Here is a 55716-nt window from a genome sequence, read left to right as displayed (position 1 = left end):
CGAACTCCTTGTTCTCCCCCACGTACGACGCGATGACGCGGCTGATGCGGCGGTGTTCGAGCAGCAGGCCGAGACCGGCGCCGTCGACGCCGCAGTTGTTGGAGACGATCGTCAGGTCGTCGGCGCCCTGGGCCAGCAACGCCTCGATGAGGAACCACGGGATGCCCGCGAGCCCGAACCCGCCGACCGCGACGCTGGAACCGGACCGGATGCCCGCCACGGCCTCGGCCGGTCCGCCGGCCACCTTGTCCAGGATCATGAGCGGTTCTCCTCCGTGAGGTGGCCGACGAGCGCGGCCGTGACGGCGCCCGGCTGTTCCGCGTTGGCGAGGTGCGCGGCTCCCGGCACGACGAGGAGCTGTCCGTCCCGGACGGACGTGGCGATCTCCCGCAGGTGGTCCGGTGGCGTCGCCGGGTCGTCGGCCCCCGCGATCGCGAGGGTGGGCGCGGTGACCTCGCGCAGGCCCTCGCGCTGGTCCATGCCGGCGATCGCCTCGCAGCAACTCGCGTACCCCTCGGCGGGGGTGGCGGCCACCATCGCCTCCCACGGCGCACGGTCCCGGTACGCCGGGGTGAACCAGCGCTGGACGACGGACTTCGCCACCGCGCGCGTCCCCTCCGCGCGGACGAGCGCGGCGCGGTCGGTCCAGGTCGACGCGGGCCCGAGGCAGGCGCTCGTGCACAGGACCGCGAGCCGGTCGACGCGCTCGGGGTCGCGGGCGGCCACGCGCAGCGCCGTCATGCCCCCGAGCGACAGCCCGACCAGGTGCGCCTTCGGCACGCCGAGCCGGTCGAGCAGCCCGACGAGGTCGTCGGCCAGGTCGTCGAGGGTGCAGGCACCGGGGACGACGGGGGAGCGGCCGTGACCGCGGGTGTCGTAGCGGACGACGCGGAAGTGCTCCTCCAGCGCGGGAACGGTGGCTTCCCACATCTCCAGCGCCGACCCGAGCGACCCGGACAGCACGACGACAGGGCCGTCCCGCCTCCCGCTGACGACGTGGTGGACGTCGACGCCCATCAGCGCACCGCCTCGAAGACGGCGGCCAGGCCCTGGCCGCCGCCGATGCACATCGTCTCCAGGCCGTAGCGGCTGCCGCGGCGGCGCATCTCGTGCGCGAGCGTCGCGAGGATCCGCGCGCCGGTCGCGCCGACCGGGTGGCCGAGGGAGATGCCGGACCCGTTGGGGTTGAGCCGGTCGTCGGCCGGGTCGATCTCCCACTCGCGCAGCACGGCGAGCACCTGCGCGGCGAACGCCTCGTTGAGCTCGATGACGTCGACGTCGCCGAGGGTGAGCCCGGCGCGGCCGAGCGCGGCGGCCGAGGCGGACACCGGCCCGATGCCCATGACCTCCGGTCCGACGCCGGTGACGGCCCAGGACCTCAGCGCGAGCAACGGCCGCAGCCCGCGCTTCTCGGCCTCGTCGCGGGTGGTGACGACGCACAGCGCGGCGCCGTCGTTCTGGCCGCTCGCGTTGCCCGCGGTGACGGTGGACTCCGGGTCCAGCTTCAGCCGCACGGGCCTGAGCGCGGCCAGGTCTTCCAGTGTCGTGTCCGGTCGCGGGTGCTCGTCCCGGCCGACCGTGAGATCGGGCTTGCCGCGCCGCCCCGGGACGGTCACCGGCACGAGCTCGTCGGCGAACAGCCCGGCCTCGTCGGCCGCGCCCCACCGCTGCTGCGACCGCACCGCCAGCTCGTCCTGCTCCTCGCGCGAGATGCCGTACTCGCGGCGGAGGTTCTCGGCCGTCTCGAGCATGCCGCCGGGCACCGGGTGGAATCTGCCACCGGCGGTCTCCCTGGCCCGGTCGAGGCGGTCGACGAGCTGCACGCCGCCGCTGCGGACGCCCGTGCGCAGCCCGAGCACGTAGTGCTCGACCTGCGACATCGACTCGGCACCTCCCGCCACGACGACCCGCGCCGCACCGGTCGCGACCTGTCCCGCCGCGTAGAGCACTGCCTGCAACCCGGAGCCGCAGCGCCGGTCGATCTGGAGGCCGGGCACGCCCGTGCCGAGTCCCGCGTCCAGCGCCGCGATCCGGCCGATCGCCGGCGACTCGCCGCCCGCGTAGCTCTGCCCGATCACGACGTCGTCGACATCGCCCTCCTGCAGCCCCGTGCGCCGCACCAGTTCGGTGAGCACGGCCGTGGCGAGGTCGGCGGCGCTGAGCGAGGACAGGGCCCCGCCGAACCGCCCGACCGGGGTGCGGAGGGGTTCGCAGATCACGACGTCGGTCATGGTCTCGACGCTAGGCCCCCGCGGCGATATTCAGAAATACTCATTTCGTGCCCGGTGAGACTCTGAGAATATCAATCGCGTGGAACTGCGTCACCTGCGCTACTTCGTCGCGGTCGCCGAGGAACGGCACTTCGGGCGCGCCGCCGAACGCCTGAACATGGCCCAGCCACCGCTGTCGCAGCAGATCCAGCAGCTGGAGGCCGAGCTCGGGGTGACGCTCCTGCACCGCACGACCCGCAAGGTGGAGCTGACCGGCGCCGGCGCGGTGTACCTCGAACGGGCCCGTGCCGTGCTCACCGCCGTGGACGACGCGGCCGCCGAAGCGCGGCGCGTGGCCAAGGGACTGCAGGGCCGCCTCGTCGTCGGCTGCGTCGGCTCCGCCACCTACAGCCTGCTGCCCGCCTTCGCCCGGGCCCTGCGCGAGGAGCTGCCGGCCGTCGACTTCACGTTCCGCGGCGAGATGCTCGCCCCGGACCAGCTCGACTCCCTGCTCGGCCGCCGCATCGACCTCGCCCTGCTGCGCCCGCCCGTCGAGCACTCCGCGCTGAGGGTGACCACGGTCCGCCGCGACCAGCTGATCGTCGCGCTGCCCGAAGCTCACCCGCTGGCCCGCCGCAAGCGCCTGGGGGTCGAAGACCTGCGCGACCAGGACCTGATCGTGCACGCCTCCCGCGGCCGGTCCGTCATGCACGGCATCGTCACGGACCTGTGCCGCTCGGCGGGTTTCGAGGCGCGCATCCGGCACGAGGTCGCGGAGACCTCGACGCTGGTCACGTTCGTGGCGTCGGGGCTGGGCGTGGCGGTGGTCCCGCGGCCCGTGGCGGAGCTCGGGGTGCCGGGGACGACCTACCGGCCGCTGGCCGGGAACCAGGGCGTCGACCTGGTGGCCGCCGTGCGTGCTGACGACGACTCACCGGTGCTCGCCAGGGCGCTCGGGCTGCTGGAGCGGGTGACACGGCGCTGAACCGCGGCGCCGCACACGTCACTTCCGCCAGAACAGGTGGTGCGTCACCCCGCTCGAGCTCGGCACGACGTCCACGTGGAACCGGTCGAGCAGCTCGTCCGGCGACTTCCACAACGGCACGCCGTGCCCGAGCTCGACCGGCGACACCGCGACGTGCAGCGTGTCGATCAGGTCGGCGTCGAGGAACGAGCGGATGGTCGTGGCGCCGCCGCCGATCCGGACGTCCCTGCCCCGCGCGGCTTCCTTCGCCTGGCGCAGGACGTCGGCCGGGTCGCCGCCGACGAAGTGGAAGGTCGTGTCGGAGAGGGTGAACGATGGCCGCACGTGGTGGGTCAGGACGAAGACCGGCGTGTGGAACGGCGGTTCGTCGCCCCACCAGCCCTGCCAGTCGTGGTTCTCCCACGGGCCGCGGTGCGGGCTGAACTTGTGGGCGCCCATGATCTCCGCGCCGATGTTGTTCGCGAAGTCGCGGACCAGGTGGTCGTCGAGGCCGCGGGTGCCGCCGGGGTCGGTGCGGTTGGGCCAGCTCGCCGTGGCGCCCGCCCACGCGAACATGGTGCCCGGGTCGGCGTGGCCGAACGGCCGGTCGAGGGTCTGGTCCTCTCCCGCGCCGAACCCGTCCCGCGAGACGACGAAGTTCTGGACCTTCACCAGCTGGGTCATCGAGCTTCCTTTCCGTTCCTGGTCGGCAGGTTGACCGCGGTGGCCGCACGAACTCATCGGTCCCGGCCGCAAGAGCATGCTCCGACGGCCGCCCCCTGCGCGCGGTCAGGTGCGAGAGCGCGCTGACCAGCCGCTTCGGCGACTCGGGGGAGCAACCTGAACGGTTTCGGCGCGCGTTGGCAAAGACGGGGTGCAAGGGCTAAGCGAAACCCGAGGAGCTTCATGTCGTCAGACGCGGAACTGATCGGCAGATCACTGCGCGGAGACACCGATGCCTTCGTGGAAGTGATCAGCCGCCACGAGACCGCGATCGGGAACTACCTCGCGCGCAGAGTGGGGCGGCAGGCCGCCGAGGACGTGCTCGGCGACGTGTGGGTGGCGGCCTACGAGTCCCGTGCGACCTACGACCGGTCATTTCCCGAAGCCAGGCCCTGGCTCTACGGAGTCGCGCTCAACAGGGTGCGGCGGCATTGGCGGTCGGAGCCGGCCGAGGAGCCGTCAGCGGACCTCACCCGCGTGGTGAGCGACTGGGACCCGTGGCCGGCGGTAGATGCCCGCGTGGACGCGCAGGCGTTGCTGCGCACGGCACTGGACCGGCTCAAGCCGGAGGAACGGGAGGTGCTCGGCCTGGTCGCCTGGGAGGACCTGACGGTCGCGGAGGCGGGCCGGGTGCTCGCCATCCCGGCCGGCACGGCGCGCCGGCTGCTGCACCAGGCGCGCAAGGCGTTGCGAGAGGCCCCCGAGGTGGCCGCGCTGCTGCAAGTCCCGACAACGTGAGAAGACACCCCCATGGATGAGATGGACCTGATGAAGAAGCTGCGTGATGTCCCGTCCCCCGACGCCGAGGCCTACGACCGTGCTCGCACGGCACTGCGGGCGGCGATGGCGGAACCCGGGAGCACCGTCGTGCGACCCCGGCGGTGGAGGTCCTGGCCCGCGGTGAGCGCCGCCGCCGTGGGCGCGGCCGCCGTCGCGGTGGCCGTCGTGATGGCGACGACGAGCGGCACCACCCCGGCCGGGCCGGCCGACGCGGGCCGGTCCGAGGCCGCGCCGCAGGCGGTGGTCGAGTCGCCGCTGGTGAAGCTCGCCTCCGAGGTCAAGGCGGGGGGAACGCTGCCGGGCGACGCGTCGCTGATCATCGGCACGAAGCCCGCGCCCGACGGCACGCCGTACGTCTACTACACCGTCTACAGCGACCGCGGCCAGATCTTCAAGGGCGACTCGCCGCAGACGCTGGCGAGCTCGGTGGCCAAGAACGACGACCAGGCCATGCCGTTCGACGCCAAGGTGATGGCGGCGGCCCGCCTGGCCGCCGACGGCGACGTGGAGAAGGCCAGGACCGCGATGGTCACCCCCGCCGGCAACGCCCTGGGACTCGGCCTGAGCCCCGCCGAGGCGGACAAGGCGTGGGCGGACGCGCAGGCCGAGATGGCGGAGGAGTTCCGCAAGCTCGGCAAGCAGGTCCCGGCCCCGAGGCCGCGTCCGACGGGCAAGGAGCTCGAGAACCGCATCAACAACCACCTGTGGAGCAACAGCACGTACGCGCTGTTCGTCGGTGCCGCCAACACCGACGTCCGCGCCGGCGTGCTGAAGCTGCTCGCGACGATCAAGGAGGTGACCGTCGCCGAGGCCGAGGCCGGCGGCAAGCGCGTGCTGAACCTCAGCGCGAGCCCCGACATCCTGGGCGGTGACGCCTCGACGGTGCTCACCCTCGACTTCGACAACGGTCTGCCCATCAGCAACGAGATCTTCCCGGCGAAGGACTCGAAGACCCCGTCGAAGCACGCGATCGTCACCTACAAGTCGTCCCGCGTGACCCTCGCCGACGTGGCGGCGGGCAAGATCTGACCATCGCGCGGCACCGCGGGAGGGCCGGGGAACACACCGGTCCTCCCGCGGTCGTGGGTGGGTGTGGCGCACCCTCCCGGGAGGACGCCGGCGGCCCTAGCGTCGAGATCATGAACGACGAACGGGTGATCGCGGACCTGCACGAGCGCTGGGTGTTCGGCTGGGACCGCCGCGAAGGGGACGAGCCCTTCGACTTCCGGCGGGTCTTCGGCGAGTTCTACGACTTCGGCGCCCCGGACGTCCGCCTCTACGACGACTTCGACCCCGAGCACCGCGTGGCGACGTCGGCCGCCGCGTACGGCGAGATCTGGACCCCGGCCTTCCAGGGGATGACCTCCGCCCACCACGCGGTCGACGACGGCCCGCACGTCCTCGTCTCCGGTGACCTCGCGGCGTCCACCCTGCGGTTCGCGGCGCGGATCGCCACCCCCGACGCCGTGACGGACATCCGCACCACGACCTCGCTGGTCTGGCGCCGCACGCCGGACGGGTGGCGGATCGTGCGCGAGCACAACTCGACGCAGACGCTGCCCGCCGGGGAGCTCGACGGGCGGTTCGGCGAGGACTCCGGGCCGGTGCCGGCGGCCGGCCGGGCCGGGTAGGCGCGTCGCGCCCGGCGCGGTCGTGCAGACGTGTGGCCGGTGCGGCCGGCGCCTAGGGTGACCTGTGTGGATGTTGTCGTGGTCGGGGCGGGAATCGCCGGGCTCTCGTGCGCACGCGCGCTGGCGGACGGTGGCGCTCGGGTGCGGGTCGTCGAACGCGGCCGGGTCGTGGGCGGGCGGATGGCCTGCAAGCGGATCGGCGGCCGGTACGCGGACATCGGTGCGGCCTACTTCGTCGCCGACGACCCGGATTTCGCCGAGCAGGTCGAGTCCTGGCGGGCACGGGACCTCGCCCGGCCCTGGACCGACACGCTCAAGGTCTTCCCGGAGGGCCGGGACACGCGGGGACCGGTCCGGTGGGCCGCTCCGGGTGGGCTGCGCGGCCTGGCGGTCGACCTCGCCCGCGGGCTCGACGTCCGGCTGTCGACCCGGATCGACTCCGTGCCGGAGGACGCGGACGCGGTGGTGCTCGCCATGCCGGGCCCGCAGGCCCTGCGGTTGTCCCCGCCGCCCGCGGTCGCCTCGGCCGCGTCCCGCCAGACCTGGCGGCCGGTGATCGCCGCCGTCCTGACCTACCCGGACCGCTCGTGGGCGTCCCTGCCCGGGGCGTTCGTCAACGACCACCCCGTCCTGGCCACCGTCTGCGACGACGGTGACCGCCGCGGCGACGGCGCCCCGGTCCTGGTCACCCACTCCACCGCGGGACTGGCCGCCGCGCACCTGGACGACCCCGATGCCGCCGGTCCGGTGCTGGCGGACGCCGTCGGCGAGCTGCTCGGACTCAGCGCCCCACCGCGGATCGAGGTGCACCGCTGGACCTACGCCCAGCCCGAGGCGGGTGACGCGTCGCCGTACGCGACCGACGGCCGGGTGTGGCTCTGCGGTGACGCGTTCGGCCGTCCGCGCGTGCAGACCGCCTGGCTCTCCGGACGAGCCGTGGCCCGCGCGCTGCTCGGCTGAGCCGCGGACCCGGGAACGGCGCCGCGACGGCAACCCCGCACCGGCCGGAGCCCTGCGTCGAGCGGCCCCGTGGCCGAGGCGGCCATCGCCGCTCTGGCGCAGTGGCGGGCGTCCTCCCGGAGGACCGGCCGCGCCGGGGTGTGACACAAGCGGACAGGAATCGTCCCGCCACTCTCCGTGAGAGCGGTTCCATGGTCCACTGCCCTTCGGCCACGGGTCGGTCCCGGGGCCGGGAGAGGTGCACGGAATGAGTCCCCGGCGGTGGATCGGTCGTGTCCTTCTGAGCGTGGTGACGGTGTGCGGCGTGCTCTCCGGTGCCTCACCGGCGACCGCCGCCACGCCGCCGTCGCTGCGGTTCGCGAACCCGGACAGCCAGGCGCTGTACGGCACCGCGTACACGGCGGCGCTGGACAACCTCTTGCGGCGCAACACCTTGGCCTACGACCCGCGCTACAACAGGAGCGGCCTGCAGGATCCGGCCGTCGGCTTCGTCCGCGCGGGCGGCGGCTACCAGCAGCCGTGGACGCGCGACGCGTCGATCAACAGCTGGAACGCGGCCAGCCAGCTGTCCCCGGCCCTGGCGGAGAACACGCTCTGGGCCGTGGTCGACAGGGACTCCACCGGAGCCCTGCGGGTGCAGCAGGACGACCAGCAGTGGGACCAGGTCGTCTGGCTCACCGCCGCGTGGCACCACTACCTCGTCACCGGCGACCGCGAGTTCCTCGGCAACGCCTACGACACCGCCAGGAACACCCTGACGATCCGCGAGAACGCCGGCAACGCCGGCTTCAACGCCACCTACGGGCTCTTCACCGGCGCGTCGTTCTTCAACGACGGCATCGCGGGCTACCCCGCACCGCCGGCGGACGCGACCGAGTCGGTCAGCACCGGCAGCATGCCGTGGCCGGGCATCGCGAGCGGGATGTACCTGAGCACCAACGAGGTCTACTACGCCGCCTACGTCAACGCGGCGAACATGGCCGACCGGCTCGGGCGGGCGCGGGAGGCCGCCGGCCACCGCTCGAAGGCCGCCGCGCTCAAGGCCGCGATCAACCGGCACTTCTGGAACCCGGCGACGGGCCTGTACGACTACCAGCTGCTCGCCGACGGCACGCGCGGCGCCTACCAGGAGGGCACCGGCCTCGCCTTCGCGATCCTCTTCGGTGTCGCGAACCCGGACCGGGCGCGGTCGATCGTCGCGAACGCCCGCGGGATGAAGTGGGGCATGCCCGACACGTTCCCGCACTGGGACCGCTACTCCGAGGCCCAGCCCGGCAGGCACAACGCGATCGTCTGGCCGCTCGTGCAGGGCCTGTGGGCCAAGGCGCTGGCACGCCAGGGCGACCAGGCGAAGTTCGCGGCGGAAACCGCGCGTCTCGCGAAGCTCGCGAACAACAACAGCGGGTTCTGGGAGATCTACAACGGCACCACGGGTGTCGTGGACGGCGGTTACCAGCGACTGGGCGACACGGTGAAGTTCCACTGGGGCTCGGAACCCGACCAGACCTGGTCCGCCACGGCGTTCCTCGACATGGTCCACACCGGACTGTTCGGCCTGAGGTACGGCGACGCGGGCCTGACGTTCGCGCCCACCCTGCCCGCCGGCTGGGGTGACGTCACCCTGCGGAACCTGCGCTACCGCGACGCCGACCTGACGATCTCCCTGCGCGGGGCGGGCACGACGATCCGCTCGGTCACGGTCGACGGCCGCCCGTCACGTCCCGAGATCCCCGCGACCCTGACCGGCGCGCACACCGTCGAGATCACGCTGACGGGTGCGACCGGCGGCGACCGCGACGGCGACGGCGCGGCCGACGCGCGGGACCGCTGCCCCGACACGGCGGGCACGGTCTCGGGCTGCCCGGCACCGGCCCACCTGGAGGCCGAGGACGCGCTGAACACCGGCGGCGTCAAGACGAACGTCAACCACACCGGCTACTCCGGCCGCGCTTTCGTCGACGGGCTCTGGGCACAGGGCGCCTCGTCGGCGTTCACGGTGCACCGCGCGGCGGCCGGGCAGGGCACCGGCGCCGTCACGGTGAGGTACGCGAACGCCCACAACGATGCGCGCACGATGACGTTGTCGGTCAACGGGAGCGTCGTGCGCCAGGTGAGCTTCCCGAAGGTCTCCGACAGCTGGGACTCCTGGGGCACGGTGACGTTCGACGACGTTCCGGTGAACGGCCGCGACGCGGTGGTGACGTTCTCCTACGAGCAGGGTGACACCGGCGCCGTCAACTTCGACCGGCTCTCCTACAGCGGGTCGTGACCGCGGGACCGGCTCGGGTCCACAACCCGAGCCGGAACCCGGGGTTCTACTGCGCGGTCGGCATCGGGTGGCCTTCCGACGCCTGCACGACGACGATGCCCTGACCCTGCAGCGCCAGCTGGTAGGCCTCACCCGAGCCGCGGCCGATGACCGCGCCGAGCTTGGCCGTCTTGCGGATCGACGACTGCAGCGAGGTCGACCACAGCACGGCCGACTGCATGTCGACGTACGTCGGCACGTCCACGTTCAGCACGACCGGCGTGCCGTAGGCGGTCACGGCCAGCGCCCCGGTGCCCGTGAACGTGGTGTTGAACAGGCCGCCGCTGAGCATCGACGCGCCCTCGGTGCGGTTGATGTCCCACCGCAACGAGCTGTCGAAGGCGAGCACGTTCTTGCCGTTGACGGTGACGCTCTCGTCCTCCAGGTGGAGCACGAAGATCTCGTCGGCGTCCTGGGCGAGGAACACGTCACCGCTGCCCGACACCTTCATCAGCGACATGCCCTCGCCGGTGAACGCCTTCTTGAACAGCTTGCCGATGCCACCGGCGCCTTCGTAGGCGAAGTCGACGTCGCCCTGGTAGGCGATCATCGACCCCTGCTTGGCGAAGAAGAAGCCGCCGCTGCCGGTGAGGTCCACCTTGAGCATGCGTTCGTTCTGCAGTTGGAAGCTTCCGGGCTCGACGGCCCGCTCCTCGTGGTTGAACAGTGAGCTGCGCATGCGCAGATCATGCCTTAGCCGCCGCGTGGACGATCCCGCGCGCCATCGTTGCGAACACGAGGTCGTGCAAGGGTTTCTGCGTCCACCAGTACAGCTGGCCCAGCAGCCCGTCCGCGGTGAACGTGATCTTCTGCCGGTAGCGCGTCCGGCCGCCGTCGCGGTCGACGCGCATGTCGAGCAGCGTGTGACCGGGCATCTTCATGTCCGCCCGCAACACCAGCCGCCTCGCCGCGTCGTCGCGGTGCACGACGGTCCAGAAGTCGACGACGTCGCCTTCTCCGACCCGGGGTGCGCGGCCGCGGTAGAGCCCGATGCCGCCGGCGAGGTGGTCGATCGCGCCGCGGACCGTCCACACGAGAGGGATGGTGTGCCAGCCGTTCTTGCCGCCCAGCGTCGTCACCGTGCGCCACACGTCCTCCGTTGACGCGTCGGTGAGCACGGTCCGCTCCTCGGTGAACACCTCGCCACCGGACTTCTCCGGCTCGGGCGCCGTCGCGGCGCGGATGGCGTTGTCGACGCTCGTGACGCCGCCGGGCGGCGGGGGCAGCACGTCGGTGACGGGCGGGCCGTCGGCCGTGAGGTCGTGGTCCAGGGAGGCGAACAGCGGTTCCGCGACCGCGGCCGGTGTGGGCGTCACCAGTCCGGCCACCTGCGCGGCGAGCTTGTGCGACCACACCGGCGCGGGCACCGGCAGCCGGACGGGGAGCCCGAGCACGCGTGCGCACCGCTGCACCAGCTCGAGGTAGCTGAGCTGTTCGGGACCGGGCACGTCGAACGTGCCGTCGACCGGCTCGGGCAGGTCGGCGGCGGCCAAGAGGTAGTGCACGACGTCGGCGACGGCGACCGGCCTGCTGGTGTTGTGCATCCACGACGGCACCGGCACCCACGGGCTGAGCTTCGCCGACGACCGCAGCAGCTCGAAGCTCGCTGAGCCGTCGCCGATGACCATCGACGCCCGCAGCACGAGTGCGGGCACCCGTCCGGCGGTCACGACGTCGCCGACCTCGGCCCGCGAGGCGAGGTGCGGGGACGGCGAGGCGGAGTCGGGCCGCGGGCCGCCGACGTAGACGACCTGCCGCACGCCCGCGTCTTCCGCCGCGGCCGCCAGCACGAGAGCGGCCCCGCGGTCGACGTCGGCGAAGTCGGCCCGGTCGAGCGAGTGCACGAGGAAGTACACGAGCTCGTTGCCCGCCAACGACTCCCGCACCGCGTGCGGGTCCGTGGCGTCACCGACGTGCACCATGACCCGGGTGGGAAACCTCGTCGCCTGCGCGCTGTCGCGCACGAGCACGGCGACGTCGTGGCCGGCCGCGAGGAGCTCCGGCACGAGGCGCGACCCGAGGTGCCCGGTCGCGCCCATCACGAGGCATCTCAACGGATCCCTGTTCGGTTCTGCAGCGCGCCGACCTTGATGCCGTAGAGGAAGAACACCGCCATGAAGACCTCGATCCGCTGCTCGGACGACAGCCCGTCGAGGTCGACCGCGATCTGCGAGTCCCGCACGTCGGCGCTCTCCGCGAGCCGCTGGTTGAAGATCGCCCGCGCGACGTCCTGGCTGCGCTCGTCGACGTCCGCGTGGAACAGCCGGCGCAGGTCGCAGTCGTGCGGCAGCGGGTGGCGGACCAGCTCGGCAGGGTAGCGGGCGTTCATGACGCGCGCGGCGGTGTTGAGCGCGTGGGCGACGAGCGCCGGTCCCTTGTCGAAGTGCTCGACCATGGCGACCAGTTCCTCGAGGGTGGCGACGTCCTCCTCGATGCTGACCGGTGTGCTGATGTCGAGGTCGACCCGTTCCATCGCCATCGCGACGTTCTCGAGCACCTGGACGGGGTCGACGAGGAGCTGGTCGCCGAGGTGGGCGCTCGCCCGGTGGTGGTGTGGATCCAGTAACTCCCGCGTTTCGCGGTCGAGCGGCGCGCGGAGCAAGTCGTCGTTCTCGGTCGTCACCGGCTCGAAATGCCCACTTTGGAGTGAGTGCAATCGTCCGTCCACGAACGGATGACGGCCGGTGCGGCGCGCGGGTGGTCAGCGAAGTGCGCGCCCCGGCCGGAGCCGGGCCCGTTCTCGCCGCTTTGAGCAGCAGGAACATGGTGGGCCCCGCAGGTTGCCGTTCGGCTGCGACGACCCGTCGTCCCCCGTTCGGGCACGGCCTGCGGGTACCGTGGGCCGATGCCGAGTGGAGTGATCATCACCGGGGCGTCGCGGGGCATCGGCCGCGCGACGGCCGTGGCCTTCGCCGAGCGGGGCCACCGCGTCGCCGTGCACTACAGCAGCCGCCGCGACGACGCCGAGGACACCCTCGCCCGGCTCGCCGGCGACGGCCACGTGCTGATCGGCGGCGACCTGGCCTCACCGGAGGCCGCCCGCTCGCTGGTCGCCGAGGCGGTGGCCGCCCTCGGCGAGGTCGACGTGCTGGTCAACAACGCCGCCGTGGCACCGAGCGCCGCCAACCTGCACCGCCTCGGCGACAGCACGTGGGAGGAGTGGACCGCCGCGTGGCGGTCCATGGTCGACGTGAACCTCCTCGGTGCCGCCAACGTCACGTGGGCGGTGGCCCGGCACCTGATCGACCGCGGCTCGCCGGGCAGCATCGTCAACGTCGGCTCCCGCGGCGCGTTCCGCGGCGAACCCGACCACCCGGCCTACGGGGCGAGCAAGGCGGCGCTGCACGCGTTCGGGCAGTCGGCCGCGATCGCCCTCGCCCCGCACGGCATCGCGGTGACGTCGGTGGCGCCGGGGTTCGTCGCCACCGAACGCCAGGCCTCGAAGCTCGCCGGGGACGACGGTGACGCGGTGCGCGACCAGAGCCCGTTCGGGCGGGTCGGCACGCCGGAGGAGATCGCCTCCGCGATCGTGCACCTGGCTTCGCCGCAGGCCGCGTGGTCGTCCGGGGCGGTCCTGGACCTGAACGGGGCCTCCCACCTGCGCACGTGACGTGGCGCCGCCGACGCGGATGGGGCGCGAACGCCGGGAGGCCGCCAGGCGCCGGTGATCAGGCGACGACGGCCGTGACCTCGGCCTCGACCAGGATGCCCGGCTCGAACAGGACCTCGACGCCGATCAGCGCGGCGGGCGGGGTCGCGGTGATGCCCAGCTCCTCCGTCGCCTGCTCGACGCCCGCGACGAACGCGTCGTACATCTCGCGCTTCCAGCCCGCCGCGTACCAGGTGACGCGGACGACGTCGTCGAACGTCGCCCCGGCGGCCGCGAGCGCCTTGACCACGTTCCGGTAGACCTGCGCCACCTGCCCGGTCAGGTCGCCGGGCGCGACCAGCTCGCCGTTCTCGTCCCAGGAGACCTGCCCCGCCACGTGGACCTGCCTGCTGCCGGTGGCCACGGCCACGTGGTGGTAGAGCGGCACCTGGACGTGATCGTCGGGGTTGATCAGGGAAACCGTCATCACTCACTCCTCAATGACTTCACGCTTGAAGTGACACCACTATGCGCTCACTTCAAGCGTGAAGTCAAACCGATCCCGGTAGGGTGTCCGCGTGGCAGCAGTGGACCCCGTACCCGGCTCAGGCGCTCCGGAGGAGCCGCGCTGGCTCGACGCCGCCGAGAAGGAGGCGTGGACCGGGCTCATCTCGCTCGCGCTGCTGATGCCGGGCCGCCTCGAGGCGCCGCTGCACCAGGAGCACGGCCTGACGCTCTTCGAGTACATGACGCTGAGCCAGATCTCGGAGGCGCCGGGCCGGGCGATCCGCATGAGCGAGCTGGCGTACCTGACCAACGGCTCGCTGTCCCGGCTGTCGAACGTCGTCAAGCGCCTCGAGCAGCGGGGCTGGGTGACGCGCTCACCCGACCCGGCGGACGGCCGCTACACGCTCGCCTCGCTGACGGACGACGGCTACGAGCTCGTCGTGGCCGCGGCGCCGGTGCACCTGCGCGCGGTGCGGGAACACGTGCTGGACCCGTTGAACAAGGCCGATCGGCAAGCGTTGGCGCGCATCGCCGCGAAACTGCGCACGCGTCCGTCGGACTACGGCCGCGAGGCGCACTGACCGTCTACTGAGGACGGTCCCCGCCGAGCGCGCCGAGGACCGTGGAGACCTGGAGGTGGGTGCGCGCCGCGGCGTCGTCACCCTCGCCGAGCTCGGCCGCCCCGGCCGGGAGCTGGTGCACCACGTCCAGAACCGCCAGGTAGAGGCGCAGGCACCAGGACGGTGACGCCGCCGTGATCGCGCCGGCGGCGTGCAGCCGGGAGAACAGCAGCTGCGCCCGCTCCACCACCTCGTCGCCGAGGAACGAGCGTCCGTCGTGGACCCGGCTGACGACGTCGACCACCAGGCGGTGGCTGAACTTGATCCCGATGACCAGTTCGGTGACGCGGTGCGGGGCCATGAGCGGGGGAGCGGTCTCGACCTCGGCCTCGTCCAGCGCGCGCAGGTACTGCTCGTTCAGCTGCGCGAACAGGGCCTCCAGCAGGGCTTTGCGGGACGAGAAGCGGCGGTGCACCGTCGCGCGCGCGAGCCCGGCCTCGTCGGCGATCCGTTCCAGCGACGCGGTGGGGATCCGCAGGTCTCGTTCCACGGTCACGGCGCGAGGGAGCTTCAGCAGCCGTTGCACGAGCAGACTGACAGCCCTGCCCGCGAGGTCGAAGCGCGGTCGTGCGCCCACGCCGTCCTTCCCATCAGGACGGAAGACGCACGGCGAGGACACGTGACGATCTAAGGTGTTGTCCTCCACCCTGGGGGACACGTGCGGAACGAACTGGCCGCCCTGGCCGCCGAGGTCATGGGCATGACACGCGAGCCGTGGGAGTACCTGCTGCTGCGCGCGACGGTCCGGCGTGGCGCGCTGTGGCCGAACGACCGGATGAACCACCGGCTCACCTCGGGACCGTCCGAGAAGCACGTGCGGTGCAAACACCCGCAGGCTTTGCGAGCCTTGCCTCGTGACTGCGTCCTGGAGATGCGCATCGAGCGAGATGGCACGTTCGAAGCATTGCTGACCAACGGCATCAAGCAGTTCACCGGCTACCTGCCCCCGTCGTACACCGTGGTGGTGGAACCGCGTCCACGGGAGCTTTTCGAGCCCTACGAGCGCGTTGGCGTGGTGGGCGACGGCCCGTTGGCGCACGTCGAGGCCGCGCTCGGCGCGCAGATCCCCGCGGAGGTCCACGACCTGTACCGCGGCGGCCGCACCACGCTCGGCAGGGACGAGCTGATCCCCGCCGACGAGATCCTCGCGGTGCACCGGAGGTTGCTCGGGAAGGGCAGGGAGAAGGCCGGTGACCCGCGCCGGTGGCACAGCTTCTGGCAGTTGGCGTTCAACCCGCCGGGAACCGTCCGGCCGGTGCCCTTCCACCCGCTGTGGGTGCCGATCTCGCGCACGCCCGGCTACTACGGCGAACGGTGCGTCGACCTCGCGCCCGGACCTGCCGGGCGGGTGGGCCAGGTGCTCGACGACGGCGTGCTCAGGGCCGGTTCCGTCGAGGAGTGGTGCGCGGCCCCGATGCCGCCTGGGATCAGGTGCGAGCGGCTGACGAGTCCGACGCCCGCGCGGATCGCGGCGGTTCCGCGGGACGTGGTGGTGCTCGAGGTCGACGCGGCGGAGGAGCTCGACCTGACCGCGCTCGACCTGCCGTCCCTGGGGAGGCTCAGGGTGCGCGCCGGCCGCGTGCGGGTGGGCGATCTGCCGATCGGGGACCTGGAGGTCCACGCGGACGAGGTCGAGCTGGGCGCCCTGGACCGGTTGACGACGCTGAAGATCAGCGGTGCGCGCGTCGCACTGCCACCGCTGCCTTCGTTGCGCGTGCTGCACGCGGCCGAAGCCGAGGTCGACGTCGTGCCGGACGGCCTCGACTACCTCGCGCTGAACGCCGGGCAGTGGTCGCGGTGCACGGCGCGCCCGGCCGCCGCACGGCTCTACGGCGAACGATCGCTCGCCCGCGCCCTCGACTGGGCCGGGGGCCTGGGAGCGGAGCTGCCGCGCGAAGTGGTCCGGGGGCGGGCCGGGTAGGCGGTCAGGAGGGGGAGCGGTGCACCGGCGAGTCCTCGTCCAGGTCCACGAGAACGCGGTGGAGGTGCTCGGCGGCCGTCTCGAGGACGTCTTCGTCGACCTGGCCGAGAGCGCGGCCGATCACCTCGGTGACGGCTGCTCCGGTCTCCCGGGCGACGTCCCTGCCCTGCTCGGTGATGCGGACGATGGTGCTCCTCGCGTCGGCGGCGTTCGCCTCGCGGGTGATGTGGCCGTTCTCGTGCAGCCTGCGCAGGATGTTGCTCAGGCCTCCCGTGGTGAGCAGCAGCTGCGAGGAGAGCTCCTGCGGACGCGCGCCGTCGCCGCGGGCGGCCAGCGCTCCGAGCACGTCGAGCTCGCCGCGGGAGAGCCCGTGCTTCTTGAGTGCGTCGGTGATGGGGCGTTCCAGCAACGTCTGCAGCCTCACGGCGTGCTGGGCGAGAGACAGCGAGGACAGCTCACGAGCGGAAGGCACATCCGGATCCTACCGGATCGCTTTCGTGATAGCTTTTCGAAAAGCTAAATCGGAGGCGTGATGACGACGGCGATCGAGAACGTGCGGGTCTTCGACGGCTCGGCGGTGGGCGAGCCCCGGCGGGTGGTGTTCGGCGACCGCCTGTTCGGGCAGGACACCGGTGCGGCCGACGAGGTGGTCGACGCGGCGGGCGGGGTGCTGCTGCCGGGGCTGGTCGACGCGCACGTGCACGTCGTGCGCGGCCGGGCCGACCTGGAGGACCTCGCTCGCCGGGGCGTGACGACGGGCCTGGACATGGGCGCGTGGCCGCGGGAGTTCGTCGACGAGATGCGGACCCAGAAGGGCGTGGCGCGGATTTCGAGCGCCACCGTGCCGGCGGTGGGCGCGGGCGGCCACCACGCGAGGATGCCGGGCTTTCCCGTCGAAGGGGTCGTGACCACTCCGGACGAGGCACGGGCGTTCGTCGGCCGTCGCGTCGCGGACGGCGCCGACTACGTCAAGATCGTGACCGAGGCGGCACCGCCCGAGGGCATGGACCAGGCCACCGTGAACGCCCTCGTCGAGGCGGCGCACGACCACGGCCTGCTCGTCGTCGCCCACGCGGTGACGACGGGTGCGTTCCGCGTCGCCGCCGCGGCCGGTGTGGACGTCAGCACCCACGCGCCGCTCGACGCCGTCCTCGACGAGGACACCATCGCGAGGATGCGGGAGATCGGGATGGTGTCGGTGCCGACGCTGACGATGATGGAGGGCACCGCGAAGCTGTTCGGTGGCAACAGTTTTCGTTACGAGCACGCGCGTGACTCGGTGACGGCTCTCCGCGACGCGGGCATCCGGGTGCTGGCCGGGACGGACGCGAACTCGGCACCCGGAGCACCGTTCTCGCCGGAGCACGGCGAGTCGCTGCACCACGAGCTCGCGCTGCTCGTCGCCGCCGGGCTGACCCCGCTCGAGGCTCTGGCGGGTGCCACGTCGTTGCCCGCGCAGGTCTTCGGTCTCGACGACCGCGGCGTGATCGCGGAGGGGAAGCACGCGGACCTGGTCCTCGTCGACGGTGACCCGACGGTCGATGTCGCCGCCACGCGCAACGTCGAAGGCGTCTGGATCGCCGGAGAGCGCGTCCGGCTCTGACCGCAGTGGACGAATCAGCGGTCGAGCCGGGCGTTCCGCGAGCCGCGACCGATGTTTCCGGCCGGTCGGCCGGGGGTAGAGGTCTTGCATGACCACGACTCGCTGTCACGCCCGGGACGTCGAGGTGACGCTGCGCGCCAAGACGATGGTGCTCGACTTCACCGGGGAGTGCGACGGTGAGGCGATGACCGGGCTCCGGTTGGTCGCCGAGCTGCCGGACGCGGGAGGCCCCGAGGACGGTGGGACCGTCGTGCTGGAGCAGGGCACCGCGACCGTCACCCAGCCGGGCGGTGAGGTCCACCTGGAGGCACGGGAACCGGTGTCCTGGGACGGGGAACCGGTCGACGTCGACTTCGTGCTGCCGGAGAGTCCGGAGTCGACGGTGCTCGCGGTGCGCGGGCTGGCCGTCGCGCTGGGACCTGACAACGGCTGACGCGCTAACCGGTGCTGCGCAGCAGCGGCCGCATGAGGTCGTGGATCTGCGCTGAGGGTTCCAGACCCAGTTCCGCGCGCAGCAAGGCCCGGTAGTGCTGGTACTGCCGTACGGCCTGAGCGGGGTTGCCGTCCGCGAGGTACAGCTCGACCAGCGTGCGGTGAGCGCTTTCCCGCAGCGGGTCGGTCTGGACGGCTGCCAGTGCCGCCTGGTGTGCGTGGTGGTGGTCGCCGTGCGACCGGAACCTCTCGCTCAGCACCTCCAGCGCGCGCAGCCGTGCCTCTCCCCACCAGTCCCGTTCGGTCTGCACCCACGGCTGGTCCCACCCCGGCAGCAGGTCGGCCTTCAGCACGGCGACCGCGCCGGGGGTCGCGCCCGGTTCGGTGGTGAGGGCGCAGGCGTGGCGGAAGTCGACGTCGACCCCGGTGGCCAGGGTCAGCGCGTCGTCCAGCGCCGCGACCAGCGGAATGGGTTTTCCCAGCCGCCACAGCGACGACCGCAGGCAGGCCGCCGCACGTCGAGTGGTGGCCTCCGGCCAGAGCAGGGCGGCGGCGATCCCCCTCGGCACGGGACCCTCGCGCAGCGCCAGCAGGGCCAGGAGTCTCTGCGCGCCGGGCACGACGTGGACCGGCGCCGGGCCGAACGCCAGCCGGAAGCCGTCGAGCAGCTGGATGTGCGGCCGGGGATCAGGGGCACGGGTCAGCTTTGTCATGTCGCCGGACCACTCCTCTCTCGCGTTCAGGGTCGCCGGGTGCCCGGAGGTTGCGGTGTCACACACCGCCGGACCAAATTGCTCCTTCCTGACCAGCAGCGGTGACGCGGCCGTGCCGTGCGGGTGTCGGCGCGGAGCCGTGCGCGTCACGAGTGCCGCCTAGCTTTCGCCGTGGAGTCACACCCCACGGGAGGCGAGATGTTCCTGCACACCAGCAGGTTGCAGTTCGAAGCGAAGCCCGACCGTCCCGACGCGCACTACGCCCGCAAGCTCCAGGAGCTGATCGGTGGCGCGTACGGCGAGATGACGGTGACGATGCAGTACCTCTTCCAGGGCTGGAACTGCCGGATGGAGGGCAAGTACAAGGACCTGATCATGGACGTGGCGACCGAGGAGATCGGCCACGTCGAGATGCTCGCCACGATGGTCGCGCGCCTGCTGGAGAACGCTCCGGCGGAGGCGACGGACGAGGCGGTGAAGGACCCGGTCATGGCGGCGGTGCTCGGCGGGATGGACCCGCAGCAGGCCATCGTGAGCGGCGGCGGGCCCACGCTGTCCGATTCCAACGGCGTGCCGTGGAACGGTCGCTACATCGTCGCGAGCGGCAACCTCATGGCCGACTTCCGCGCGAACGTCGCCGCGGAGGCGCAGGGCCGGCTGCAGACCGCGCGGCTCTACAACATGACCGACGACAGCGGCGTGCGGGACATGCTCAAGTTCAACCTCGCCCGCGACACCGCCCACCAGAACATGTGGCTCGCCGCGATCGAGGAGCTGCAGGAGGACGGCCTCGAGGGCCCGATCTCGCCGAGCGCGCTGTTCGACGAGGAGCACGCCGAGCACGCGGGCACGATCTGGCACAACTCCGACGGCGCGCTGGGCGCCGAGGGCGGCTGGGCGTCGGGCACCGCGCCGGATGGCGCGCACGAGTTCTCCTACGTGATGAACCCCGAGCCCCTGGGCGGCCCCGCGTCCGCGCCCAAGCCGGACCCGCTGCTCTACGCGACCAGCCCGGCCAACCTCGGGCTGATCGAGAAGGCCATCCGCAAGCTCACCTGAGGAGGACCACCCGATGGTCGGCATCACGGTGCCAGCTCGCATCCGATCGGCCGCCGTCGTCATGGGACCCGCCTTCGTCGTCGCGGTCGCCTACGTCGACCCCGGCAACTTCGCGACGAACATGGCGGGCGGCGCGACGCACGGATACCTGTTGTTGTGGGTGATCGTCAGCGCCAGCGCGCTGGCGATGTTCATCCAGTACCAGTCGGCGAAGCTGGGCATCGTGACCGGCCGCAACCTGCCGGAACTCTGCCGCGAGCACTACCCGCGGCCCGTCACCAAGGCGTTGTGGGTGCAGGCGGAGCTGGTGGCCATGGCCACCGACCTGGCGGAGTTCGTCGGAGCGGCGGTGGCGCTGAACCTGCTGTTCGGCGTGCCGCTGCTGCCGGCGGCGCTGATCACCGCGGTGGTGTCGTTCGGCATCCTCGCGCTGGCGCCGCTGCGCAGGCGGAGGTTCGAGTCCGTGATCATCGGGCTGCTCGCCGTCGTGCTCGGCGGGTTCCTCTACCAGACCCTGCACCTCGGCCCGCTGACCGGTGCCGCCGCCGGTCTGGTGCCGGGGTTCGCCGGGGTGGACAGCGTGCTGCTCGCCACCGGCATGCTCGGTGCCACCGTCATGCCGCACGTGATCTACCTGCACTCGGCGCTCACCCAGCGCCACCACAGCCCGTCGCCCGACCGGCAGCGCGGTGCGTTGAGGGCCAGCCGCACCGACATCGTGGTGGCGCTGGGCATCGCCGGGATGGTGAACGTCAGCATGCTCGTCGTGGCGGCCGGCGCGTTCCACCAGGCCGGCGCGCCGCGCGAGTCGCTGGAGGACATGCACTCCGGCCTCGGCCAGCTGCTCGGCCCCGGTGCGGCGCTGGCGTTCGCACTGGCACTGCTCGCGTCCGGGCTCGCGGCGTCGAGCGTGGGCACCTACTCCGGTCAGGTGATCATGGAGGGGTACCTGCGCCGGCGGATCCCGCTGTGGCTGCGCCGCGCGGTGACCATGGCACCGGCGCTCGCCGTGCTGTCGTTCGGCGTCGATCCCACGAAAGCGCTGGTGCTGAGCCAGGTCGTGCTGTCGTTCGGCATCCCGTTCGCGTTGATCCCCCTGGTGCTGCTGACCAGGCGCAAGGACGTCATGGGCGCCGCGGCCAACCGCAGGGGCGTCACGGCGGCCGGTGCGGCGGCGGCTCTCGTGATCTCCGCGCTGAACCTCTTCCTGCTCGTGAGGACGGTGACGGGATGAGGCACGTGGACCGGGCGGCCCTGGTGCTGGGCCTGGGGATCGGCGGGTTCATCGACGGCATCGTGAGCCACCACCTGTTCGGCCGGCACCACGTGCTGTCGGGGCGGTACCCGCTCGACGACGTCCACCTGATGATGGTCGGCGACGGCCTGTTCCACCTGCTCCGCCTGCTGCTGGTGCTCTGGGGCGCCGCCCTGCTCAACCGGCGGCAGCCGATGCCGAACCCAGTGCTGGCGGGCGGGATCCTCACCGGCTGGGGCGTGTTCACCATCGTCGAAGGCGTCGCCGACCACCTCGTGCCGGGCGTCCACCACGGGCCTGGCGAGCTGCTCCACGACGTCGCGTTCCTAGTGGTGGGAGCCGTGCTCGTCGTGGCCGGCGTCCTGATGAGCAGGCGATCACAGCCGGCCGTGCGCGAGCACGCCTGAGTTCGGGACGGGTCACAGGGGTATTCGCTCTGGTTCCGGGTACGCGGGAGCAGAGCCGTTCTCCGGAAAGGAACACCTCATGCGCAGTCGTGTCCGAGCAGCGGGCCACGCCGTCCACCCGATCCTCATCGTGTTTCCGCTCGGCCTGCTGACCACGGCGGTCGGCTTCGACGTGCTGCACCTGCTGACCGACCGGGCGAGCTTCGCGTTCACGGCGGCCCACCTCATCGCCGCCGGCGTGCTCCTGGGCCTCGTCACCTCGGCGACCGGGTGGCTGGACTGGTTCCTCGTCGTCCCGCGCGGCACGCGCGCCCGCCGCGTCGGCCTGCTGCACGGCCTCGTGAACGCCGGTGTGCTCCTGGTGTTCGCGATCAGCTGGTTGCTGCGCCTGGGCGAGACGGACTGGACGCCGACGTGGCCCGCGATCATCGCCGGCTGGGCCGGCCTGCTCGCGGGCGGGCTCGGCGGCTGGCTGGGCGGTGAGCTGGTCGAGAGGCTCGGCATCAGCGTGGAGGAGGAGGCGCACCCCGACGCGCCGAGCTCCCTGGCGCCGTCACGGCGATGAGCTCAGCCGTTCACCGTAGCGCCGGGCCAGCCGGACGATCGCCGTCGACGCGGGAGCGATCACGACGTCGAGCACCCGGCTGACCGGGGTGAACGCGCCGAGTCGCGCGATCGCCCACCAGCGCGGCACGGCGAGGGTGCGGGACGTCCGCGCGGTCAGGCACTTCTCGACCGCGCGGGCGACGCGTTCCGGATCGGAGCCCGCCGACAGGCGGCGCGGCGCCTCCCGCTCGCTCGGCCTGCCGTCGATGTCGCGCGTGAGCCACTCCGTGGAGATCGGGCCGGGGCAGACGGCGTGCACCCGGACCCCGCGCGGCACCTCCCGGCGCAGCCCCACGGCCAGTCCCAGGACGCCCGCCTTGGTGGCCGAGTAGAGCGACAAAGGCGGTATCGGTGCCCATGCGCCGATGGACGACATCATCACGACGTCCCCGCCGCGGTTCCCGAACAGCGGCAGCACGAGCCGGGTCATCTCGGCGACCGCGGTGAAGTTGACCTCCACGAGGCTGCGCACCTGCTCACCGCTCAGGGCGGCGAGCTTGTCGACGCGGCCTTGCCCGGCGTTGTTCACCAACGCGTCGATGCGGCCGAAGCGTTCCACCACGGCGTTCACGAGCAGCTCGCGATCGGCCGGATCGGTGACGTCGCACCGGATTCCCCACGCTCCGGGCAGCTCGGCGAGGGCCGCGTCGAGCCGGTCCTGGTCACGGCCGCAGATCGCGACCCGCGCTCCACCGCGGACGAGCCGCCGCGCGGTGACACGCCCGATGCCGGCCGAACCTCCGGTGATGAGAACGACTTTGTCTTGCACGGATCGCATGATGCTCACCTCGCGCGCAGTAACGTGATGTAAAGGGTCAGTCCCGGACCGAACGCCATCGCCACCACGGGATCACCCGGCCGCGTCGCGCCGCCGCGGAGCAGTTCGTCGAGGACCATCAACACCGTTGCCGACGAACAGTTCCCGTGCTCGCGCAGCACGTGCCGCGACGGTTCGAGCGCTTCCGGCGCCAGGCCGAGCTCGTGCTCGACGGTGTCGAGGATGCGCGGGCCACCGGGGTGCACGGCCCAGCCCCGCACGTCGGGCACGGTGAGACCGTGGTCGTCCAGCAGGCGTTCGACGGCCCGCCTCACGTGTTTGCCGAGCACCTCGGGCACGTGCGGGGACAGCGTCATCCGGAAGCCGTGGTCGGTGACGGCCCACGTCATGTGGTCCGCCGTGGCCGGATCGGTGACCGCTCCGGTGGCGACGACCTCCAGCCCGGACTCCTGCGGTCGCAGCACCACCGCCGTGGCCGCGTCGCCGAACAGCGCGTGGGACACGATCTGGCCCATGTCCGAGGTGGTCGGCTGGACGTGCAGGGAGGTCAGCTCCACGCACAGCAGCACGGCCGGGCGGTGGTGAGCGGTCACGTAGTCGGTGACGGCCGCCATCGCGGGCAGGGCCGCGTAACAGCCCATGTGGCCGACCATCAGCCGTTGCGCGTCATCGGCCAGTTCCAGCGACGACGCCAGCTGCACGTCGAGTCCCGGCGCGGTGTAACCGGTGCACGACACGACGGTCAGCTGACCGATGTCGGCGGGGTCGAGGTCGGCGGACGCGAGAGCGGCGGAGACGGCCTCGTGCCCCAACGGCCGCGCGTACTCGTTGTAGAGCCGCATCCGCTCACCGGTCGTGGACTCGGACAGGTCCAGGTCCAGCGGGCTGACGACGGCGTGCCGGCGCCGCACGCCCACCGCCGCGAAGATCCGCTCCGCGGCCCTGCTGCCTCCCAGCAGCGGGCGGAAGTGCTCGTCCCACAGGGTGTTCTGCTCGACCGCCCGGGGCAGTGCGGTGGCGATCGCGGCGATGTGCGCGGTCACCAGCGCGCCTCGTCGGGGTTCTCGCCCAGGGCGCTGGCGCCGAGCCAGTCCGCGCACACGTCCGACGTGGCCGGTTGCAGCGCGCCGCACCGGGCGTCGCGGTAGAGCCGTTCCAGCGGATGGCCCCGGCGGGTGGCCGAGGCGCCCGCCGCCTCCAGCACCGAGAACGCGACCTGGGCGGCCGTGTCCCCGGCGATCAGCTTCGCCCGCCAGACCCAGCGGTTCGTCTCGGGGCTGCCGGGGTCGTCGGTGACGAGCGCGGCGGCCTTCCTGACGACGAGCTCCGCCGCGGCCACCTGCACGTCGGCGCGCCCGAGGCGGGCGCGGACCATGGGAAGCGTGTGCAGCCCGCGTTCACGCAGGTGCTCCGCTCCATGCCGCAGCACGGCCTGAGCGACACCGACGTAGACGGCGGCGTAGGAGGCGACGAGCCACTGGGGCATCACCTGCGCGAGCAGCAGCGCGGCGCCCTCGATCCCGCCGACGAGGGCGTCCTCGCCGACCTCGACGCCCAGGTGCAGGTCGTGGCTGGCCGTGGCGCGCATGCCGAGCGAGTCCCAGACCGGCCGCACCTCCACGCCGGGACCGGCCGGAACGAGGAAGTACGAGATCCGCGGCTCGTCGGAGTGCCTGTCCCTGGCGGCGACGAGGTACGCGTCCGCGTGGCCCGCGCCCGAGACGAACGTCTTGGCGCCGTCGATGCGGAAACCGGAACCCGTCCGCTCGTAGGAGGTGCGCACCTGCGACAGCCGGGAGCCGATGCCGGGTTCGCTCATCGCCACCGCGTACAGGGCGCCCTCCGCCGCGGCCTTGAGGACGCGGTCGCGGAAGGCGAAGAAGCTCTCCGTGCCGCCGAACTGGCGCACCAGCTCGTCCGGTGTGGAAGCGAGGGCGCCCGTGACGGAGGCGTGCATGTTGAAGATCAAGGCGGTCGCACCCGCCCCGCTGCCGAGCCGCATCGCCACGTCGGTGTACTCGGCGAACGACGCACCGGCGCCACCCAGGTGCGGCGGTGCCATCAGGCCGAGCAGTCCGGCCTCGCGCAGGTCGTCGAAGTCCTCCTCGGGGAAGGCGCCGGCGGCGTCGTAGCGCGCCGCCCGGCCGGCCATGCGTTCGGCCAGGGAGTGGAGGTCCAAGGCTCATCCCTTCTTGCGGCCGGCACCCTGGAAGAGCACGGCCGTGGTCGCGGTCGGGACCATGCGGACGGGACGCCCGCGGCGCACCGGCCACGTGAGCAGGTCGAGCAGTGACGGGCGAATACCCCGCAACGCCAGCCGTACACCGTGGCGGGCACATTCGCGGACGAGGGCGGCGCGGTCGACGAGCAACGCGGGATCGTGCACGCCGCGCGGCGCGAGACCGACGCGCTCCGCGAGGCCGATCGCGACCAGGCGGCACACCGCGGTGTCCGCCAGCGTGTCGAGCACCAGCAGACCACCGGGCCGCAGGATCCGGCACGCCTCCGCGACCGCACCCGCGAGGTCGTGCACGTGCTCGAGGATCTCGCCCGCGACCACGACGTCCGCGCACTCGTCGGGCAACGGCACAGCGAGCACGTCCCCCAGCACGGGCTCGATGCCGCGCGCCTGGCGCAGGCTGGCCTCCGACAGGTCCACGCCGATGTGCCGGTACCCGCGCAGGTGCGGTGCGAGCAGGCCCGCGCCGCAGCCGAGGTCGACGAGGACCGCACCGGGCCGTGCCGCGGGGACGAGCCGGGCACGTGCGGCGGCGAGCCAGTGCAGCATGACGAACGGGCCGCGCGGGTGCCACCACTGCGCGGCGAGCCGTTCGTACAGCTCGGGGTCGTTGGGTTCGAGCTCGTTCTGCGGCTTCGCCGGCAGCTGGCAGAGTGGAGATCCGTGGGTCGTACAGGAGCTCTTGCGCGTTCGTGTCATCCGATGCCCGCTCTCGCCGTCACCGCGGTCGCGGCGGCGCTGGCCGTGACGACCGGGAGGTCGCCGGGAGGGGTGGTCGCGGTGGCCGCGGCGGTGTTCGCGGGCCAGCTGTCCGTGGGATGGCTCAACGACCTGCTGGACGCGGACAGGGACGCGAACGTCGGCCGTGCCGACAAGCCGGTGGCGGTGGGCACCGTGTCGCGGGAGCTGGTCGCGACCGCCACGGTCATCGCTGCGGTCGCGGCGGTCCTGCTGTCGTTGCTGTCCGGGGTGGACGCCGCGCTCGTGCACGTCGTGACGCTGTGCTCGGCCTGGGCGTACGACTTCGGGGTGAAGGCGACGGCGTTCTCCGTCGTGCCGTACGCGGTCTCGTTCGGCCTGCTGCCCGCGTTCGTCACGCTCGGCGGTCCGGACGGCCGGTGGGCGCCTGCGTGGCTCCTCGTCGCCGGTGCCGTGCTGGGCAGCGCCGCGCACTTCGCCAACGTCATCCCCGACCTGGAGGACGACGCCGCGACCGGTGTGCGCGGTCTGCCGCACCGCATCGGCGGGGCGGCCAGCGCGGGAGTGGCGGCCGCGCTGGCGGTGATCACCGGAGTGGTCCTCGCCCTCGGCCCGCCGGGTCCCGTCACGACGGCGGGACTGGTGGCGGTGCCGTCGTCGGTGGTGATCCTCCTGGTCGGCAGGGTGCGGGGCCGGCGGGCCGGGTCGCGGGCCCACTTCAACGCGCTGCTCGTGGTCGCCGTCGTCGACGTCGTCCTGCTGATCATCACCGGGGGTACCGAGCTCTAGCCGTCGGCACCGGTGGTGCGTGCCGGCGCCGCGGCTGAGCCGCGCCGGCAGGTGCGACCACGGCGCTGACCGCCGGTGCGGCCTTGCTCACCGCGGCTCGGGTCTGGGACATGACCATTCCAACGGGGGAGCGGGGACGGGCTTCGGTCGTGCCCGGCTACCCGTGCCCCCGCGCCGCAAACAGACGTCACCACCCGGTTGTTCCGCATCGCCGGGGGTATCCACGGCCCTCGTGCTCCGAGAAAGGGCCGGATACATGAACACAGCAGGAAAAGCGCTCCTGGCGGCGGGGGTGGTGACCGCCGTCGCGGTGGCGAGGCGGTGGCGCGGCGGCTCGGACGACCAGGGCTCCGGGCAGTGGCTGGCCGTGACGGTGTACCGCGCTCCGGAGGAGGTGCAGGCCTCGCTGCCCGAGGACCTGACCCGGTGGCGTGACCAGTTCGAGCTGCGCATCCAGCCGGCGACCGGCGACAAGGGCACCGAGCTGCGGGTGAAGCCGACCGGTGACGTGTCCCGCCACGACCTCAGGCTCGCGCTGCGCCGGGCGAAGTCGGTGCTGGAGGCCGGTGAGGTGGTGCGTCCCGACACCGCGCCCACGCATCCGGGGCCGCTGGGCAAGGCGTTGCGGCTCGTGACGAACCAGGCGGGAGGAGGTGGCCGGCTGTGAAGGCGCTGTGCTGGGAGGGGATCAACGACGTCCGCGTGCAGGACGTGCCCGACCCCGAGTTGCTGGGCGACCAGGACATGATCCTCAAGGTGCGGCTGAGCACCGTGTGCGGCTCGGACCTGCACCTGCTCACCGGGCACATCCCGTTCATGCAGGCGGGGGACGTGATCGGCCACGAGTTCATGGGCGAGGTCGTCGAGGTCGGGTCCGGTGTGACCCGGCACCGGCCCGGTGACCGCGTGGTGGTGTGCTCGTTCATCGCGTGCGGCCGGTGCTGGTACTGCCGCAACGAGCTGTACTCGTTGTGCGACAACACCAACACCAACCCGGCGATCACCCAGCACCTGTGGGGGTCCGATCCGGGGGGCATCTTCGGCTACTCCCACGCCATGGGCGGCTTCCGGGGCAGCCACGCGGAGTACGTGCGCGTGCCGTTCGCCGACCACACCGCCATCCCGATCCCCGACGCCGTGGACGACATGAGCGCGCTGTTCACGTCGGACTCGGCGGCGACCGGGTGGATGGGCGCCGACCTCGGCGGGGTCAAGCAGGGCGACGTCGTGGCCGTGTGGGGCGCGGGCGCGGTGGGGCAGATGGCGGCCCGCGCCGCCCAGCTGCTCGGCGCCGAACGGGTCCTGATCATCGACCGCTTCGACTACCGCCTGCGGCAGGCCGAAACGATGTTCGGGGTGGAGACGGTCAACTACGCGGAGACGTCCGTCGGCGACGCGTTGCTCGACGCCACCGGTGGCCGTGGACCGGACGTCTGCATCGAGGCCGTCGGCTGCGAGGCGCACTCGACCGGCCCGCAGTACGTCTACGACCAGGTGAAGAGCAAGCTGAAGCTGGAGATGGACCGCCCGATCGCGGTGCGGGAGGCGATCTACCACTGCCGCAAGGGCGGCTCGGTGTTCGTCCTGGGCGTCTTCACCGGCATCGTCGACAAGTTCCCGCTGGGGGCGATGATGAACAAGGGCCTGACGGTCCGCGGCGCGCAGCAGCACGGCCAGCGCTACATCCCGATGCTGCTGGACCGGATCGCCTCCGGTGAGCTCGTCACCGACCACCTCGCGACGCACGTCATGCCGTTGAGCGAGGGCGCCCGCGGCTACGAGCTGTTCAAGAAGAAGGAAGACGACTGCGTCCGTTCGGTCTTCCGCCTGTGATCGACGTTCACGGTGCGGATGCCGGGGTAGCCGACCGGCATGAGCGCCGATAACCCGGGACCGGGCTCGCTGCACTTCGTCGGCAACGCCACGACGGTGCTGCGGCTCGGACCCTTCACCCTGCTGACCGATCCCAACTTCCTCCACAGAGGACAGTGGACGCACATCGGCCAGGGCGTGGTGTCGAGGCGGCTCACCGATCCCGCGGTCGAGATAGCCGACCTGCCCGAACTGGACGCCGTCGTGCTCTCGCACCTGCACGGCGACCACTTCGACCGGGTGGCGAGCAGGGAGCTCCGGCGCGACCTGCCCGTGCTCACCACCCCGCACGCGGCGAAACGCCTGGTGCGGCGCGGCTTCCGCGAAGCCGCGCCGCTGCGCACCTGGGAGACCGTGACGCTGTCGCGCGGGCCGGCCAGGCTGACGGTCACCTCGCTGCCGGGCCGGCACGCGCTGGGGCCGCTGGGCCGCCTGCTGCCCCCGGTGATGGGCACGATGCTCGAGTACCGGGAGGCGGCGGGCGTTCTCCCGTTCCGGATCTACCTCAGCGGCGACACCCTGGTGCACCCCGAACTGGGCCGGATCCGCGAGCGCTTCGACGGCATCGACCTCGCGGTGGTGCACCTCGGCGGCACCAAGGTGCTCGGCGTGCTGCTCACCATGGACGGCAAGCAGGGCGCGGACCTCCTGGAGCTGCTCGCCCCGCGCACCACGGTTCCGGTGCACTACGAGGAGTACGGGGTGATGAAGTCGCCGCTGTCGGACTTCACCTCGGAGGTCGCGCGGCGGCAGGCGGGGTTCGACGTGCGGGTGGTGGAACGCGGGGACACCTTCGTGCTGCCGAGCTGACCACCGCGACCGGTACCGCGTTGCGACCGGTACCGCGTTCAGGCTCCGGAGGCCTCGCGGCACCGACCCGGGGCAGCAGGCCGCCAGCGCGGGAAGGACTCCGCGCTGGCGGGTGAATCACCAAGATGGTCCTGCGGCCGGTCAGCCGTGCGCCGACCGGGCGAGCTGTCCGCCGGTGGGCGTGCCCCGGCTCCCGAACGGCTCGGGCCGGGCCGCGACGGCGGCGGGACCGCCGGGTACCGGGCGCTTCCGCGGCATCTCGAACGGCGCGTCGTCGGACATGCTGCTGGGTAGCCGCGGCCGGCGCGTCCAAACGCCGCTACCCCGACCGGTCGTCCGGCGGTTCCCGGCGGGCCTCGCTACAGGGCGAACCGGCCGCTGCGCCACTGCCAGTGCCGCCCGGCCCGCAGGTGGTCGACGACCGCGCGCTGGAGCACCGTGCGGCGCGGCAGGTCGTCGAGCGGGGTGGTCAGGGTGCGGAAGACGAACCGCCGCACCTCGACGTCGGCGTCGATGCCCTCCGGTGCCTCGTAGGGCTCCAGCTCGAACCTCCGCTGGAACCGGATGATGTTGGAGTCCTCCGGCAGGTACTCGCGCAGCTGCGGGTCGAGCAGCCACGAGCCGCAGGAGAACGCCGTGTAGTGCTCCTCGGGGAAGTGGCGCGGGAAGAACGCGCGTGCCTCGTCGAGCGACGCGTCGACCGCCTCCGGGGTGAGCGGTCCGGAGTCGGGCACGTGCAGGCCGAGGGCCGTGTCGCCGCGCTGGTGCTGCAGCCGGCCGAGCTCGTGGACGCCCCCGCGCACGTGCAGGGTGAGCCAGCTCTGCATGACCGGCCAGCCCTCGCCGCGCATCCGGCGGTCGACCGCGAGGTTGCGGCCCAGGTCCGCCAGCGTCGCCCACGAGACGGCGTCGTCGATGCCGTGGTCGCGGTGGTACTCCCTGACGACGTCGACCAGTGCGAGGTAGGCGTACACGTACAGGTGCCGCCAGGCGAGGCCCCGGTCCCGCGGCAGTTCCGGTCCCGGTGGCAGCCAGCCGCCGCCACCGAGGTCGGCGCGCACCAGCGCGATCGAGCGGTCCAGCAGCCACCGCAGCTCGTCGGTCCACAGTGGAGAGTCGGCGTCCGGCCAGCCGGCCAGGATCTCGGCGGCGTCGTCCGGCGGCACCGCGAGCCGGTCCAGGAGAGCCGGTGCGCCGGCCTTGGCGGGCAGCGGGGCGGACGGCCGGTCGCCGGCGAGCCGGTGCACGCGTTCGACGTCCGCGACCGGAACTCCGAGTCGTGCCGCGGTGTTCTCGAGATCCACGACGACGACCCTACCGGCCGCGCGGCCGGTAGGGAGGCGTGAGCGTGCGGCCGGCGGGGAGGTCACCGCTTGAGCATGCCGGGCCCGAAGACCTCGTACCTGACGTCGTCGGAGTGCATCCCGCGGCGGAGGAGCCCGGCGCGCACGTCACGCATGAAAGCGATGGGACCGCACAGGTACGCGACGGCGTCGGCGGGCAGTGGGATCGCTTCCACGTCGACCCGGCCGGCCTGCCCGCCGTCGTCACCGTTTTCGTACCAGGTCAGCTGGTCCGGTCCGGCGAGGCGCGCGTACTCCTCGCGGTGGGCGTGGCGGTCGGCGGAGAGCTCGGCGTGCACGGCGACGACCTCGCGCGCCGGCTGGGTCGTGGCGAGGTGGTCGAGCATCGACATCATCGGGGTGATGCCGATGCCCGCGCTGACCAGCACCACGGGACGGTCTCCCGCGGTGAGCACGACCTCGCCCGCCGGAGGGCCGAGCAGGAGCGTGTCGTCGGTCCGCACGTGGTCGTGCAGGAAGCTGGACACCGCGCCGTCCGGCGTGCCGTCCGCGCCGCGCACCCGGCGGACGGTGATGCGCAGCTCGCCGCGGCCGGGCGCCTGCGACAGCGAGTACTGGCGCGGCTGCCGGTGGCCGTCCGGCAGGTCGACCGCCACGGACACGTACTGGCCGGGCTCGAACGCCGGAACGGGACCGCCGTCGTCGGGCACGAGGGTGAACGACACCGTGTCGACGGCTTCCTCGTCGCGCTTGGCGACGCGCCACGGCCGCCACAGGGTGTCCGGGGTGACGCCCGCGGCCTGGAACAGCCGGGCCTCGGCGGCGATCAGCGTCACCGCGAACAGCCAGTAGACCTCGTCCCAGGCGGCGGCGACCTCGGGTGTCACCGCGTCACCGAGGACGGTGGCGACGGCGCCGATGAGGTGCTTGCCGACGATGGGGTACTGGTCGGGACGCACGCCGAGCGAGACGTGCTTGTGGGCGATGCGCTCGGCGATCGGGCCGAACGGCGTCCCGTCGAGCAGGTGCTGGGCGTACGCGACCACCGCGGAGGCGAGCGCGAGCTGCTGCTTGCCGCTGGCCTGGTTGCCCTGGTTGAACAGGTTCAGCAGCTCCGGGTGCGCGGCGAACATCGACGGGTAGAACTCGGCGGTGATCTCGGCGGCGTGGTCGCGGACGACGGGCAGGGTCGCCCGCACCACGGCGGCTGAAGCAGCGGACAGCACAGGTAGCTCCTCGGGGATCGGCGGGAACCGGACGTGCGGCCCGTGTTCCTGACACCTCCTGAGCCTGCGCGATCACCCGTTGCGGATGCAGTTAGGAAGGTCGCTGCCTGCTAGGGACCTTCGTCCCGGGACCCGCACGAAATCCACTGTGGACAGTCAGCGGAGCAGGGCGCGGGTCTGAGCGGCGATCTCGACGTCCTCACGGGCTTCGAGCACCCACACCTGCACGCCCGAGCCGTCCCTGCTGATCCGGGCGTCCCGCGGGTCCTCGGTGTTGAGCCGGGTGTCGAGGTCGACGCCCAGGAATCCCAGGCCGGCGGCGGTGTCGGCGCGCAACTCGGCGTCGTGCTCGCCGATACCGCCGGTGAACACGAGCAGGTCGAGCCCGCCCAGCGAGGCGGTCATGGCGGCGATGCCCTGCCGCAGCCGGTGCACGTACACCCGCAGCGCCAGGAGCGCGTGCTCGTCGCCCTTGCCCGCGGCTTGGCGGACGTCGCGCAGATCACCGCCGACCTCGGACAGCCCCGCCAGCCCGGCGTGGTGCTCCAGGCCGTCCTCCAGGTCGTCCAGCCCCAGTCCGGCGCGTTGCAGCCACAGCAGCAGACCGGGGTCGACGTCACCGCTGCGGGTGGCCATCACGAGCCCCGCCAGCGGGGTGAAGCCCATCGTCGTGTCGACCGACCGCCCGTTCGCCACGGCGGCGAGCGAGGCGCCGGAACCCAGGTGGCAGTTCACCACGCGGGCACCGGGCGTGCCCGCCAGCTCGGCGGCCCGCCGGGACGCGTAGGCGTGCGACAGGCCGTGGAACCCGTACCGGCGCAGATCCCACTTGCGCCGCCAGGCCGCGGGGACGGCGTAGGTCGTCACGGCCGCGGACATCGTGGTGTGGAAGGCCGTGTCGAAGCACGCGACGTGCGGAACACCGGGCAGCAGCCGCCGGGCCGCGTCGATGCCGGCGAGCGCGCGCGGCTGGTGCAACGGCGCCAGCCCGGTGAGCCCTTCGATCCCGGACCGCACGTCGTCGTCGACCACCGTGGCCTCGGTGAACTCGGGACCACCGTGCACGACGCGGTGCCCGACCGCGTCCACGTCGGGCGCCTCCTCCAGGAAGTCCTCCAGCGGGCCGGTTTCGTCCCCTCCGGACCAGCGTTCGAGGGTGGTCTCGGCGAGGACCTCCTCGTCGCCGCCGAGCACGCGCAGCTTCAGGCTGGAAGAACCGGCGTTCACCACGAGAACGTTCATCGCCACGCCCAGTCGCGCACCTCGGGCATGTCCTCGCCGTGCTCGCGGATCCACGTGTGGTGGCGGTTGCGCTTGTCCTGCATCAGCTGCCGAAGGCGGGCCGCCTTGGGGCCGAGTCCGGGAACGCGGTCGATGACGTCGATGACGAGCCGGTAGCGGTCCATGTCGTTGAGCACGAGCATGTCGAAGGGCGTGGTGGTGGTGCCTTCCTCCTTGTAGCCGCGGACGTGCAGGTTGTGGTGGTTGGTGCGGCGGTAGGTCAGGCGGTGGATGAGCCAGGGGTAGCCGTGGTAGGCGAAGATCACCGGCCGGTCCGCGGTGAACAGCGCGTCGAACTCGCGGTCGGGCATGCCGTGCGGGTGTTCGGTGTCGGGTTGCAGTCGCATCAGGTCCACGACGTTGACCACGCGAACCCGCAACGACGGCAGGTGCTCGCGCAGCAACGACACCGCCGCCAGCACCTCGACGGTGGGTGCGTCGCCGGCGCACGCGAGCACGACGTCGGGTTCGTCGACGCCGTCGTCGCTGCTCGCCCACTCCCAGATGCCCGCGCCGCGGGCGCAGTGCAGCTCGGCCTCGTCGATCGGGAGCCAGTCGGGCGTGTCGTTCTTGCCGGCCACGATGACGTTGACGTGGTCCTTGCTGCGCAGGCAGTGGTCGGCGACGCAGAGCAGGGTGTTGGTGTCCGGCGGCAGGTAGACGCGGACGACCTCGGCCTTCTTGTTCATGACGTGGTCGATGAAGCCGGGGTCCTGGTGGGAGAAGCCGTTGTGGTCCTGGCGCCACACGTGCGAGCTGAGCAGGTAGTTCAGCGACGCGACGGGTCGGCGCCACTCCAGCTTCTTGTGCGTCTTGAGCCATTTGGCGTGCTGGTTGAACATCGAGTCGACGATGTGGATGAACGCCTCGTAGCAGTTGAACAGGCCGTGCCGGCCGGTGAGCAGGTAGCCCTCCAGCATGCCCTGGCACAGGTGCTCGGACAGCACCTCGACGACGCGGCCGTCGTGGACGAGGTGCTCGTCGACGGGCAGCGTCTCGGCCTGCCACTGCTTGCCGGTCACGTCGTAGACGGCGTCGAGCCGGTTGGAGGCGGTCTCGTCAGGGCCGAAGATCCGGAACGAGCGCGCGCCGGCGTCGAGTTCGACGATGTCGCGCAGCATCCGGCCGAGCACGCGGGTCGGTTCGGAGTGCGTGGTGCCGTGTTCGACGACCTCGGCGGCGTGCGCGCGGATGCCGGGCATCTTGAGCTCGCGCAACAACAACCCGCCGTTGGCGTGCGGCGTGGCACCCATCCTGCGGGCGCCGTCCGGAACCAGGGCCGCGAGCTCGGGCCGCGGGGTGCCGTTCTCGTCGAACAGCTCGTCCGGCCGGTAGCTGCGCAGCCACGCCTCCAGCTGGCCCAGGTGTTCGGGGTTGTCCCGCACTCCGGCCAACGGGACCTGGTGCGCACGCCACGTGTTCTCGACCGGCTTGCCGTCCACTTCGGACGGACCGGTCCAGCCCTTGGGACTGCGCAGCACGATCATGGGCCAGCGCGGCCGGTCCTCGGACCCCTTGACGCGGTGGATCTCGTCGACCACCTGGTCGAGCACCTCGGCCATCCGCGCGTGCATCGCCTTGGGTTCGTCGCCTTCGACGTAGTACGGCGCGTAGCCGTAGCCGCGCAGCAACGCGTCCAGCTCGTCGTGCGGGATGCGGGCGAGCAGGCTCGGGTTGGCGATCTTGTAGCCGTTGAGGTGCAGGATCGGCAGCACCGCCCCGTCACGCCGGGGGTGCAGGAACTTGCCGGCGTGCCAGCTGGCCGCGAGCGGCCCGGTCTCGGCCTCACCGTCACCGACGACGCACGCGACGATCAGGCCGGGGTTGTCGAACGCGGCGCCGAACGCGTGCGCGAGGGAGTAGCCCAGTTCGCCGCCCTCGTGAATGGAGCCGGGCACCTCGGGCGCCACGTGGCTCGGCACGCCGCCGGGGAAGGAGAACTGGCGGAACAGCTTGCGCATGCCGTCTTCGTCACGCGGCACGTCCGGGTAGGTCTCGCTGTAGGTGCCCTCCAGCCAGGTGTTGGCCAGCAGCGCGGGACCGCCGTGACCGGGACCGGTCACGAACATCATGTCCAGGTCGCGGTCGCGGATGACGCGGTTGAGGTGGGCGTAGAGGAAGTTCAGCCCCGGCGTGGTGCCCCAGTGGCCCAGCAGACGGGGCTTGATGTGCTCCGGTGCCAGCGGTTCGGTCAGCAACGGGTTGTCCAGCAGGTAGATCTGGCCGGCCGACAGGTAGTTGGCTGCTCGCCAGTACGCGTCGACGAGCTCCAAGTCGGCGTTCGGCATCTCGTGCTCCTCACTAGGTTTCATCGCCTCCCACGCTGCCGTCGCGGAGGATCACCGGACAGGGCCTGCGGTCCACGCGGACGAGGACCGAAGTCCCTGGGTTCCCTCGTGGGCGGTCGTGCACACCACGATCAACTTCCGGTGCGCTCCGGGAAGCGGGGACGGTGATGTGGTTCCGGAAGGCTCCGGGACGGGCTGGTGCACCACGAGAACGGGGACGTGGTGCGTTGGTGCAGCGCGGACGATCGGCTCGTGCGGCTGGGCGCGGCCCAGTCCGGCGGAGTGGCCCAGTGCGGCGGAGTGGCCCAGCGCGACTGGGCGCGGCCAGCACGGCGGAGTGGCCCAGCACGCGGCCGTCACCCGCTCCGCCCCGACCAGCGCGGTGCCCTGCGTCGACGGCCTTCGGTGTGCCGGTCCGCGGTGCTTCGTGCCGCCCGTCCGCGGCAGAGCGGGAAGCAGGCTCGGCGGCGGGACCGGAGTCCCGTCGTCAGCAGGGCGCGTGCTCGTCGGCGTCCACCAGCAGCTCCGCGACGGGGCGCCGCGGCGTCGCCGGGACCGGGGTGCTGAACCCCACCCGCAGCACGGTCTGCGGCACGAGCATGCCGCCGAGCGCGCGCCTCAGGTTCTCGCGGACCCGCCGCACCTCGACAGGCTGGGACAGGAACGACGCCGACAGGCCGCGCGTGGTCGCCGTGAGCAGGACGCGCTGCATCGCCTGTCCTGCCTGCAGTTCGCCGAGCGGGCCGTCGTAGAACGAGCAGAGGACCACCACGAGCGGGTCGGACTCGTAGTCCTTGCCGGGGTGGCGCTCGGGGCCCTGGAAGTCGCGGAAGGCCCACTCGTCCTGCATCGCGGGCCGCACCCCCGCCGAGGCGGGCGGCACGCCGTCGGCGGCGCCGGGGCGGTGGCCGGTGAACGCCGCGAGCTCGGCCTGCACGCCCTCGTCGCCGAGCTGGATCTCGTGCGCCTGCCGGACGAACCGCTTGAGCTGCGCCCGGTCCTGCGGCGTCGAGATGACGTGCAGCCACGAGCGCTCCAGCTCGGCCGCCCTGACCAGGGCGTGCCGCTGCCGGGGGTCGACCGGCGCCTCGAGGAACGGGGTGCGGTTGGTGCGCCGGCGGGGAACGGCGTCGAGCAGGGCGCGGTTCTCGGCGTTGATCTTGATCGAGCCGCCGCGCCGGACCACCGCGAGCGCACCCGGCGCGTCGTGACCGGGCAGCATCGACACCAGCGGGCGCACGCCCCGGGCCTCCAGCGCGAGGCGCAGGTTGAACAGCGCCGCGCCGCACGAGAGCCGCAGTGCGCGGTCCTCCGGGTCGGTCGCGGCCAGCCTGCGGCCGTGGTCCGCGTACAGCTCGATGCGGTCTCGCTTCACCTGGAACCGCCAGGGCTGGGTGTTGTGCACGGACGGCGCGAGCGACGCCGCCGCGAGCACGCCCTCGACCTGGTCGGGCCCGAGCCCCAGCGCCGCCGTCACCTGAGCCATGTTCTTCACCCCGTCGTGTTGCCTGGTTCGCGTCGTACCGCTCCACTGTCGGCGACGCCACCGGGCCGGTCCCACCGTCGAAGGTCCCGACCTGACCGGGACCGCTCGGCGACGACACCGGCGTGGTCGCCGGTGTCGTCAGCGAGTCCGGGGTGCGGTCCGTGCGATCGCGGTCGTGACGGACCTCCACCTCACCTCTGAGGAGGCGCACCGCGCGCACGCCTGGACCTCACGGCTTGCGCGCCACCACGCGGAAGCTCTTCAGCTCCGGGTCGGACGGGTCGGGCAGGGTCATCCCCGCGTCGAGGCCGCTGCGGACGTAGTCCACGACCTCCTGGGTGATGACTTCGCCGGGCAGGACCGCGGGTGCGCCGGGCGGATAGGGCGTGACCATCTCGGCGCTGATGCGGCCGACGGCCTGCTCCGCGCCCACCTGCTCGACCTCGGCGAAGAACGCGTCCCGCGGCAGCATCGCCGTCTCCAGCTGCAGCTCGTCCGGTGACGGCAGGTCGACCTGCGGCGGTGCGGGCAGATCGGCCTTGACCAGCGCGGACAGCGCTTCGAGCAGGATGGCGGCGGTGCGGTGGTCGTCGGCGTGGGTGAAGTGGGCGACGACGCGCCGGTGGTCGGAGAGGCCGAGCGTGACGCGCTGGTGCTCGCGCAGCCAGTCGGTGGCCTGGTAGCCGCTGATGCCGAGGCCGGACACGTCGATGGTCATCTTGAGCGGGTCGAGTGCGTGCGCCAGGCCCTTCCCGATGAACTCGGCCTCGCCCATCACGCGCAGGCCGGGCAGGTCGTTGATGGCGTCGCGGGTGGCGTGGGCGAGTGCGAGGGCCGCCGTGAGCAGTTCTTCGCCGTGCTGGACCATGTGCCGCCGCCAGCCGTCGAGGGTGGCGTAGACGATGGACGTGGGGCTCGTGGTGGCCAGCAGGTCCTCCCGCGCCTTGAGCACGTCCGGGTCGACCAGGTCGCCCCGCAGGTGGAACACCGAGCTCTGCTCCACCGCGGCACCGGACTTGTGCACGCTGGTGACGACCACGTCGGCACCGGCGTCCATGCCCCACTGCGGCAGGCCGGGGTGGAACGGCAGGTGCGCGCCCCAGGCCTCGTCCACGATCAGCGGCTTGCCGAAGGAGTGGCAGACCTCGGCGATCGCCGCGATGTCACCGCAGGTGCCGTAGTCGTTGGGCGTCACGAGCAGCATGCCCTTGGCCTCGGGTTCGGCCTCGAACAGCTCCCGTACCTCCTCCGGGCCCGGCGGGTGGGAGAGGTGGCGCCCGGCGTCCCAGTGCGGCGACAGCCACACCGGCGAGACGCCGCTGAGGATGAGCGCGGAGATGACGGACTTGTGGGCGTGGCGGGGCACGATGATCTTCTCGTGCGGTCCCGCCACCGACAGCATCGCGCTCTTGACCGACAACGAGCTGCCGCAGGTCGAGAAGAACGCCTGGTCGGCGTCCACGGCCTCGGCCATCAGCTGCTGGGCGTGCTCGACCACGCCCTGGCTGCCGGTCCGGTCGTCCAGGCCGTTCACCGGGATCACGTCGGCCGCGAAGACGTCCTCGCCGAGGACGTCGAGCACGCGCGGGTCGGCTCCCCGTCCCTGGCGGTGGCCGGGTGGGGTGAACGGCGTGTAGCCGCGTTCGCGGTAAGCCTGCAACGCTTCCAGCACCGGTGCCCTGTTCTGGTCCATGGTGGAGGTTTACCGCGACGCGGCGTTCGAACCGCCGAAGATCAGGTGAGCAGCTGACCGCCGGTCACACCCAGGACCTCCCCGGTGATGTAGCTCGACTCCTGCGAGGCGAAGAAGACGTAGGCCGGTGCCAGCTCGGCGGGCTGCGCGGCGCGGCCCATCGGGGTCTGCGCGCCGAAGTCCCCGACCTTCTCGGCGGGCATCGTCGCGGGGATCAGCGGCGTCCACACCGGGCCGGGTGCGACGGAGTTGACCCGGATGCCCTTCTCGATCAGGTCGGCCGAGAGCGCCTTGGTGAAGTTGACGATCGCGGCCTTCGTGGCCGCGTAGTCCATCAGCGGGGGAGAGGGCATGAACGCCTGGATCGACGAGGTGGTGATGATCGCCGATCCCGGCGGCATCAGCGGCACCGCGGCCTTGCACAGCCAGAACATCGCGTAGATGTTGGTCTTGAAGACGCGGTCCAGCTGCTCGCTGTCGATGCCGAGCAGCCCGTCGCTCTGCGCCATCTGGTAGGCCGCGTTGCTGACGAGGACGTCGATCCGTCCGAACTCCTCGCGTGCCCGCTCGACCAGGTCGCGGCACGCGTCCTCGCTGCGCAGGTCGCCCGGCGCCAGCACGGCCTGCCGCCCGGCGTCGCGCACGAGCTCGGCGGTGCGCTCGGCGTCCTCCTGCTCCTCTTCGAGGTAGGACAGCAACACGTCCGCGCCCTCCCTGGCGAACGCGAGCGCCGTCGCGCGGCCGATGCCCGAGTCCCCGCCGGTGATCACGGCCTTGGTGTCGGTGAGCCGGCCGCTGCCCCGGTAGGTCTTCTCGCCGTGGTCGGGCTCCGGCCCCATCTGCCGGTCGGTGCCGGGGTGCGCCTGCTCCTGCCCCTCCTGGGCATCGGGACGCGGGTACTGCTCCCGCGGGTCCTGCCGGGTGTACTGGTCTGCGGACATCTGCTGCCACCTCGCGACGATCGGCCTTCGGAACCGCAGGTGTTCCCGCCGAGATCGCGTTCAACCGCACGGACCACCGGATCACACGCCGTTCCCCGGCGGATCCGCCCGGCCGGTCACGGCGCCCCTGTTCCGGGAGTGGTGATCGCCGGCTCCTCCACTGTGGACTGATCCGTGCCGGGAGGGCGACGGTCGTTCACCCGGCAGAACTAACGCTGTCGCCGGATCGGCAGGACGGCCCACACGACCTTGCCACCGCCGAAGGACGGGGTGCTGCCCCAGGCGAGGCACATCCGGTCGACGAGGTCCAGTCCGCCCCGCCACGGTCCGGCGCGGTGGGCCGGGGGGTCGGGGTTGTCGTCGACGACGGCGAGGGACAGCCCGCCGGCGCGCAGTCCGACGCGCAGCAAGGGTTCGCAACCGGAGTACCGGACCGCGTTCTCGACGAGTTCGCTCACCACGAGCAGCGCGTCGTCGGCCACGGCGGGCAGGTTCCACTCCTCGCAGGCGGAGCGGACCGCGTCCCTGGCCATCAGCGGCGCGACCAGCGACCGCGGCAGGCTCAGGCGGCGGTGGCGCCGCAGGGGAGGTCCTTCGGCGCGCTCCAGTGCAGCGGCCATGTCGGTCGTCGTCGCCACGTGGCGCGTCACGCCGCTGCGCCTGAGGTCGCGCTGGTGCCGTGCCGTCTCGGCGAGGAGCACCAGCGGCACGTCCGGCCAGTGCGAGATCTTCGTCCAGACCGTGGCGAAGACGGACAGCATGGCGTGGCTCGCCGACTCGAAGTCCGGACCGAGGCGGACGACGATCGCGACCGGCACCCCGGTCGCCTGCTCGATCAGCCCGTCGCGCAGCTCGGCGTAGGTGGACAGGTCCAGCCGCCCCACCGGGGTCGCCACCACCACACCCGCGAGGTCCGCCGTCCGCACGCTGATGTCCGTCACGTGCCCGCGTCCTGCCGCGGACCCGGCCTCAGCGGGTGCTCGCGCAGGACGACCGTGACCGTGCGCGCTTCTTCTTCCCGCACGGCGATCAGCTCACGCCCGCGCTGGCGGGGAGTGCGCCGCCAGCCGCCCGGCCGGCGCTTTCTCCAGGCCGCCGTCGCAGGCCTTGAGCAGCGCGTCCGGCGTCCAGCCGTGGCCGACGAGGCAGCCGTGCCCGGGGGAGGCCACCGGAGCGGGCGGGGACGGCCGACAGGGCGGAGGAACCACGCGCCGGGATGTGCGGCACCACCGCCGCGGCGGGCAGTCCGGGGACGGGAGCGCGCAACGCCTCCACTGCGCCGGCGGGGGCTCCGGCGGCAAGGTCTCGTGGCACTGGTGCTCCTCTGCCTCGTGTCGTCGGGACGGGGTACCCCGCGCTCCCGAAGCGACACTTCGGGGCCGTTGCTCCGTTCGGCCCCGCCGCGGGTTTCCGGGTCGACGGCAGGGCCGGACGGTAATACGGTCGTACCACCTGCCTTCACCGCCAGGTCGGGTTCAGCAGGTAGCTCGGCCGATGCGGCGCCACCTCACAAGGGATGCCGTATGACTGAAGAAGCTTTTGAGCACGATGAATTCGCGTCGGTGCGTGTCGCCACGATCGACGCGGCCGTGGTGGTCCGGATAGCCGGTGAGGTCGACGCCTTCACGGAGGCGGCGGTCCGCGACCCCCTCTTCGAGGCCCTCGACGCCACGCCACCGGTGGTGGTGGTCGACCTGGAGGAGGTCTCCTTCATCGGGTCCACCGGTCTGCGTGTGCTCGTGGAGGCCTGCGAGCAGGCGAGACGCGATGGCGTCGACCTGCGCGTCGTCGTGAACACGCGCCCGCTCCAGCGGCTGCTGGAGGTCAGCGGGCTCGACGGGCACCTCCCGGTCGCCGGGTCCCTGCACGACGCGCTCGTGAGTGCGGGAAGCGCCGCGAAAGCCGGCTGATGACCGGACTGCGGAGCGAACAGCGGTTGAGGTGCAGCGCCGAGGAGCGCGAGGGGTGCGCGGTGATCCGCCCCGAAGGCGTTCTCGGGCACTCGACCTACGGCGTGCTGCGGGACTTCATGCTGAAGTGCGCCGTCGAGCAACCCCGGGCGCTGGTCGTCGACCTCAGCGCTGTGAAGATCGCGACGAACAGCGTCCTGAACGTGTTCACGACGGTGTGGCTGCGCATCAGCGACTGGCCCGCGCTCCCGGTGCTGGTGGCCACCGGAGCCGCGTACGTCGACCTGTTCCGGCGCGCACCCGCGAGGCGCTACGTCGGGGTGTTCGGCGAGGTGGGTGAGGCGCTGGCGAACGTCGACCGGCCGCAGCCGCGCCGGCGCGCGCACCGGAACCTGCCGCACGACCTGGGCAGCCCCCGCGCCGCCCGCCGGTTCGTCGCGAGGACCTGCGCGGGGTGGGAACTGCCGGACCGGCTGACGCAGGACGCGGTGCACGTGGCGTCGGAACTCGTGCAGAACACCGTGGAGCACACCGGCTCCGAGGCCCGGCTGCGGCTGGAGCTGCGCCGCGGCCGGCTCACCGTGGCGGTGGGTGACGACGACCTGGCTCCGGCCGTGCTCGTCGACCCCGCGAGCGACGCCCGCAACGCGGGCAGGGGTGTGCACATCGTCGCCCAGCTCGCGAAGACCTGGGGGTGCGTGGTCGACGCGGCAGGGGGCCGCAAGACGGTGTGGGCGGTGCTCGGCAGCCGGTAGCCGTGGTGGTCCGGCTCGACGTGCACCGGTCCGGACGCACAGGCGTCCCTTTTCGAGCCGCAACCTTCGACGGCCTGCTCGATGCGGTTCGCAGACCGCCCGGCGGAACCCGAAGCGCCTCGGCACCGATGACCACCGCGTGGTAGCGCGGCATCCAGGTCCACCAGCGCGTTTCAGCGCGGTCCGCGCGGGAAGTTCGGGTGCGGAGCGCCGAGGAGCTGATGCGCGCGTGGTGGACGACGACGACCTGCACGAACTGGCCGAGGCCTTCGGGGTGTCGACCTCCTACCGCGGCGCCGGTCAGGAGCGGCTGCCGGTGGACCGGCCGGTATTGCGGGCGGTGCTGGAGCAGTTCGGGCTCGACACCTCGAGCGCCGCGGCGGTCCGCGGTGAGCTGGCGGAGGTGCGGCGGCGGCGCTGCGCGGGCGTCCTGCCGGAGACCGTCGTGCTGAGCGGCCGGCAGGCCGTGGCCCTGCCGCGCGCCGGGGTCGTGCACTGCGAGGGAGGCCAGGAGATCCCGGTGAACGGCCGGGCGCGCGCCGACCGGCTCCCGTTCGGCGTGCACCGTCTGGAAACGGAGGACCAGCGGGTGCTGCTGCTCGTGACCCCGCGCGGGGTGCCGACGCCGTTGCCCGCCTGGGGGTGGACGGTCCAGCTGCACGCGCTGCGCTCGGGGAAGTCCTGGGGCATGGGCGACTTCGGCGACCTGAGCTCGTTCGTCGGCTGGTGCGGTGAGCTCGGTGCGGGCGCGGTGCTGCTGAACCCGGTGCACGCCGTCACGCCCGTCTCGCCCGTCGAGCGGTCCCCGCACTCGCCGTCGAGCAGGCAGTTCCTGAACCCCCTCTACCTGCGGGTGGAGGACACCGCCGCGTACCGCCACGCCCCGGCGGAGATCCGCGAGGTCGTGGACGAGCTCCGGCCGTCCGGCGGCGAGCTGGTGGACCACGACGAGACGTGGCAGGCCAAGCTGGCGGCCCTGGAGCTGCTGTGGTCGCACGCTTCGCCACCGGACGGGCCGCCGCGTCCCGAGCTGGCGCGGTTCGCGACGTTCTGCGCGCTGGCCGAGCGGCACGGTGCGGACTGGCGGCGCTGGCCTGCCCGGCTGCGGCACCCCGATTCGCCCGCGGTGGCGCAGCAGGCCGCGCGGCTCGCTCCCCGCGTCGCGTTCCACGCGTGGCTGCAGCGGTTGTGCGCCGAGCAGGTCGCGAAGGCCAGGGACTCCGCCGACCTCGCCGTCGGCCTGATCGGCGACCTCGCCGCGGGGGTGGCGCCATCGGGCGCGGACGCGTGGGCGTCGCAGGACGTGCTGGCGCTCGGGACGACGATCGGCGCCGCTCCCGGGGAGGACTGGGGAGTGCCGCCGTGGCGTCCCGACCGGCTCGCCGCCGCGGGGTTCGCGCCGTTCCGCGACGTCCTGCGCGGCGTCCTGCGGCACGCCGACGGCATCAGGGTCGGCCACGTCGCCGGGCTCTGGCGGCAGTGGTGGATCCCGCCGGGTGAAGCGCCGCAGCGGGGCACCTACGTCCGCTACGACGCCGAGGCGATGCTCGGCGTGCTCGCGCTGGAGGCCCACCGGGCGGGCGCGGTGGTCGTCGGGGAGGACCAGGGGGAGGAGCCGGAGGTGACGCGGGCGCTGCACGACCGGGGGATGCTCAGTTCCGCGGCGCTGTGGTCCCGGCAGGGGTGCCGGCCCCTGCCGCCCGACCGCTGGCCCGCCCAGGCGGTGGCGACCCTGTCGGCGCACGACCTCCCGACCGCGACGGGCTTCCTGCGCGCCGAGCACGTGCGGGTGCGCGCGGAGCTCGGACTGCTGGAGCTGCCCGCCGGTCAGGAGCGGGCACGGGCACGACTCGACCGGGACGAGCTCGTCGACCTCCTTCTCGCCGAGGGGCTCGTCGACGAGGACGCCGGCGAGCAGGAGGTGGTGGTGGCGATGCACGAACTGCTGGCGCGCACGCCGTGCCGGCTGCTGCTGGTGGCACCGGAGGACCTGCTGGGAGAGACGCGCCAGGCCGGCTTCCCCGGCTCCGCCGGGGAGTACCCGAACTGGCGCATCCCGTTGCCCGTGCCCCTGGAGGAGCTGCGCGACGCCCCGGTCGTGCGGGTCGCCGTGCAGCCGTTGCGGCGCGCTCGCCCGCCGCTGGGATGACGCTCCCGCCGCTACCGGGCGGGATCCGGTGACACGGCGGTGGTGACCTGCGAGGCGGCACCGGCGCGTTCGTACGCGCGCAAGACCTCCTGCGCCACGTGGTTCCAGGAGTAGCGGGCGGAGACCCGGTCGCGGCCCGCGATCGCGCACTCCTGGCGCAGCGTGTCGTCCATCAGGAGCCTGTGCAGCGCCCGCGCCTGGCTCTCGGTGTCGTCCGGCGGGACGAGCAGGCCGGTGATGCCGTCGACGACGATGTCCGTGAACTCGCCGGTCGCGGTGGCGACCACCGGGACACCGCACGCCATGGCCTCGACCGCGATCCCGCCCGACGGCTCACCCGCGGGCGCGCACACGACCGCGTCGGCGGAGCGGAGCAGGGCGGGCATCGACTCGTGCGGCACCATGCCGACGAAGGTCGTCCGGGAGGCGACGCCGAACTTCTCCGCTCGTGCCCGCAGCTCGGCGGCCTCGCGCTCGCCGTCGGGGAGCCCGGTGATCAGCAGCTCCGCGCAGTCCACTCGCGACAGTGCGACGAAGACGCCGTCGATGCCGCGCGCGGCCGGTGGCGGACTCGCGACGACCACGCGGTACATCCAGTCGCGCCGGGCCCGCGGCCCCTCCGGGGTGAACCTGTCGACGTCGACACCGCTGCCGATGATGGAGATCTTCTTCCGGTCGACGCCCTTCCTGGCGAGGGCGAACGCCTCGTCCGAACCGGCCGCGACGACGTGGGCCGCTTCTCTGCCGACCAGCAGCTCGATCTTGCCGCGCTCGGCCGAACCCCCGTCGGTCGTGCGGTGCTTCCCCGGCTTCGCCAGCGAGTGGAACGTCTGGACGACGGGAGCCCCGGCCCGCCTCGCGCCCAGCACGCTCACCAGCCCCGACATCCACCCGTGCCCGTGCACCACGTCCGGCGGCGTCACACCCCACTCCCGGGTGAGGGACGAGGTGAAGCCGCCCAGATGTGCCAGGACCTCGGCGTCCGCGAGCCTCTCCGCAGGCCCGGCGGGCACCTGCACCACGTCGAAACCGCGATCGGTGCGCACCCGGTCCGGCAGCTCCGGATCGGCCCGGCGGCTGTAGACCACCACCTCGTGACCGCGCCCGGCCAGCGCCGCCGAGAGACCGGCGATCTGGGCGCCGAGCGGGTCCACGCCCTTGCCCAGCGGGTTCGAGCGGACGGACACCATTGCGATCTTCACTTGAGCGCTCCCACAGTCGAGGTGCGGCGAGCTGCGTTCTCAACTCGAAGTCACCGAACGCTGACGGTCGGCGACTTCGGCGGATACCCCGGCCGGCCCGGCGGAAACACCGGTGTGGACGGTCACCCTGCCGGGTGAGATCGCCTGGGCCGGTGCCGAGGTTCGTGTTCGCGACAGCCGGGCTGGAGGCGGTCCCCGGGGTCACGGCCGGGACACCGATGTGCGGGTCCGCCTGCCGGGGGTGTTCGCCTGGTCCCGCCCGCGTGCCGGCGTCTGCTGGTGCACACCGTGCCGCAGAGGCGTGTTGCCGTCGGGCGAATGCGCGGGTGAGACGGGCGAGCCACCGGCCGCGCCGCTGACCGGCGGGGCGTTGCGCCGGTCGCCCGGCGCGGGTTCGGCACCGCCCGCGAGCTCCTCCGATCGTGCCGTGATCACCTGCAGCACCGGAGCGCGGTTGCCGTGCTCGCGCTCGTGGTCCCGCACGCGTTCGAGCTCCTCCTCGGTGAGCGACCGGATGCGGTGCTCCAGGTCGCTCGGTGCTGGTAGCGATCCGTCAAAGGGGGTTGTCCAGCCACGTCGGTCGGCTACCCGGCGCCGGGGGTGGCGAACGGGGCCGGCTCGGGGACGCGGGCCTCCGGTGTTCTGAGGGGAAGATCAGGTGGAGGTCAGGGTCGAACCCTGATGGCAGGCGTCCCCACCGCGGGCAGGCTGGAAGTCGTCAAGGGGAAACCGCAGTCCGAGGAGAGTCATGAGCGAACCCAAGGCCGAGTCCACCCGCACCACCGTCGACTCGGTGGTCGACGCCGTGCGCGGGCTGGTCAGCGAGGGCATCAACCGTCGAGTCGTCGTGCGTGACAGCAAGGACGACGTCGTGCTCGAGGTGCCGGTGGCTCTCGGTGTCGTCGCGGCGCTGGCCGCTCCGGTCGCCACGACCATCGGCGCCGGCGTCGCCCTGGTGGGCAAGTGCGACATCAAGCTCGAGGACCGCCGCCGTCCCGGCGCGCAGCCGGCCACGACGGCCGGGGCCGACCAGGTGTAGTCCGCGCAAGGTGCGGTCCGCGCAGGGGCGGTCCGCACAGCTGCGGTCAGGAGTTCCGCAGGGGGAGCCCGGCAGGCGCCGTCGCCAGAGGTGACGGCGCCTGCCGCCGTGTTGGGCCTGCCGCCGTGTTGGGCCTGAGGCGGGTGGGGCCGCCGCGTACGCCGCACGTCGCGTCTGCCGTGCTTCGCGTCTGCCGTGCTTCGCGCACGCCGCGCACGCCGCGCACGCCGCGCACGTCGCGCCCGTCGCGCTTCGCGCACGCCGCGCCCGCCGCGCTTCGCGCACAACAGTTGGACGCGCCACGCGCATCGCTGGTGCGCCCGCGCACTCCCCGAAATCGGAACCAACGAGTTCTGGTCGTGCCGAGCCCCGTTGTCTAAGGTGTCCGCCATGGTGCGACCACGACGGGTGACGGCGCCTGTCGTCGGACTTTCGGTTCTGCTCGTGTTGTCCATCGCCGCCTGGATCGGTGGAGAAGTCATCATCGACCGCCTCTCCGCCACCCGCTGCACCAACCCGGCCACCGTCCAGGTCACCGCCGCCCCCGCGGTCGCGCCGGCGCTGACCGAGGCGGCCTCGAAGCTCGACGTGGGGGAGGGCTGCTACCGCGTCGTGGTCGAGGCCCAGGCGGCGCGCGAGACGATGGCCCGGCTCGTCGACGGGAGCGGGGCGCCGTCGGTGTGGGTGCCCGAGTCGACGATGTGGTTGCGGCAGGCGCGGGACTCCGGGGCCTGGCGGGTGCCCGAGGCCGGGGTGTCGGTGGCGCTGTCGCCGGTGGTGCTCGCGGTGAGGGATCCGGCCAAGGGCAGGAGCTGGCGGGAGCTGATCGGGCCGGGAGCCAAGGCGGTCGCGGGCATCGCGGATCCCGCCAAGGACCCGGCGAGCCTGTCGGCGTTGCTGGCGGTGCGCGGGTTCGCGTCGAACGAGAAGGACCCGGCGGCGGCCACGGTCGCGGCGATCCGGCCCGTGTCGGCGGACTACTCCGAACGCGCCGACGACCTGTTCGGCCGGCCGCTCGACGTGTTCCCCACGTCCGAGCAGGCCCTCGAGAGGCACAACTCCACGCCGGGCGCGGCGAGGCTGACGGCGGTCGCCGCGGAGAACCCCGTGCCGCCGCTGGACTTCCCGTACGTCGTGCTGCCCGACGCGGGGCAGGAGCAGCGGCAAGGGGCGGAGAAGTTCCTGAACCACCTGCGGTCCGGGACGGACCTGCGGAAGTTCGGCCTGCGCGCGCCGGACGACGGGGCCGCCGGGCTGGACCAGGACTTCGTCGACGAGACGCTGCGGCTGTGGAGCGGGCTCACGCTCACCGCGCGGGTGCTGGCCGTGCTGGACGTGTCCGGCTCGATGAACCAGCTCGTGCCGCGGACCGGGACCACGCGGATGGCGCTCGCCGTCGCCGCCGCGGAGCGCGGGCTGGGGTTGTTCAAGCCCGCCACGCAGATCGGCCTGTGGAAGTTCTCCACGAAGCTCGACGGCGACAAGGACTACAAGCAGGTCCTCCCGTTCGCGTCGGTCAAGGAGCACGTCGCGAACGGCCAGGCCGTGGCCGCCGTGCGGGCGACGCGGGCGACGGCGAACGGGGCGACCGGTCTCTACGACACCACCCTCGCCGCGTACCAGGAGGCGAGGAGGAACTGGGAGCTCGGCCGCATCAACATCCTCGTGATCATGACCGACGGCCGCAACGAGGACTCCGACTCGATCAGCCAGAGGCAGCTGCTCGACGAGCTCGGCAAGCTGCAGGACAAGCGCCGGCCGCTGCCCGTCATCGCGATCGGCATGGGGCCGGACGTGGACGTCGAGGAGCTGACCCGCATCGCCGACGCGACCGGTGGTCACGCGTTCACGACCGTCGATCCCGCCGGCATCAGCGACATCTTCGCGCAGGCGCTGAGCACGATGCTGTGCCAGCCGCCCACGTGCCGTCCACAGTAGACACCGGTACCGGAGCCGCTAGTACGGGTCGTACGGCCCGTCGTGGCCGAACAGACGTGCGACCGGGCGCAAGCGCAGCCGCAGCAGGATCTTGATGCCCACGTTGCGCAGGAACCACGGCATCTCGGCGAGCACGCGCCCGCGGTCGGTCCAGCCCGGTTGCGACAAACGGAAGCGCGCGAGGGAGCCCGCACGGTCCACGTAGACGTACCGGTTGCCGCACAAGACCTTCACCAGGATGCCGAGGGTGACCCCGATGGACGAGAACGCGTCGTGCACCAGGATCTCGCCGCCCGGCACCAGGTTCTCCGACCACAGCATGTCATCGGTGTAGGTCCAGTAGTCGTGCTTGCCGTCGATGTACAGCAGGTCGATGCGCTCGTCCCAGCGCTTGCGCAGTTCGGTGCTGTACGACGCTTCGAGCCGCACGACGTCCGTCAGGCCCGCGCGGGCGACGTTCTTCTCGAAGCGGACGCGCGTGGGCGTGCCGCCGAAGAGCTTGCCCTCGACGAACGGGTCGACTGCGACCACCGTCGCGCCGACCGAGCGGGCCGCGATGCCCAGCACGGTGGTGGATCTGCCCTGGTGGCTGCCGATCTCCACGATCCGGGCTCCGGGGCCGAGCCGCAGCGCGGCCTGCCACAACATGGTGGCCTGGTCCACCGTCAACCACCCGGGAACCTGGTCGCCCAGCTCCCACGCCTGCTCGAACGCCGTCGAAGAAGTCATCGCCACCTGCCTGAGTGCGCCCCAGCACGGTCGTGGTGGCCCAAGATAGCGACAGTCGCCCGCGAGCACTACCCGGTGGTAACTTCCTGCGGCATCGAGAGACTGAAGATCGCACGCCGGAATCCGACGACGTGGGTGCTCATCGCACTCACGGTGTTGTCGTTCGCCCAACGCTTCGGAACGGCCACGTTCGACACCAAGCTCGACCTGGCCGTGAACCCGGTCGGCTTCCTCGGCAGGGCGCTGCACCTGTGGAACCCGGCCGCGACGGCGGGTGAGCTGCAGAACCAGGCGTACGGCTACTTCTTCCCGATGGGGCCGTTCTTCGCGGCCGGCCAGATCCTCGGCATCCCGGCCTGGATCACCCAGCGGCTGTGGTGCGCGCTCCTGCTCTGCCTGGCGTTCTACGGGGTGCTGAGGCTCGCCCGCGCGCTCGGCATCGGCCACGAGCCGACGAGGTACGCCGGCGCGCTCGCCTACGCGCTGGCGCCGCGGGTGCTGACCGAGATCGGGCCGCTGTCGGCCGAGATGCTGCCCGCCGTGATGCTGCCGTGGGTGCTGCTGCCGCTGGTGCTGGCCGATCGGATCGGCTCACCGCGCCGCGCGGCCGCCCTGTCCGCGCTGGCGGTGCTGGGGATGGGCGGCATCAACGGCGCGATGGTCGTGATGGCGCTGGTGCTCCCCGGCATCTGGCTGCTGACCCGGCGGTGGAACCGGCAGCACGTGAGGCTGGTGCTGTGGTGGTCCGGCTGCGTCCTCGCGGTCGCGCTGTGGTGGATCGTGCCGCTGCTGCTGCTCGGGCGGTACAGCTTGCCCTTCCTCGACTACATCGAGTCCGCGGCGAACACCACCGCGCCCATGTCGCTGTTCCAGGTGCTGCGCGGCACGAACCAGTGGGTCGCCTACGTGCTCCAGGGCGAACCGTGGTGGCCCAACGGGTTCATCCTCGTCGACAACCCGGTGCTGATGGCCGGCACGGCGCTGGTGGCGCTGATCGGCGTCGTGGGTCTGGCCAGGCTCGGGCTGCCGGAACGCCGGTTCCTCGTGCTCGGCACGCTCGCCGGGCTCACGCTGCTCACCGTCGGCTACGTCGGGTCGCTCGACTCGCCGCTCGCCGAGGTCGTCCGCGGGCTGCTGGACGGCCCGCTCGCGCCGCTGCGCAACGTGCACAAGTTCGAGCCCGTGCTGCGGCTGTGCCTGGTCCTCGGGTTCGTCCACGGGCTGCACCTGTCGCGGCCGACCGGACTGCGCGCCGCTCCCGAGCACCGGCGTCGCCGGGTTCGCACGGGCGTGGCCCTGCTGCTGATCGCCGTCGTCGCGGCGCCCGCGTGGCTGCTGACCCTGCGACCCGGCCTCGGGTGGTCGGACGTGCCCGGCCACTGGCGCGAGGCGGCGTCGTGGCTCGCGGAGGAGGACGGCCGGGCGCGGACGTTGCTGCTGCCCGCCACCGGGTTCGGCCAGTACACGTGGGGCCGGACGGTCGACGAGCCGATGCAGTCGCTCGCGCAGGCCCCGTGGGCCGTGCGCAACCAGGTGCCGCTCGGGTCCGAGGGCAACACGCGGTACATGGACGCCGTCTACGACGCGCTCGCCGACGGGCGCGGCTCGGCGGGGCTGGCCGACTTCCTGGCGCGGGGCGGGTACCGGTTCCTGCTGCTGCGCAACGACATCGCGCGCGAACAGACGGGCGCACCGCCGCTCGCGGTGCTGCGCCAGGCGTTGCGGGGCTCACCCGGCATCGAACGCGTCGCGGAGTTCGGGCCCGAGGTGCGGATGCGCGACCAGCGGCTCGTCAGCTCGGTGGACGCGTCCGCGACGGGCAGGGCGCTCGAGGTCTTCGAGGTGAAGCGGCCCGTCCCGGTCGTCACGGCGGTCAACGCGGCCGACGTGCCGACGGTGAGCGGCGGTCCGGAGTCGTTGCTGCCGCTGCTCTCGCAGGGCCTCGTGAAGGCCGACCAGCCCGTGGTCCTCGCCGGTGACGCGACGGAGCGGTCCGACCAGGTGCTCGTCACGGACGGCCTGCGGCGCAAGGAGCGCAACGTCGGCAGGGTGTCGGACAACCTCAGCCAGACGATGTCCGCGGACGAGGCCTCGAGACAGGGCCGCGTCGCGCTGGACGTGTCGCCGTTCCAGGACGTCGAGCACCAGACCGTGGCCGAGTACCGGGGGATCCGGGCCGTCCGGGCGTCCACGTCGACCGCCTACGCCGACGCCGCGGGGGCGATCGACCCGGCCAACTCGCCGTTCGCCGCGGTGGACGGCGACGGCGGGTCCGCCTGGCACTCGTCGAGCTTCACCGGTCCTGTCGGGCAGTGGCTGCAGATCGACCTCGACACCCCGCGCGCGGTCGGCGAGGTGACCCTGGACCTCGTCGACGACCTGCGCGTCGGGTGGGCGGTCACCCGGATCAGGATCACCACGGACACCGGCCGGAGCGACCACGTCGTCCCGCCCGGCGGCGGCCGGCACGCCTACGCCGTCAGCCCCGGTCTCACCGGCAGCGTGCGGGTGACGGTCCTCGGCGTCGCCGCCGACCGCCAGGACGGCAACGTCGGCATCAAGGAGCTGAGCGTCGCGGGCATGACCGCGCAGCGGGCGTTGCGCGTGCCGCGCGACCGGGAGGCGGCCAGGCAGGGCTTCTCGTTCACCCGCGGCAGCCAGTCTCGCCCCGCCTGCTACCGCACCGACGAAGCGGTGCGCTGCGACTCGTCGCTGTCGCGGTTCGGCGAGGAGGTCACCGGGCTCACGCGGCTGTTCCGCACCTCCGCCGACGGGAAGTTCGCGGTGAACGCCACCGTGGTGCCCGCCGCCGGTGCGAAGAACCCGGTGTCGCCCGAGGGCGTGGCGGTGACGGGCTCGTCCTCGGTCGCGGGTGACGTCGCGGCGAGCGCGCTGTCCGCTGTGGACGGTGACCCCGGGACGTCGTGGGTGCCGGACGTGACGGACCTGCGGCCGACGCTCACCCTGGCGTGGCAGGGGAAGCGGTCGGTCTCGGAGTTCCGGGTCGAGACCGTCCGCGGCGCGAAGAGGCCCGTGGAGCTCGAGGTGCGCACCGATGCCGGGACCGAGGTGGCGCGGGTCGGCGAGAACGGTCTCGTCACGATCAGGGCGGCGGACACCCAGAAGCTCGAACTCGCCGTGCGCGAGGCGGGCGGAACCGGTCCCGCCGAGATCGGCGAGCTCCGCGTGCCCGCGCTCGACGGCGTGCTGAAGCCCGTGCCCGCGACGACGCCGTTCACGGTGCCGTGCGGCCGCGGGCCGGTCATCGACGTCGACGGCAAGAAGATCAACAGCTCGGTCAGCGGCGTGCTCGGCGACGTCCTGGCCAACCGGCCGCTGAAGGCGGTGCTGTGCGACGACGACCTGGCGACCGCCCTGGAACTGCCCGCCGGTGACCACGTGCTGACCACGTCGCGCTCCGAGTCGTTCGTGGTGCAGGACGTGTCCCTGACGCACCTCGAACTCGCGAAACCCGCTGCGACGCACCGGGAAGTCACCATCGGCACCTGGGGCGCCACCGAACGCGAGATCACGGTCGCGCCGGGGGCGAAGGCGCTGCTCGTGGTGCCCGAGAACGTCAACGACGGCTGGACCGCGACCCTGGACGGGCAGGTGCTGGAGAAGGTCAGGGTCGACGGCTGGCAGCAGGCGTACGTCCTGCCCGAGGGCGACGGCGGCGTGGTCGCGCTGGAGTTCGGCCCGGACGCCCGGTACCGCACCGGCCTGCTGGCCGGCGCGGTCGGCGTGCTCGCGGTCCTCGTGCTCGCGGCGCTCCCGGTGCGGCGGCGGGTCGAGTTCGTGGCGCCGTCACCGAGCCGGTGGCCGGTCGTCGCGATGCTGGTGCTGCTGGCCGTGCTCGGCGGGATGCTGCCGATCGTCGCGGTGATCGCCTGCCTGCTCGCGCGCGAGTTCTGGGCCGCCGCGCCGAAGGTGATCGCGTTCAGCGGCGTGGCGCTGGGCTCCGGTGTCGCGGTGCTCGGCCGGATCCTCGGCCACGGGCAGGAGTGGGCCTACGTCCCGCCGGCCCAGGCCGCGCTGCTGGTGGCCGTCTCGGCGGTGGTCGCGGCGTCGTTCCGCCCGTTCGGTCCGCGGCACGGGCCGGGCACCGAGGAGGAAGCCGAACGCACGGCGCCCGTGGAGCCCGTCGCGGACTGATCAGGCGGTCCTGGAGCCGCGCGCCTCGATGACGGTGCCCGCCACCACCAGGCCCGCGGTGGCGAGCAGCGCACCGGTCACGACCTGGCCGACGGACCCGTTGAGCCACACCGTGATCAGCACGACCTCGGCGGCGACCGCGATCCACACGGCGACGGTGGAACGCCGGTCGCCGCTCGCGATGCGGGAGAACAGCAGCAGCTGCACCAGCGCGAGGCACGACCCGACGAGGGCGAACTGCCACAAGGGGATCGAGTCGCCGTGGTAGTTCGAGCCGCCGATCAGCGACACGCCCAGCGGCCCGAACAGGGCGCAGCCCGCCACCACGAACGCGTCGAGGCCCGCGCACACCGCCAGTGCCTTCGGCAGCATGCGGCGGCGGTCGTCCGCGACGGCCATGCGCGGCAGCACGAGCACGCCAACCGCCTGCGGCAGCCAGTACGCGATCTTCGTGACGACCGCGCCCACGGCGTAGCCGCCCGCCTGGCCGGCGAGCTGGTGCCGCGCCAGGACGAGGTCGAGGTTGACGAGCAGGACCAGCGCCAGCATCGCCTGCGACGCGTGCAGGACGTCCGGCCCGCCGGCGGGCCTGGCCGGCCGGGGGCCGCCGCACAGCCGCCACCCCGTCAGCACGACCAGGAACGAGCCGATCGCCGTGCCCGCCAGCACCGAGGTCGACGAGGGGGAGAGCCAGAGGCCGGTCACGCCGCCGCCCACCTTGCCGAGCCCTTCCAGCGACACGAGCAACGCGAGCGCGCCGAACCGGTGCGTCCCCTGCAACAGGCCGTGCAGGACGCCCAGGACCGTGAGCGGCGCCAGGGACAGCGCCAGCCACACGACCGGCCACGGGCCGTCCAGGTGCAGCAGGCGGGCGAGCAGCGGCACGAGCGCAAGCGTCAGCACGGTCATCCCCGCGCTCACGGCCAGGCCCAGGCCGAAGAGGGGACGGGGGCCGAGGCTCGTGACCCGCAGGGCCGCGACGGTCTGCAGGCTCATGGCCGGCACCACGCCGATCACCACGAGCGCGAGCAGGGCGCTGAGCTCGCCGAAGACCGCGGGGGCGAGCGCACGCGCGGCCGCGATGGTCAGCACGTAGCTCGCCGCGTTCGCGCCCAGCAGAGCGCCGGTGATGAGCAGGGCGTCCAGGCGGGTCGTCGTCGTTGCCGGAGCGGACACGCGGGATCCTTCCGGTGGCAGGTCTGCCGCGGTGGGCGGGGCCGAACCCCGTGGTCCGAACTTCGGCGCCGGCCCTACCCGCGAGTACTACCGGCCGGTAGTTTCGGCGACTGTAGCCCCGGCGGGCCCGGAGGGGGAGCAAGTGCGGCCGAACGGACCGAAGCTCTACGCCACGTGCGCCGCGCTGGCCCTCGCGGCTCTCGCGCCCGTGCTGCGGCCGGGTCACGTCCTCGTCTACGACATGGTGTTCACGCCGGAACAGCCGCTCAACGCGGCGGCGTTCGGGCTCGGGGACGCCCTGCCGCGGGCGGTGCCGGTCGACGCCGTGGTGGCGTTGCTGACCCAGGTCGTCCCCGGCCAGGTGGTGCAGAAGACCGCGCTGCTCGCGATCGTCTTCGCCGGTGCGCTGGGCGCGGGGCTGCTGGTGCCGACGGACCGGACGGGCGTGCGGATCGTCGCGGCCGTGGCGTACTCGTGGAACGCCTACGTGGCCGAGCGGCTCTTCATCGGCCACTGGACGCTGCTGCTGGGGTACGCGGCGCTGCCGTGGGTCGCCATGGCGGGGCTGAGGGTGCGCGCCGGCGAACCGCGCGCGTGGACCCGGCTCGTGCTCGCCTGCCTGCCCGCGGTGCTCTCCGCGCCGGGAGGAATCCTGGCGCTGGGCACGGCTCTGGCCGCCGCCGGTCGCCGCGGGGCGGGGAAGGTCCTCGCCATCGGTGTCGTGCTGAACGCGCCGTGGTGGGTGCCTTCGTTGCTGCACAACGGACTTTCCGACCCGGCTGGTGTCGAGGCGTTCAGCGCGCGGGGGGAGAACTGGGGCGGTCCGGTGCTGAGCGTGCTGGGCCTGGGCGGGATCTGGAACGCGGAGGTCGTCCCGGACAGCCGCGCCAACCCGGTGCTGCCCGTCGTCACGGTGCTGCTCCTCGGCGCCGCCGTCCTCGGGCTGCGGGAGCTGGCGAAGCGCATGCC

At 72.7% G+C, this 55716-nt stretch carries 55 protein-coding genes (2 of these 55 running past the window's edge); 26 read left to right on the top strand and 29 right to left on the bottom strand.

What is annotated here, in order from left to right; genetic code table 11:
- The 3 genes in view from L6E10_RS11625 to L6E10_RS11615 are tightly spaced (each overlapping or abutting the next) and all read right to left on the bottom strand, a layout consistent with a single transcriptional unit that may run on beyond the window.
- Window positions 1-259: the 5' portion of a CoA transferase subunit A gene (locus L6E10_RS11625; protein ID WP_236219510.1), read on the bottom strand. It extends 518 nt beyond the left edge of the window; only the first 259 of its 777 coding nucleotides appear in the window; its start codon is at window positions 257-259; its stop codon lies beyond the left edge, outside the window.
- Complete coding sequence (gene pcaD / locus L6E10_RS11620; RefSeq protein WP_236219509.1) at window positions 256-1017, bottom strand: 3-oxoadipate enol-lactonase; 762 nt, start codon at window positions 1015-1017, stop codon at window positions 256-258. Before pcaD ends, L6E10_RS11625 begins: the two co-directional genes overlap by 4 nt.
- Window positions 1017-2231 carry an acetyl-CoA C-acetyltransferase gene (locus L6E10_RS11615; RefSeq protein ID WP_236219508.1) on the bottom strand — a complete coding sequence of 405 codons (1215 nt, stop codon included), beginning with the start codon at window positions 2229-2231 and terminating at the stop codon, window positions 1017-1019. Before L6E10_RS11615 ends, pcaD begins: the two co-directional genes overlap by 1 nt.
- 79 nt (window positions 2232-2310) lie before the next feature.
- Here L6E10_RS11615 and L6E10_RS11610 point away from each other — a divergent pair, with 79 nt between their 5' ends.
- A complete protein-coding gene (locus L6E10_RS11610) occupies window positions 2311-3195 on the top strand; it encodes a LysR substrate-binding domain-containing protein (RefSeq protein WP_236219507.1) in 885 nt (294 codons plus the stop codon).
- Between the two features lie 18 nt (window positions 3196-3213).
- On the opposite strand, the gene L6E10_RS11605 is transcribed toward L6E10_RS11610, so the two are convergent.
- Window positions 3214-3858 (bottom strand): dihydrofolate reductase family protein, encoded by a 645-nt coding sequence (locus L6E10_RS11605; RefSeq protein ID WP_236219506.1) that lies wholly within the window; start codon window positions 3856-3858, stop codon window positions 3214-3216.
- A 222-nt stretch (window positions 3859-4080) separates the two neighbouring features.
- On the opposite strand from L6E10_RS11605, the gene L6E10_RS11600 reads away from it, so the two are divergent.
- From L6E10_RS11600 to L6E10_RS11580, 5 genes are all read left to right on the top strand, one after another.
- Window positions 4081-4635 carry an RNA polymerase sigma factor gene (locus L6E10_RS11600; protein ID WP_236219505.1) on the top strand — a complete coding sequence of 185 codons (555 nt, stop codon included), beginning with the start codon at window positions 4081-4083 and terminating at the stop codon, window positions 4633-4635.
- A 12-nt stretch (window positions 4636-4647) separates the two neighbouring features.
- Window positions 4648-5706, top strand: a complete 1059-nt coding sequence (locus tag L6E10_RS11595) for a hypothetical protein (protein WP_236219504.1) — start codon at window positions 4648-4650, stop codon at window positions 5704-5706.
- A 110-nt stretch (window positions 5707-5816) separates the two neighbouring features.
- Window positions 5817-6308 carry a nuclear transport factor 2 family protein gene (locus tag L6E10_RS11590; protein WP_236219503.1) on the top strand — a complete coding sequence of 164 codons (492 nt, stop codon included), beginning with the start codon at window positions 5817-5819 and terminating at the stop codon, window positions 6306-6308.
- Between the two features lie 66 nt (window positions 6309-6374).
- Complete coding sequence (locus tag L6E10_RS11585) at window positions 6375-7268, top strand: NAD(P)/FAD-dependent oxidoreductase (RefSeq protein WP_236219502.1); 894 nt, start codon at window positions 6375-6377, stop codon at window positions 7266-7268.
- Window positions 7269-7554: 286 nt separating this feature from the next.
- The gene (locus L6E10_RS11580; RefSeq protein WP_236219501.1) at window positions 7555-9537 is read left to right on the top strand and encodes a glycosyl hydrolase family 65 protein; all 1983 of its coding nucleotides are present in this window, start codon (window positions 7555-7557) and stop codon (window positions 9535-9537) included.
- A 46-nt stretch (window positions 9538-9583) separates the two neighbouring features.
- Here L6E10_RS11580 and L6E10_RS11575 read toward each other — a convergent pair whose 3' ends face one another.
- The 3 genes from L6E10_RS11575 to L6E10_RS11565 are packed head-to-tail and all read right to left on the bottom strand — an operon-like array spanning window position 9584 to window position 12199.
- Entirely contained in the window at window positions 9584-10255 is a 672-nt protein-coding gene (locus L6E10_RS11575; RefSeq protein WP_236219500.1) for an AIM24 family protein, read from the bottom strand.
- Window positions 10256-10262: 7 nt separating this feature from the next.
- Window positions 10263-11615, bottom strand: a complete 1353-nt coding sequence (locus L6E10_RS11570) for a DUF2867 domain-containing protein (RefSeq protein WP_236219499.1) — start codon at window positions 11613-11615, stop codon at window positions 10263-10265.
- An 11-nt stretch (window positions 11616-11626) separates the two neighbouring features.
- Complete coding sequence (locus L6E10_RS11565; RefSeq protein WP_236219498.1) at window positions 11627-12199, bottom strand: hypothetical protein; 573 nt, start codon at window positions 12197-12199, stop codon at window positions 11627-11629.
- A 222-nt stretch (window positions 12200-12421) separates the two neighbouring features.
- Here L6E10_RS11565 and L6E10_RS11560 point away from each other — a divergent pair, with 222 nt between their 5' ends.
- The gene (locus L6E10_RS11560) at window positions 12422-13186 is read left to right on the top strand and encodes an SDR family NAD(P)-dependent oxidoreductase (RefSeq protein ID WP_236219497.1); all 765 of its coding nucleotides are present in this window, start codon (window positions 12422-12424) and stop codon (window positions 13184-13186) included.
- 58 nt (window positions 13187-13244) lie between these two features.
- On the opposite strand, the gene L6E10_RS11555 is transcribed toward L6E10_RS11560, so the two are convergent.
- A complete protein-coding gene (locus L6E10_RS11555; protein WP_236219496.1) occupies window positions 13245-13652 on the bottom strand; it encodes a RidA family protein in 408 nt (135 codons plus the stop codon).
- Window positions 13653-13743: 91 nt separating this feature from the next.
- Between L6E10_RS11555 and L6E10_RS11550 the strand changes: the two genes are divergently transcribed.
- The gene (locus L6E10_RS11550; RefSeq protein ID WP_236219495.1) at window positions 13744-14253 is read left to right on the top strand and encodes a MarR family winged helix-turn-helix transcriptional regulator; all 510 of its coding nucleotides are present in this window, start codon (window positions 13744-13746) and stop codon (window positions 14251-14253) included.
- Between the two features lie 4 nt (window positions 14254-14257).
- Here L6E10_RS11550 and L6E10_RS11545 read toward each other — a convergent pair whose 3' ends face one another.
- Complete coding sequence (locus tag L6E10_RS11545) at window positions 14258-14869, bottom strand: TetR/AcrR family transcriptional regulator (protein ID WP_236219494.1); 612 nt, start codon at window positions 14867-14869, stop codon at window positions 14258-14260.
- Between the two features lie 81 nt (window positions 14870-14950).
- Between L6E10_RS11545 and L6E10_RS11540 the strand changes: the two genes are divergently transcribed.
- Entirely contained in the window at window positions 14951-16213 is a 1263-nt protein-coding gene (locus L6E10_RS11540; RefSeq protein ID WP_236219493.1) for a hypothetical protein, read from the top strand.
- A gap of 4 nt (window positions 16214-16217) precedes the next feature.
- Here L6E10_RS11540 and L6E10_RS11535 read toward each other — a convergent pair whose 3' ends face one another.
- Entirely contained in the window at window positions 16218-16685 is a 468-nt protein-coding gene (locus L6E10_RS11535; protein ID WP_236219492.1) for a MarR family winged helix-turn-helix transcriptional regulator, read from the bottom strand.
- 60 nt (window positions 16686-16745) lie between these two features.
- On the opposite strand from L6E10_RS11535, the gene L6E10_RS11530 reads away from it, so the two are divergent.
- Window positions 16746-17816, top strand: coding sequence for an amidohydrolase family protein (locus L6E10_RS11530; RefSeq protein WP_236219491.1), 1071 nt, complete (start codon window positions 16746-16748; stop codon window positions 17814-17816).
- 88 nt (window positions 17817-17904) lie between these two features.
- Window positions 17905-18249 (top strand): hypothetical protein, encoded by a 345-nt coding sequence (locus tag L6E10_RS11525; protein WP_236219490.1) that lies wholly within the window; start codon window positions 17905-17907, stop codon window positions 18247-18249.
- A gap of 4 nt (window positions 18250-18253) precedes the next feature.
- Here L6E10_RS11525 and L6E10_RS11520 read toward each other — a convergent pair whose 3' ends face one another.
- A complete protein-coding gene (locus L6E10_RS11520; RefSeq protein WP_236219489.1) occupies window positions 18254-18961 on the bottom strand; it encodes a BTAD domain-containing putative transcriptional regulator in 708 nt (235 codons plus the stop codon).
- Between the two features lie 198 nt (window positions 18962-19159).
- Between L6E10_RS11520 and L6E10_RS11515 the strand changes: the two genes are divergently transcribed.
- From L6E10_RS11515 to L6E10_RS11500, 4 genes are all read left to right on the top strand, one after another.
- Complete coding sequence (locus tag L6E10_RS11515) at window positions 19160-20020, top strand: manganese catalase family protein (protein WP_236219488.1); 861 nt, start codon at window positions 19160-19162, stop codon at window positions 20018-20020.
- Between the two features lie 13 nt (window positions 20021-20033).
- Window positions 20034-21254: an Nramp family divalent metal transporter gene (locus tag L6E10_RS11510; RefSeq protein WP_236219487.1), complete on the top strand. Its 1221-nt coding sequence runs from the start codon at window positions 20034-20036 to the stop codon at window positions 21252-21254.
- Window positions 21251-21682: a DUF2243 domain-containing protein gene (locus L6E10_RS11505; protein WP_236219486.1), complete on the top strand. Its 432-nt coding sequence runs from the start codon at window positions 21251-21253 to the stop codon at window positions 21680-21682. Before L6E10_RS11510 ends, L6E10_RS11505 begins: the two co-directional genes overlap by 4 nt.
- A 79-nt stretch (window positions 21683-21761) precedes the next feature.
- Window positions 21762-22247, top strand: coding sequence for a DUF2231 domain-containing protein (locus L6E10_RS11500; protein WP_236219485.1), 486 nt, complete (start codon window positions 21762-21764; stop codon window positions 22245-22247).
- Here L6E10_RS11500 and L6E10_RS11495 read toward each other — a convergent pair.
- The 4 genes from L6E10_RS11495 to L6E10_RS11480 are packed head-to-tail and all read right to left on the bottom strand — an operon-like array spanning window position 22236 to window position 26004.
- Window positions 22236-23057: an SDR family oxidoreductase gene (locus L6E10_RS11495; RefSeq protein ID WP_236219484.1), complete on the bottom strand. Its 822-nt coding sequence runs from the start codon at window positions 23055-23057 to the stop codon at window positions 22236-22238. The two genes, L6E10_RS11500 and L6E10_RS11495, sit on opposite strands and share 12 nt — an antisense overlap.
- Before the next feature lie 14 nt (window positions 23058-23071).
- On the bottom strand, window positions 23072-24109 hold the full coding sequence (locus L6E10_RS11490) for a type III polyketide synthase (protein WP_308102774.1): 1038 nt from the start codon (window positions 24107-24109) through the stop codon (window positions 23072-23074).
- Window positions 24106-25245, bottom strand: coding sequence for an acyl-CoA dehydrogenase family protein (locus L6E10_RS11485; RefSeq protein ID WP_236219483.1), 1140 nt, complete (start codon window positions 25243-25245; stop codon window positions 24106-24108). Before L6E10_RS11485 ends, L6E10_RS11490 begins: the two co-directional genes overlap by 4 nt.
- A gap of 3 nt (window positions 25246-25248) precedes the next feature.
- Window positions 25249-26004, bottom strand: coding sequence for a bifunctional 2-polyprenyl-6-hydroxyphenol methylase/3-demethylubiquinol 3-O-methyltransferase UbiG (locus tag L6E10_RS11480; RefSeq protein WP_236219482.1), 756 nt, complete (start codon window positions 26002-26004; stop codon window positions 25249-25251).
- Between the two features lie 3 nt (window positions 26005-26007).
- On the opposite strand from L6E10_RS11480, the gene L6E10_RS11475 reads away from it, so the two are divergent.
- From L6E10_RS11475 to L6E10_RS11460, 4 genes are all read left to right on the top strand, one after another.
- Window positions 26008-26793 (top strand): UbiA family prenyltransferase, encoded by a 786-nt coding sequence (locus L6E10_RS11475; protein WP_236219481.1) that lies wholly within the window; start codon window positions 26008-26010, stop codon window positions 26791-26793.
- 256 nt (window positions 26794-27049) lie between these two features.
- Window positions 27050-27460: a hypothetical protein gene (locus L6E10_RS11470; protein ID WP_236219480.1), complete on the top strand. Its 411-nt coding sequence runs from the start codon at window positions 27050-27052 to the stop codon at window positions 27458-27460.
- On the top strand, window positions 27457-28626 hold the full coding sequence (locus L6E10_RS11465; protein ID WP_236219479.1) for a zinc-dependent alcohol dehydrogenase: 1170 nt from the start codon (window positions 27457-27459) through the stop codon (window positions 28624-28626). Before L6E10_RS11470 ends, L6E10_RS11465 begins: the two co-directional genes overlap by 4 nt.
- Window positions 28627-28665: 39 nt before the next feature.
- Window positions 28666-29475: an MBL fold metallo-hydrolase gene (locus L6E10_RS11460; RefSeq protein WP_236219478.1), complete on the top strand. Its 810-nt coding sequence runs from the start codon at window positions 28666-28668 to the stop codon at window positions 29473-29475.
- Between the two features lie 141 nt (window positions 29476-29616).
- Here the strand turns inward: L6E10_RS11460 and L6E10_RS11455 are convergent, their stop codons facing one another.
- The 10 genes from L6E10_RS11455 to L6E10_RS40265 form a co-directional block, all read right to left on the bottom strand.
- A complete protein-coding gene (locus L6E10_RS11455; protein ID WP_236219477.1) occupies window positions 29617-29757 on the bottom strand; it encodes a hypothetical protein in 141 nt (46 codons plus the stop codon).
- 77 nt (window positions 29758-29834) lie between these two features.
- A complete protein-coding gene (locus L6E10_RS11450) occupies window positions 29835-30779 on the bottom strand; it encodes an acyltransferase domain-containing protein (protein WP_236219476.1) in 945 nt (314 codons plus the stop codon).
- Window positions 30780-30841: 62 nt separating this feature from the next.
- On the bottom strand, window positions 30842-32005 hold the full coding sequence (locus L6E10_RS11445) for a globin domain-containing protein (RefSeq protein WP_236219475.1): 1164 nt from the start codon (window positions 32003-32005) through the stop codon (window positions 30842-30844).
- A 156-nt stretch (window positions 32006-32161) separates the two neighbouring features.
- Window positions 32162-33247, bottom strand: coding sequence for an acetate/propionate family kinase (locus L6E10_RS11440; protein ID WP_236219523.1), 1086 nt, complete (start codon window positions 33245-33247; stop codon window positions 32162-32164).
- Window positions 33244-35574, bottom strand: a complete 2331-nt coding sequence (locus L6E10_RS11435) for a phosphoketolase (protein WP_236219474.1) — start codon at window positions 35572-35574, stop codon at window positions 33244-33246. The genes L6E10_RS11440 and L6E10_RS11435 overlap by 4 nt, the downstream gene beginning before the upstream one ends.
- Window positions 35575-36061: 487 nt before the next feature.
- Complete coding sequence (locus L6E10_RS11430) at window positions 36062-37060, bottom strand: nitroreductase (protein ID WP_236219473.1); 999 nt, start codon at window positions 37058-37060, stop codon at window positions 36062-36064.
- A 229-nt stretch (window positions 37061-37289) separates the two neighbouring features.
- The gene (locus tag L6E10_RS11425) at window positions 37290-38753 is read right to left on the bottom strand and encodes an aminotransferase class I/II-fold pyridoxal phosphate-dependent enzyme (RefSeq protein WP_236219472.1); all 1464 of its coding nucleotides are present in this window, start codon (window positions 38751-38753) and stop codon (window positions 37290-37292) included.
- 41 nt (window positions 38754-38794) lie between these two features.
- Entirely contained in the window at window positions 38795-39694 is a 900-nt protein-coding gene (locus tag L6E10_RS11420) for an SDR family oxidoreductase (protein ID WP_275676412.1), read from the bottom strand.
- Window positions 39695-39903: 209 nt separating this feature from the next.
- Window positions 39904-40635, bottom strand: coding sequence for an ATP-binding protein (locus tag L6E10_RS11415; RefSeq protein WP_236219471.1), 732 nt, complete (start codon window positions 40633-40635; stop codon window positions 39904-39906).
- 93 nt (window positions 40636-40728) lie between these two features.
- Window positions 40729-40863 carry a hypothetical protein gene (locus L6E10_RS40265; RefSeq protein WP_275676411.1) on the bottom strand — a complete coding sequence of 45 codons (135 nt, stop codon included), beginning with the start codon at window positions 40861-40863 and terminating at the stop codon, window positions 40729-40731.
- Between the two features lie 393 nt (window positions 40864-41256).
- Between L6E10_RS40265 and L6E10_RS11410 the strand changes: the two genes are divergently transcribed.
- The 3 genes from L6E10_RS11410 (at window position 41257) to L6E10_RS11400 (ending at window position 44508) form a co-directional block, all read left to right on the top strand.
- Window positions 41257-41604 (top strand): STAS domain-containing protein, encoded by a 348-nt coding sequence (locus tag L6E10_RS11410; RefSeq protein WP_236219470.1) that lies wholly within the window; start codon window positions 41257-41259, stop codon window positions 41602-41604.
- The gene (locus L6E10_RS11405) at window positions 41604-42359 is read left to right on the top strand and encodes an ATP-binding protein (RefSeq protein WP_236219469.1); all 756 of its coding nucleotides are present in this window, start codon (window positions 41604-41606) and stop codon (window positions 42357-42359) included. Before L6E10_RS11410 ends, L6E10_RS11405 begins: the two co-directional genes overlap by 1 nt.
- A gap of 229 nt (window positions 42360-42588) precedes the next feature.
- Window positions 42589-44508 (top strand): 4-alpha-glucanotransferase, encoded by a 1920-nt coding sequence (locus L6E10_RS11400; protein WP_236219468.1) that lies wholly within the window; start codon window positions 42589-42591, stop codon window positions 44506-44508.
- An 11-nt stretch (window positions 44509-44519) separates the two neighbouring features.
- Here the strand turns inward: L6E10_RS11400 and L6E10_RS11395 are convergent, their stop codons facing one another.
- Together L6E10_RS11395 and L6E10_RS11390 are read right to left on the bottom strand one after the other, a co-directional pair.
- The gene (locus tag L6E10_RS11395; protein WP_236219467.1) at window positions 44520-45710 is read right to left on the bottom strand and encodes a glycosyltransferase; all 1191 of its coding nucleotides are present in this window, start codon (window positions 45708-45710) and stop codon (window positions 44520-44522) included.
- A gap of 201 nt (window positions 45711-45911) precedes the next feature.
- Window positions 45912-46193 (bottom strand): hypothetical protein, encoded by a 282-nt coding sequence (locus L6E10_RS11390; RefSeq protein WP_236219466.1) that lies wholly within the window; start codon window positions 46191-46193, stop codon window positions 45912-45914.
- A 265-nt stretch (window positions 46194-46458) separates the two neighbouring features.
- Here L6E10_RS11390 and L6E10_RS11385 point away from each other — a divergent pair, with 265 nt between their 5' ends.
- Entirely contained in the window at window positions 46459-46749 is a 291-nt protein-coding gene (locus tag L6E10_RS11385) for a DUF4342 domain-containing protein (protein WP_090097082.1), read from the top strand.
- Between the two features lie 390 nt (window positions 46750-47139).
- On the top strand, window positions 47140-48687 hold the full coding sequence (locus tag L6E10_RS11380) for a VWA domain-containing protein (RefSeq protein ID WP_236219465.1): 1548 nt from the start codon (window positions 47140-47142) through the stop codon (window positions 48685-48687).
- A gap of 18 nt (window positions 48688-48705) precedes the next feature.
- Here L6E10_RS11380 and L6E10_RS11375 read toward each other — a convergent pair whose 3' ends face one another.
- Window positions 48706-49416 carry a class I SAM-dependent methyltransferase gene (locus L6E10_RS11375; protein WP_236219464.1) on the bottom strand — a complete coding sequence of 237 codons (711 nt, stop codon included), beginning with the start codon at window positions 49414-49416 and terminating at the stop codon, window positions 48706-48708.
- Between the two features lie 135 nt (window positions 49417-49551).
- Here L6E10_RS11375 and L6E10_RS11370 point away from each other — a divergent pair, with 135 nt between their 5' ends.
- Window positions 49552-53571, top strand: a complete 4020-nt coding sequence (locus L6E10_RS11370; protein ID WP_236219463.1) for an alpha-(1->3)-arabinofuranosyltransferase — start codon at window positions 49552-49554, stop codon at window positions 53569-53571.
- Here the strand turns inward: L6E10_RS11370 and L6E10_RS11365 are convergent, their stop codons facing one another.
- On the bottom strand, window positions 53572-54747 hold the full coding sequence (locus L6E10_RS11365) for a polysaccharide biosynthesis protein (protein ID WP_236219462.1): 1176 nt from the start codon (window positions 54745-54747) through the stop codon (window positions 53572-53574).
- A gap of 142 nt (window positions 54748-54889) precedes the next feature.
- On the opposite strand from L6E10_RS11365, the gene L6E10_RS11360 reads away from it, so the two are divergent.
- Window positions 54890-55716, top strand: partial view of a hypothetical protein gene (locus tag L6E10_RS11360; protein WP_236219461.1) — the 5' portion only. Its footprint extends 778 nt past the window's final position; only the first 827 of its 1605 coding nucleotides appear in the window; its start codon is at window positions 54890-54892; its stop codon lies off the right edge, out of view.

This window comes from Lentzea sp. CC55 (assembly GCF_021056325.1).
Lineage (GTDB): Bacteria > Actinomycetota > Actinomycetes > Mycobacteriales > Pseudonocardiaceae > Lentzea > Lentzea jiangxiensis.
This window is presented reverse-complemented; position numbering and strand designations above follow the sequence as displayed.

Bases quoted from the DNA above. Each gene is read 5' to 3' on its own strand.
- L6E10_RS11520 (WP_236219489.1), bottom strand. From the start codon at position 18,961: ATGACAAAGCTGACCCGTGCCCCTGATCCCCGGCCGCACATCCAGCTG.
- L6E10_RS11555 (WP_236219496.1), bottom strand. From the start codon at position 13,652: ATGACGGTTTCCCTGATCAACCCCGACGATCACGTCCAGGTGCCGCTC.
- L6E10_RS11615 (WP_236219508.1), bottom strand. From the start codon at position 2,231: ATGACCGACGTCGTGATCTGCGAACCCCTCCGCACCCCGGTCGGGCGG.
- L6E10_RS11430 (WP_236219473.1), bottom strand. From the start codon at position 37,060: ATGGCTCAGGTGACGGCGGCGCTGGGGCTCGGGCCCGACCAGGTCGAG.
- L6E10_RS11480 (WP_236219482.1), bottom strand. From the start codon at position 26,004: ATGACACGAACGCGCAAGAGCTCCTGTACGACCCACGGATCTCCACTC.
- L6E10_RS11435 (WP_236219474.1), bottom strand. From the start codon at position 35,574: ATGCCGAACGCCGACTTGGAGCTCGTCGACGCGTACTGGCGAGCAGCC.
- L6E10_RS11385 (WP_090097082.1), top strand. From the start codon at position 46,459: ATGAGCGAACCCAAGGCCGAGTCCACCCGCACCACCGTCGACTCGGTG.
- L6E10_RS11590 (WP_236219503.1), top strand. From the start codon at position 5,817: ATGAACGACGAACGGGTGATCGCGGACCTGCACGAGCGCTGGGTGTTC.
- L6E10_RS11380 (WP_236219465.1), top strand. From the start codon at position 47,140: ATGGTGCGACCACGACGGGTGACGGCGCCTGTCGTCGGACTTTCGGTT.
- L6E10_RS11510 (WP_236219487.1), top strand. From the start codon at position 20,034: ATGGTCGGCATCACGGTGCCAGCTCGCATCCGATCGGCCGCCGTCGTC.
- L6E10_RS11475 (WP_236219481.1), top strand. From the start codon at position 26,008: ATGCCCGCTCTCGCCGTCACCGCGGTCGCGGCGGCGCTGGCCGTGACG.
- L6E10_RS11470 (WP_236219480.1), top strand. From the start codon at position 27,050: ATGAACACAGCAGGAAAAGCGCTCCTGGCGGCGGGGGTGGTGACCGCC.
- L6E10_RS11405 (WP_236219469.1), top strand. From the start codon at position 41,604: ATGACCGGACTGCGGAGCGAACAGCGGTTGAGGTGCAGCGCCGAGGAG.
- L6E10_RS11595 (WP_236219504.1), top strand. From the start codon at position 4,648: ATGGATGAGATGGACCTGATGAAGAAGCTGCGTGATGTCCCGTCCCCC.
- L6E10_RS11500 (WP_236219485.1), top strand. From the start codon at position 21,762: ATGCGCAGTCGTGTCCGAGCAGCGGGCCACGCCGTCCACCCGATCCTC.
- L6E10_RS11455 (WP_236219477.1), bottom strand. From the start codon at position 29,757: ATGTCCGACGACGCGCCGTTCGAGATGCCGCGGAAGCGCCCGGTACCC.
- pcaD (WP_236219509.1), bottom strand. From the start codon at position 1,017: ATGGGCGTCGACGTCCACCACGTCGTCAGCGGGAGGCGGGACGGCCCT.
- L6E10_RS11525 (WP_236219490.1), top strand. From the start codon at position 17,905: ATGACCACGACTCGCTGTCACGCCCGGGACGTCGAGGTGACGCTGCGC.
- L6E10_RS11505 (WP_236219486.1), top strand. From the start codon at position 21,251: ATGAGGCACGTGGACCGGGCGGCCCTGGTGCTGGGCCTGGGGATCGGC.
- L6E10_RS11440 (WP_236219523.1), bottom strand. From the start codon at position 33,247: ATGAACGTTCTCGTGGTGAACGCCGGTTCTTCCAGCCTGAAGCTGCGC.
- L6E10_RS11425 (WP_236219472.1), bottom strand. From the start codon at position 38,753: ATGGACCAGAACAGGGCACCGGTGCTGGAAGCGTTGCAGGCTTACCGC.
- L6E10_RS11570 (WP_236219499.1), bottom strand. From the start codon at position 11,615: ATGGGCGCGACCGGGCACCTCGGGTCGCGCCTCGTGCCGGAGCTCCTC.
- L6E10_RS11375 (WP_236219464.1), bottom strand. From the start codon at position 49,416: ATGACTTCTTCGACGGCGTTCGAGCAGGCGTGGGAGCTGGGCGACCAG.
- L6E10_RS11420 (WP_275676412.1), bottom strand. From the start codon at position 39,694: ATGTCCGCAGACCAGTACACCCGGCAGGACCCGCGGGAGCAGTACCCG.
- L6E10_RS11575 (WP_236219500.1), bottom strand. From the start codon at position 10,255: ATGCGCAGCTCACTGTTCAACCACGAGGAGCGGGCCGTCGAGCCCGGA.
- L6E10_RS11530 (WP_236219491.1), top strand. From the start codon at position 16,746: ATGACGACGGCGATCGAGAACGTGCGGGTCTTCGACGGCTCGGCGGTG.
- L6E10_RS11560 (WP_236219497.1), top strand. From the start codon at position 12,422: ATGCCGAGTGGAGTGATCATCACCGGGGCGTCGCGGGGCATCGGCCGC.
- L6E10_RS11600 (WP_236219505.1), top strand. From the start codon at position 4,081: ATGTCGTCAGACGCGGAACTGATCGGCAGATCACTGCGCGGAGACACC.
- L6E10_RS11460 (WP_236219478.1), top strand. From the start codon at position 28,666: ATGAGCGCCGATAACCCGGGACCGGGCTCGCTGCACTTCGTCGGCAAC.
- L6E10_RS11515 (WP_236219488.1), top strand. From the start codon at position 19,160: ATGTTCCTGCACACCAGCAGGTTGCAGTTCGAAGCGAAGCCCGACCGT.
- L6E10_RS11605 (WP_236219506.1), bottom strand. From the start codon at position 3,858: ATGACCCAGCTGGTGAAGGTCCAGAACTTCGTCGTCTCGCGGGACGGG.